Origin of the sequence: Pyramidobacter sp. CG50-2, from assembly GCF_003612005.1 — a bacterium.
GTDB lineage: Bacteria > Synergistota > Synergistia > Synergistales > Dethiosulfovibrionaceae > Pyramidobacter.
The window spans coordinates 1-57,671 of the sequence record NZ_RAWT01000004.1 but is presented as its reverse complement, the minus strand read 5'-3'; the positions used below and the strand labels follow the sequence as shown (position 1 = coordinate 57,671).

Genomic DNA, 57,671 nt, shown 5'->3' with positions numbered 1-57,671 from the left:
ATGCAAAACAACACCGACAAGATATTTAAAGACTGGGTTGTTTTGTATGTAGACTTGAGCATACTAAATTGTAAAACCGCAAAATTCTGCCCATGCAATGCGAGCAAATGTAGCGGGTCATATATTAACGGTAACATGGAAGAGGTCGAGTCAATTTTCGCCACTTCTGTACCGACGTTTTCATATCCAAGGTCACCCAAAATGCTCGCTTCTTGCCCGACAGATGGTCAGGCAGAGATCTTAATAAAAGAAAGCATTCCGCGTGAATATATTATCGGCATTGCAACCGGCAATGAGGATGTTGCCAAGCGGGTATACGCAATGCTGAAAATGCATGGCGTTGAGCAAATACCGGTTTATGTTGCACCAGACGTGATTGCACCAAACTGGAGCAATATGATTAAGAATGGTCAGAAACCAGGCGAAGCGATGTGCGTTTGGTCAGAGGAGGAATAACTTATGGCTATAACGATACCAACCCAAATAGAAAAATGTAAAGGAGCTATGCTTGCCACAGCTATTGGTGACGCGCTGGGTTGGCCGAACGAGCCGCGTTCTAAGAATCGAATAGAGAAACCAAAGGTCAATGACTTTTTTGTCGAGTGGACTCGTAGCTGTAAGGAACCTCGTTGGCACGATGAGAGGATTCTCCCCGGCGAATACAGCGACGACACGCAAATGACACTTTCCGTGGCACGAAGTATAATCGTTGGCGACTGGGAGAGGTTTCTTGCCGAGAAGGAGCTTCCCTTCTGGCTACGATACGAGCGTGGCGGTGGTGGGGCTTTGCTGAAAGCCGCTCGGTCGATTAACGACAAAAAAGAGCTCCTCTGGCAATCACCCTATCATGCGAAGGCTTATTTTAGTGCCGGTGGCAATGGTGCAGCGATGCGTATTCTGCCGCATGTTATTGCTAATGCCAACAGAGCCGATATATCAGCGTTGATGCTTGATGTAATTAAGGATACGCTTATTACCCATGGCCATCCGAGAGCTTTTTTGGGCGCAACTTGCTACGCCTTTGCTTTGGACTACCTCTTGCGAAAAGATACTGTCCTCGAATACGGCGAACTGGTCTCTGCCGTTATCGATGGGCAACAATCTTGGGGTGCATTCCCTAACCATGATGTTTTCGGGCAATGGCTCGGAACAGCAAAACAATATGCGGGATTCGACTATGCCCAAGAGTGGGAGAAAGACCGCAGTAATATGCTACATCAACTTGAATTCATCAAGTCTTCATTGAAAAAGGGACTCATGTTGGACGACACGAAAATCATGACTAATTTAGAGTGCTTTGGCAATGTAAATGGAGCTGGCGATGTTGCTGCTTTAGCTGCTATTTATCTGGCTTCACGGTACGCCACTAATCCCACATTGGGGATAAAGGTGCCTGCCTTTTCGTTCAACGCCGATACTGACACAATTGCTTCGATAACAGGTGGCCTGCTCGGAATGCTGTGCGGAACCAGCTGGATTCCGACCGAGTGGAAGGTCGTACAGGACTTTGAGTGTCTCGTTCAGATAGCAGAGCTTCTGCTATCTGACAACAAAAAAGCGGCTACAAAGACGGAGGTAACGGAAGCCAAATCTCAAAGTAGCGATTGGCAGAACTTCCCAATTGGAAAAATGCGCCTTATTGACACAAAACAAGCCTCCAACGGCAAATACGGGTTTGTGATTATAAAAAAGTGGCTCACTGTGCTTGGACAAACTATTTACATTAAGGAATTCCAACCAATCGATAACTACCCATCGCAGCGAACCCAAGAAGACAGACAGATACGTCTTGATATATTGCCACAGCTAGTGACTTACGAAACCAAGTTACAACAGACTACATTGCAACAAGTAGCGACAACTGAATCCGCCCAGAAAACGATTGAGGTAAAGGCTCATGAGCGTCAATTTTCGCTGAACGCTTCGATTATTAAAGCCTTGCTCGATAAGCAAGAATTCAGGGGAAATGTCACGGTTGGTAAAGTGTTTAAGGTTATACAAGCGTTTATCGAAAACGATGAATCTGTAACTGAGGTGGCTAAGCGATTGGGTTTAGACGAGGGAATGGTCAACCTTTTGAAAATGTACGTTAAGTAACGAGAGACGCGAATTTTCGTGGCGGCGGGCAAGCGAGTTTTTCGCAAGATTGGGAAAGTATTTTCGAAAAACTCGTTTGACAGTGGTTCGTCATAAGTTATAATTTACGTACCAATGGAGTCTTATGTGACGAACTGTTCGGCGAGAGCTTTTTCGCAGGGCCGGAAATCTTCGAAGGAGGCTGGACCCGATGGGACTGCGCTTTAAAAAGAGCATCAAGATTCTGCCCGGCGTCAGTATCAACATCAGCAAAACCGGCGTCAGCGCCACGATCGGGCCGAAGGGGAAGAGCATCAACGTCGGCACGAACGGCATCTTCGGCAATCTCGGCCTGGGCAAGGGACTGTCCTATCGCAAGAAGCTGGGTGATGCGCTGCCCAAGAACGCGGGCACGGCCGGCTTTAAAAGGATCCTCAAGATCGTCATGCTGGTCGTGATCGCGGTTTATCTGATCTGGCAGTACGCCGGGCCGTTCATCGGCGGCCTTTTGGGCGGCGCGAAATGATTTTTGGGAAAAGACGAGTTCCGGTTCGAAAGAGCCGGAGCTTTTTTTGTCCGCTGCCGGCGGTTGGACTGCAAAAATGTTGGGCGGCTTTTGGATATCTATTCTTAAAAGAATAATATTTATAATTTATTCGTTGACAATTGGGTGAGGCGCTGATAGTTTAATATCGGTTCGCAGTCAAAATAAAATCGAGGGAGGCTTTTTTATGAAATACGGCGTTCGCAACGATCTGATGGCGACGGTCCAAGCGGTGAAGAAGGGCGAGATCATGTCGCAGATCGAATGCACCCTTGATGCCGCAGGCAAACTCAGTTCCGTGCTGACAAGTGATTCCGTGGCCGAGCTGGATCTGAAGCCCGGCGACAGAGTGCATTTGTTGATCAAGGCGATCCACGTGATTCCCGCCAAGGACTGATTCCCGTATTCACTACAGCGAGGCGCCCGGGCTTACGGAGGGATCGTTTCTCGGAATACGGGGCCGTTTGGCGCCGGTCGGGATGATCGGACCGCCCTCATCGCCCCGAGAAGATGCGATTCTCCCCGCGGGCGTGACGCTCCCGTTCTGCAAAGCAGGACTGGGATCTTTATTGTTTTCTCAATCGGAGGAGTCCGGCTTGAAGAGCCGAGCTCCTCCTTTTTTTGTGTGATCGGAAGGGCGCCGATTTTTTGCGTTGGGATCTTCGGGACAAGCCAGTTTATAAAATAAGCGTCATTTCGTTCGATGAGAAAAATTTCTTTGATAAAACGTGATCGTTGACTTTGGAAAGACGAGGATTTATATTCTATGCACCGGTCTCGCTTTTCGGTTTACGGCGGCATGATCGGTTGTATGTGTGCGAGGCGCCGTTTGAGGGGGCGCTTTTCTCATGAGGAGGGAACGGTGATGGACGAGCGGCTGAAGGCTATTCTCGAATCGCACGAGAAGGAGTTCGAGGCGGTCAGCGACCAGATCTGGGATTTTGCGGAATATCGTTTTCAAGAGGTGAAGTCGGCCGAGTTGCAGGCGAAGTTTCTCGAAGCGCGCGGCTTCAAGGTGACTCGCGGCATCGGCGGCATTGCCACGGCTTTCAGGGCCGAGCGGGGGGAACGCGGCCCGGTGATCGGATTTCTCGGCGAATACGACGCGCTGCCCGATCTGAGCCAGAAGGCCGACTGCGCCGAAGAGTCGCCGCTGCTCCCGGGAGCCTTCGGGCACGGTTGCGGCCATCATCTGCTCGGCAGCGGCAGTATGGAAGCGGCTTGCGCGCTGGCCGAGTATCTGCGGGAAAGCGGCGAACCGGGAACCGTCGTTTACTTCGGCTGTCCCGCCGAGGAAAGCGGCGCCGGCAAGGCCTTCATGGTGCGCGAGGGGTGCTTCGACGGCGTCGATTTTTGCCTGACGTGGCATCCCAATGTCTACAACGGCCTGATGTACCGTTCGCTGGCCAACGCGCGCGTGATCTTCACGTTCAGCGGCGTGGCCTCGCACGCTGCCGCCGCGCCGGAAAAGGGACGCAGCGCGCTGGACAGCTGCGAGATCATGAGCGTTGGCGTCAATTATCTGCGCGAGCACGTGTCCGCCGACGTGCGCATGCATTACGCCTATCTGGACGCGGGCGGCACGGCGCCCAACGTGGTGCAGCCTCATGCCGCGGTGCTCTACGCTCTGCGCGCGCCGGAGACGGCGCAGGTGCAGGAAGTGTATGGCCGCGTTCTCGACGTGGCCCGGGGCGCCGCGCTGATCTGCGGCACGAAAGTGGAGGCGCAGGTGGTCAGCGCCTACGCCAATACGCTGGTGCCCAAAAGCCTCGGCGAGCTGGCTCACCGGTGCGTGAAGGAGGCCGTCGCCGAAGTGACGTACACTCCCGCGGAAGAAGCCTACGCCGAAAAGTTCGTCAAGGTCGGCTCGCAGCCCGGCGCGAAAACGGCGCTGGACCGCGGAGTGGAGGATCCGGCCGCTGCGGGAATGGGCGGCTCCACCGACGTGGGCGACGTGAGCTGGGTCGTGCCGACGGCGGGCATTTACGCGGCGACCTATGCGGCGGGGACGGTCATGCACGGCTGGACGGCCGTGGCGCAGGGACGCAGCAGCATCGCCAAAAAGGGGATGCACACGGCGGCGAAAGCCATGTCGGCCATCGCCATGGAGATTCTGCGTCGTCCCGAACTGCGGGAGCAGATCAAAAAGGACTTCGAAACGGTCAAGGACGGTCGCGTCTATAAGACTCTGATTCCCGACAGCATGAAGCCGGGGATGTTCTAAAGGGCTGGGTGTTGTAAAGAGGGCGTCGTCCCGCGAGAAATCGGGATTTCATCATTGATTTTTTTTTTCGGAAAGAGGGGGAAAATGGGAATGGACGACAGCACGAGAAAAGTTTCCTTGACGGAGCGGCTCCTCGGCGGCATCGAACGGGCCTGCAACAAGCTGCCGAGTCCGGTGATGCTGTTCCTGGACCTGTTCGTCATCATCGCGGTGATCTCGTGGATCGCCGGCATGTGCGGCCTTGAGCTGGTCAATCCGGCCACGGGCAAAATGGTGACGGTGCGCAATTTCTTCAGCCAGGAAGGACTGACCTGGATCCTCACCAACTTCGTGAAGAATTTCGTTGGCTTCGCCTCGCTGGGGCTCGTGCTGACCATGACCGTCGGCATCAACCTGTGCGAACAGGTCGGCCTGGTTGACGCGCTGCTGCGCAAATCCACGGGCGGCGTCAACGGCGCGATCCTGCCCTACGTGATCGCCCTGATCGGCACCTGCGGCAACCTTGCCTCCGATACGTGCTCGGTGCTTGTGCCGCCGCTGGGAGCGCTGGCTTTTATGGGCGCCGGGCGCAGCCCGATTGTCGGCATGTTCTGCGGCTGGCTGAGCGCCAACCTCGGCTTCTCGGCCAACCTTTTCATCGCCGGCACCGACTCGCTGCTGGCGGGCATCACCAACACTTCGATCAAGGTCCTGCTCGGGCCGGACGCTACGTTCGAGGTCGACAGCGCCTGCAACTGGTATTTCATGTTCTGCTCCACGATCCTGATCACGCTGATCGTGGGCTGGTGCACGAACCATCTGATCGAAAAGCGCGTCGGCCCCTACAAAGGGGAAACGATGCTCGACACGACCAAGCCGTTGACCGATCTCGAGCGCAAGGGACTGCGCAAAGCCGGCATCGCCCTGCTCGTCTACGCGGCCGCGATCGTGGCGGGCATTTACGCCGGGCCGCTGGCCAACCCGCAGACGGGCGGCGTCATCGGCAGCCTGTTCCTCAAGGGATTGATCCCGCTGATCCTGTTCATGTTCCTGATCTGCGGCATCGTTTACGGCAAAACTGTGGGCGTCATCAAGAGCGAACGCGATCTCTCCAAGATCTTCACCAAGGCCATGGCCAGCATGGCTTCCTTTGTGGCGTTCTGCTTCACGGCCGGCCAGTTCACGGCGCTGTTCGGCTGGACGAACTTGGGCGTGCTGCTGGCGATCGCCGGGGCCGATTTCCTCAAGGCGATTGACTTCACGGGCATCCCTATGTTCGTTGGCCTTGTAATCCTGGTGATCTTCATCAATCTGTTCATGACCTCCGGTTCGGCCAAGTGGACGTTTCTCGGCCCCGTGTTCGTGCCCATGCTCATGCTGATGAACTATCATCCCGCTTGGATCCAGCTGCTGTACCGCATCGGCGACTCGCCCACCAACGCGCTCTCGCCGGTCAGCCCGTATCTGTACATGTGCCTTGCGTTGGTCAATGAGAAATACGATAAGGACATGAAGCTTGGGACTTTCATCGCCAACTGTATCCCGACGATCTTCATCGCCCAGGTGGCGTGGATCGTCTTCGCCATCGCCTGGTTCCTCGCCGGACTGCCGGTGGGGCCCGGCGCGCCTTTGCATCTGCCCGCCGGGATCCTGTAATTTTGGCGGCGAAAGTTCGGGCCCTGCGCTTGAGACGCAGGGCCCCATTTTTTATGGAAGAATGTTCGGATCTTTACTTCTTGACCGCTAATTTAAAATATAATAAAATTTCACGTGGTTCGTTATACATATCGGATCAATTAATAAAGAGGAGGCAAAAAGTATGAAAAAGTATCATCTGGCAGCGGCGTTGTTTTTGGGCGCGGCGGTGTTCGCGGGGGCGGCCTGCGCGGCCGAGCCGGCGAAGTTCCACATCGGTATCTGCACGGGCACGGTCTCGCAGTCGGAGGACGACCTTCGCGGCGCCGAAGCGCTGATCAAGAAGTACGGCGACGTCACCGACGGCGGCATGATCAAGCACGTGACGTATCCCGACAGCTTCATGACCGAGCAGGAGACGACCATTTCCCAGATCGCGGCTTTCGCCGACGACCCGCTGATGAAAGCCGTTATCGTCAACCAGGGCATCCCCGGCACCACCGAGGCGTTCCGCCGCATCCGCGAGAAGCGTCCCGAGATGCTGCTCTTCGTCGGCGAAGCCCATGAGGACCCCAGCGTCATCGACAGCATCTCCGATCTCACCGTGGGCAACGACAACCTGTCGCGCGGCTATCTGAACATCGTCCTGGCCAAGCGTTTGGGCTGCAAGCACTTCGTGCACATCTCCTTCCCCCGCCACATGAGCTACGAACTTCTTTCCCGCCGCCGCATGATCATGGAGCAGACCTGCAAGGACATCGGCCTCGGCTTCCATTTCGAGACTGCTCCCGATCCCACCAGCGACGTGGGCGTGGCCGGCGCGCAGCAGTTCATCCTCGAAAAGATGCCCACCTGGATCGACAAGTACGGCAAGGACACGGCCTTCTTCTGCACCAACGACGCGCAGACCGAACCGATGCTGAAGAGCATCGTCGAGCACGGCGGCTATTTCATCGAGGCCGACCTGCCCTCGCCGCTGATGGGCTATCCTGGCGCGCTGGGGCTTGACCTGGCCGACGTGAGCGGCAACTTCGAAGCGATCCTCAAGCGCGTCGAAGACACCGTGGTCGCGCGCGGCGCCGGCGGGCGCATGGGCGTCTGGGCCTACTCGCTGGGCTTCACCACCTCCAAGGCGCTGGGCGAGTTCGCGATCGACTGCATCGAACAGGGCGTCACGCACCAGAAGTTCCGCCGTTACTTCGAGATCCCCAAGGTCGTCAAATTCTTCGACGCCGAGTCCCCCAATTCCTCGTGGAAGGGACGTTACTACGCCGACGCGCAGACCGACGTGGAGTCGAAGAACCATATCCTCATCCTTCAGGACACCTACATGCTCGGCGCCGGCCCGCAGCACATGACCGACATCGAAGTGCCCGAAAAGTACCTGAAGATCCATTAGGGAAAGACGCAGCGCCCCGTTCCGCTCGCTGAACCGCGATCCGTTGGGCGCGGGGGAATATTGTCCCCTCTTGCAATTTTGATGAAGTCGTGCTAATATGCACGAGTCATCCGGGACACGGGTGGCGCATCTGGGGGTATAGCTCAGCTGGGAGAGCGTTTGAATGGCATTCAAAAGGTCAGGGGTTCGAATCCCCTTACCTCCACCAGACGAATGTACGGCGTCCGAAGCGATTCGGGCGCCGTTTTTTGTCGCTTCGTTCCGGGCTTGAAATCGGAGGCCGGCTGCCCCATAATGAAAGCCGAGCTGTTTTTCTTCATAAAATCGGTGCTGAAAGAGGCGATGTCGATGCGACTTTTGCGGGAACCTGTGACGATCAAGAACGTGACGCTGAAAAACCGTCTGGTGATGCCGCCCATGGCGACGGAAAAGGCCGATCGCGGCGCGGTGACGGCGGCGACGCTGGCCTGGTACGACGAGAAGTCCCGCGGCGGATTCATCGGCCTGGTCGAAACGGAGCATTGCTACGTCAGTCCGGAAGGGCAGGCGAGCCCGTGCCAGCTTTCGATCTCGCGCGACAGCGACGTCGAAGGGCTGAGCCGGCTGGTACGGACGGTGCACGCCAACGGCTCGCCGCTCGTGGCTCAGCTGAACCACGCCGGCAGCTTGGCGAAAGAAGAGGTGACGGGGCTGCCGGCGTACGGCGCTTCGGCGGTGACGAACCCGCGCCGCGGCACGCGCGTCCCCGTGGCGCTGGACGCGGCCGGGCTGGACAAAATCGTCCGCGATTTCGCCGCGGCCGCCCGCCGCGCGAAAGAGGCGGGCTTTGACGGCGTGGAGCTCCATTCGGCTCACGGCTATCTGCTCGACCAATTTTATTCGCCGCTGACGAACCGGCGCGGCGACGAATACGGCATTTCGCCGGAAAACCGCGTGCGCCTGCACGGCCGTGTGATCGCCGCGGTGCGCGAGGCCGTCGGCGACGATTACCTCGTGGCGTTGCGCCTGGGCGCCGGCGATTACATGCCCGGCGGAGCGACGGCGGAGGACGGCGCGCGGGCGGCGGCATTTTTCGAGCGTTGCGGCGTCGACATGATCAGCCTGTCCGGCGGCATGTGCGGTTACGTCGTGCCGGAGCTGGACGGCGAGGGCTATTTCAGCCGGCTTTCCGCGGCGGTGAAGGAAAAGGTTTCCGTCCCCGTGCTGCTGACCGGCGGCGTCGTCACCGGCGCCGGCGCGGAAAAACTGCTGCGGGAAGGGAAGGCCGACCTGATCGGCGCGGGGCGCGCGATCCTGAAGGACTCCGGCTGGGCGGCCCGCGTCATGAGCGGCGCATAAGAGGGAACGGCCCGTAAGAGCCGGCTGAAGCGCGCCCCGCCGGCGGGGCAGGGAGCCTCGCGGGAGAAAAAAGTAAAAATGCCGGAGTCTTTGTCTTGTTCAGGTATTGACTTTTTAGTGTCCGAGTGTAAAAATATTTTCGTCGCGGTGCGCGGCGTTAACTGAGAAAGAAAGGAGCGTTTCCGCGTCATGAGAAGAATGAGCTCGCAGCAGTTCTATTTTAGCTTTTATTACGGCGTCCATGGCGTGGGAATCCCCTTGAGGTCCGACGTTTAACGCGTCGTGGCGCAAAGATCAAGGACCGGTCCCCATGCGGGAGCCGGTCTTTTTTTATTCTCCCTTTTTTACCGAAACGCCTTTTCCGGAGAGGCGTTTTACGTAAAATAAGCGCTTGAAAAAATTTTCGTTGCCAATTCCCGAAAGGTGGGGTATTTATGGATCAGTTAAGCGCATTGACGGTCATCGCTCTCGTGTACGCTGCGGCGAACCTTCTGGCGATGAAGACCCGTGCCCGCGTGAGCATGATGTTCATCTGCTCGGTGATTTTCCTGGCTTTGTTCTGGAGCGGGGTGCCGACGACTCTTTTCGAGGACAGCAAGATGGTGCCGCTGGCCACGTCGTTCATCGCCCTGCTGATGGTGCAGATGGGCAGCATGATGGATGCCCGCAAGCTGCGGGAGGAGTGGAGGACGGTGGCGGTGTCGTTCCTCGGCATGTGCGCCGGCGCCGGCGCGATCCTGCTGGCTGCGTCGCCTTTCATCGGCTGGGACTATGCCGTGGCGGCGACCGGCCCGGTATCGGGCGGCGTCGTGGCCGGGCTGATCATGACCGAGGCGGCCGACGCCAAGGGGCTGACGGCGATCGGCGTGTTCGTGACGATGCTGCTGACGGTGCAGGGGTTCTTCGGCATTCCCATCGCTTCCAACTGCCTGCTGCACGAGGGCAGAAAGCTCAAGGCCCGTTTCGCCGCCGGCGAGCGCGCGCTGGCGGCGGGGCAGACCGGCACGTCCAAGTGGGAGAAACTGATCCCGCCGATGCCCCAGCGCTGGCAGACCAGCTACGTTTACATCGCCAAAGCGTTTGCCGTCGCCTGGCTCAGCTTCAAGGCCGCGTCTCTGCTGGGCAACGCCGTGCATCCTTTTGTGATGGCGCTGCTTTTCGGCATCGTCTTTCACGAGCTGGGCTTCATCGAGACGAACATCATGACGCTGGGCAACGCGAACGGCATGGTCATGTTCGCGATCATGATCCCCATTTACATCAGGCTGGCCAAGGCGACGCCGCGCATGATCCTCGATCTGCTCGGGCCGCTGTTCATCGTTTTCGGCGCCACGGTCGCCGGCATCTTTATCGCTTCCCTCCTTTTGAGTAAAATATTCAAGTACAGCTGGGGCCTTTCCGCGGCGCTGAGCGCCACGTGCATGATCGGTTTCCCCGGCACGCTGATCATCTCCGAGGAAGTCGCCGCTCAGCTGGGCGGCAGCGACGAAGAGCGGGAGTTCGTCCTCTCGCACGTGCTTCCCAAGATGCTCATCGCCGGATTCACCACGGTCACCATCGCCTCCGTGTTCCTGGCGGCGTTCCTCGTCAAGTTTTTCTAGTTTTGCGGCTGAAAGCGGCTCCGCGGCGCGGGGCCGACAATTCAAACGATTCGAAAGGAGTTTTTTATGATGGCAGACAGGCAGGACAGCGTCACACGCGCTTCCGAAGCGGCCGTGGCCTTGCGCCGCGAGCTTCACCGTCACCCGGAACTTTCCTGGCGCGAGGTGGAGACGACGAAAAAAATCGCCGCCCGGATGGCGGAACTCGGCGTTTCCGTGATCAAAAAAGGATTCAAAGGCACTCAGTGCGGCCTCGTCGCCGAGATCAAGGGGGCCAAACCCGGCCCGACGTTGATGATCCGCGCCGACATCGACGCGCTGCCCGTCGCCGAGGATCCGTCCCACGACGTCGCGTCCGAATGCGCGGGCGTCATGCACGCCTGCGGGCACGACGCCCACGCGGCCATCCTCGCCGGCGTCGTTCAGGTGGTGCAGGAGCACCGGGGCGAACTTTGCGGCGCAGTGAGGTTCCTGTTCCAGCCCGCCGAGGAAGCGGGCCCCGGCTCCGGCGCGCCCGCGGTGATCGCCGACGGCGCGCTCGAAGGCGTCGACGCGATCATCGGCGAGCACGTGCAGAGCCAGATGCCGGCCGGTAAAATCGGCTGGAAGAAAGGGCCGATGATGGCCTCCGCCGACATCTGGGACATCGTCATCCACGGCAAGGGCGGCCACGGCGCCAGCCCCCACCGTGCCGTCAATCCGATGCTCTGCGCGGCGGCCCTGGTGCCGGCGCTGACGGCTATCGCGCCGCAGGAAGTGAGCGCGCTCGAACCGGTCGTGGTCGGCATCGGCGCCATCAAAGCCGGCGAGGCCCGCAACGTCATTCCCGATACCTGCACGATGTGCGGTACCGTGCGCTGCTCCGACATGGAAACGCGCGAAGCCATGCCCGAACGCTTCCGCCGCATCGTCGACGGCATCGCCGCGGCGTGGAACTGCACGGCCGATCTGAAGTACGAAAAAGTCTATCCGGTCACCGTCAACGATCCCGACGTCACCGACTGGATCCTGGACGTGGCGAGAGCCGAAGGGCTTGAGGACCGTCTTGTGGAACGCGAGTTCGCCATGGGGTCCGAAGATTTCAGCTACTACGGCGAAAAAATCCCCGCCGCGTACTTCAACCTCGGCATGGGCACCGACGCGCCGCATCACAGCGCCGAGTTCCGCGTCGACGACGCCGTCGTGCCGCTGGGCGTGAAGCTGTTGTCGGCGCTGGCGCTCGATTACGGCAAAAGCCGTGGGAAATAGAAATTTTCGCCTTTTTGCCGCCGCGGGGCGCTTGTCAAATCGGCCGCGGCCTGCTAGACTGGTCCTGCATCAAACGAAGAGCGAACCGGGGAGCTTGCGTCACGCAGGCTGAGAGGGAACTGGCGTTCCGACCCGTGAACCTGTTGGGATAATGCCCGCGGAGGAAGACGCAGAAAAAAATGGAGGGAGCGGGCTCCGCACGAGGAGTCCGCTCCCTTGTTTTTCGTTCGGGCAAAAGCGCCGGTTCCGCGGAAAATCCGCTGTCCGCAGCGGAAGCAGGAAAGGAGTCCGTCATATGGAGCGAAATTACCACACGCAAATGGAAGCGGCGCGCCGCGGCATCGCCACGCCGGAGATGGAGATCGTCGCGAAGAAGGAACGCCGCGGCGTTCGGGAGCTGATGGGCTGGATGGCCGAAGGCAAAGCCGTGATCCCCGCCAACCGCGGGCATCGGAGCCTCGACCCTAACGGCGTCGGCAGCATGCTCAAAACCAAGATCAACGTCAATCTCGGCGTCAGCCGCGACTGCAAGGACTACGACGTGGAAATGCAGAAAGTGATGAGCGCCGTGAATATGGGCGCCGAAGCCATCATGGACCTGTCCAGCCACGGCGACACGCAGCCTTTCCGCCGCAAACTGTGCGGCGAGTGTCCCGCGATGATCGGCACCGTGCCCGTGTACGACGCGGTCATCCATTACCGGCGCGACCTCGCCACGCTCAGCGCTCAGGACTTCGTCGACGTGGTGCGCCTGCACGCGGAGGACGGCGTCGATTTCGTCACGCTCCACTGCGGCATCACGCGCAAGACCATCGAGCAGATCAGAAACTGCGGACGGGCGATGAACATCGTCAGCCGCGGCGGCAGCCTCGTTTTCGCCTGGATGAGCATGACCGGCGAGGAAAATCCGTTCTACTCACATTTCGACGAGATCCTCGACATCTGCCGCGAGCACGACGTCACCATCAGCCTTGGCGACGCCTGCCGCCCCGGCTGTCTTGCCGACGCCACCGACGTCTGCCAGATCGAGGAGCTCGTCCGCCTCGGCGAATTGACCCGCCGCGCCTGGACGAAGGACGTTCAGGTCATGGTCGAAGGCCCGGGGCACGTGCCGCTGGATCAGATTGCTGCCAACATGAAGGTGCAGCAGTCCATCTGCCGGGGCGCGCCGTTCTACGTGCTCGGCCCCCTCGTTACCGACATCGCCCCCGGCTACGACCACATCACCGCCGCCATCGGCGGCGCGGTGGCGGCGGCCAACGGCGCGGCTTTCCTGTGCTACGTCACGCCCGCCGAACATCTGGCCCTGCCCAACGTGGACGACGTCAAACAGGGCATCATCGCCAGCCGTATCGCCGCCCACGCCGCCGACATCGCCAAGGGCATTCCCGGCGCGCGCGAGCAGGACGACCGCATGGCCGCGGCGCGGCGCAAGCTCGATTGGGACGCGCAGTGGCTGGAAGCCGTCGATCCGGAGACCGCCAAAGCGATCCGCGCAAGCCGCGCCCCCGAAGACGACCACAGCGAAACCTGCAGCATGTGCGGCAAATTCTGCGCCGTGCGCAGCATGAACAAGGCGCTGGCCGGCGAGTACATCGACATTCTGTAAAAACGAGCCGCCGCGGGGACGCAAAAAGATCCCCCGCGGCGGCTCGTTCGTTGTCGAAAAGCGACACCTTATTTTCAGTCAATAGTTTGCAAAGAAGCGTCATCCGTCATTCCCAACCGAGTGTTCCACGTGGAACATTTTGATTCGTCTTTGTCTGCGGCCAGTTTTACCCGAACCGCCGCGCAGTCTCGACGATCAGGGCCGCGGCGGCTTCGCAGCCGAAGGCGCTGCTGTTGAGTGTGAGGTGGTAGCGATGGATATGGCCCCATTTGCTGCCGGCGTAATACTGGTAGTGCTTGGAGCGGATCTTGTCGTTGCGCTGCACGGTTTTTTCCGCGTCCTCCGCCGGCAGGCCGTATTCGTCGACGGCGCGTTTTACGCGGTCGGCCAGCGGCGCGTGGATGAACGCGTTCAGACAGTCGGTGCGGTCGCGCAGAATGTAATCGGCGCAGCGCCCGACGATGACGCAGGGAGCTTTTTCGGCCAGCTCGCGGATGATTTTGCTCTGCAGGATGAAGAGATTGTCCGACGCGGGCAGTCCGTCGTTGATGAACATCGAATTGGCGTAATAGCCGTTGGCGGCCAGGTTGAACAGATAATTGGGCGTCACCTGCTCTTCTGTGTTTCTGATGTAGTCGATGGCGAAGCCGCTTTTCTTGGCGGCGAGGTCGATCAGGACCTTGTCGTAGAATCCGTACCCCAGCATTTGGGCAGCCTGCTCGCCGATACTGCGTCCGCCGCTGCCGTATTCGCGGCCGATGGTGATGATGCGTGCTGTCATGTAAATCAGTCCCTTCTGCCTCTTGAGGATGGATTTTTATGCAGATCGTTTCAGAAAAAACGGGGCGTCATGAAGTAAAGATGCACCTCTTTCTATAATAAAATACCACAAAAGCCTCATTTTTTCCAGTATCGGGCTGAAGCGGCTGCGATTTCGCCGCCGTTTCTGAGGAAAAATGCCTGCAAAGAATGGTTGGCGGATGTTCCGCGGCAGGGAAAGCCTATTTCAATTTCGTGCTTGACAGATGGGAAACTGCGGTTATAATTTTCACCAACAAATGAATAGAGATAAAAGCGATGAACCGGATCCCGCCGATTCGTTATTTTCACGGCGTCAGAGAGGAAATCCCATAGGCTGAAAGGGTTTCTGCGTGAAAGAGTCTGACGGGCAAGGCCCGGGGAGCTGGAATTGAAAAAGCGCATTCGGCGCTGGAGTAAATTTCCCGGATTGACCCTCGTGATCGGGTCCGAGCGGGATGCAGCGATGCGTCCAAGCAGGGTGGTACCGCGAGACTGACTTCAGGCTCGTCCCTACAGCGCGGGGACGAGCCTTTTTGCTTCCCGCGCTGTCACGGTCCTCCCGGCAGGACGGCTGCGTTCAAGCAGGGTGGTACCGCGTGCCGAAAATGAGAAGCGCGTCCCTGTGTATTTGCGAAAAATACACGGGGACGCGCTTTTTTATGAACTCTTCCGAAGGGATGGGATGACGATGAATCATTTGATCTGGGGCGGCTGCGATACGGTGACGCTGGCCGAACGATACGGCACGCCGCTGTACGTGATGGACGAAACGATGCTGCGCGACCGCTGCCGGCGGCTGCGCGCCGCGGCAGCGGGGCGGAACGCGCGCGTCTGCTACGCCGGCAAGGCTTTTTTAAACGCCGCCATGGCCCGCCTGATCGACGAAGAAGGGCTGTGCCTCGACACCGTGTCGCCGGGCGAGTTCCATATCGCCTGCGCGGCGGGCTTCCCGACGGAGCGCGTGACGCTGCACGGCAACGCCAAGACGGAAGAGTTCCTCGCCGCCGGGCTGGAACGCGGCGTCGGCGCGGTGGCGGTCGACAGCGAAGACGAGCTGGCGCTGCTGGCGCGCCTCTGCGCGAAACGCGGCGCCCGGCAGAAGATCCTGCTGCGCCTCAGCCCCGGCATCGAGGCGCGTACGCACCGTTCCATCCAGACGGCGCAGAAGGACTGCAAGTTCGGCGTGCCTCTGGCGCATCTGGAGCGCGCCGTGCGCTTCGCCCTCGGCGCGTCGGGGCTCGATCTGGCGGGGCTGCACGTCCACGTCGGCAGCCAGATCCGCGACGTCGAAACCTATCTGCGGGCGGCGGACCGCATGACGGAGATCATGCGCAGCCTGCGCGAAGCGACGGGCTTCGCGGCGCGCGAGCTCGACCTCGGCGGCGGCTTCGCCATTCCCGAGCGTCCCGGCGAGGCCGGAGCGCCGGCGGAACGCTTTGTCGCCGCCATCCTCGACCGCGTCGACGCGCGCTGCGCCGAGCTGGTTCTGGAGCGTCCCGAAGTCGCCTTCGAGCCCGGCCGGTGGATAGCGGGCGAAGCGGGAATTACGCTCTACACGGTACAGGGCGTCAAGGAGATCCCCGGCGTGCGCACCTACGTGGCGGTGGACGGCGGCATGACGGACAACCCGCGCCCGCAGCTTTACCAGGCGGAATACGGGGTGCTCCTGGCCAACGACACGGAACGCCCCGCGGACCGCCGCGCCGCGATCGCCGGGCCGTGCTGCGAGACGGGCGACGTGCTGACGCTCGACACTCCCGTGCCGGAGCTGCGCCGCGGCGACGTGCTGGCCGTGCCGCTGACGGGCGCCTACAATTATTCCATGTTCAGCACCTACAACTGCGCCCTGCGCCCCGCCGTGATCTTCGCCCGCGACGGACAGGCCCGCGTGGCGGTGCGCCGGCAGACGTTCGACGAGCTGCTGAGCGGTCAGCTGGAGTGGGCGGGGAATTCGCGGCGGAACGCCGCCGCTGGATCCGGTAAAACGGTATGAGCCGATTTCGATTTTCGAGGAGGTCTTTGTGATGTCTCACCGTCGAATTTCTCTGGTGCTTTTCGTCGCGGCCGCTCTCGTGGCGGCGCTTTGCGGAACGGCGTGTGCCGCCGCGGACGAAGCGGCCTCGCCTCACTTCGGGGTTCTGTCGCTGCTGCCGCCTGTGGTCGCCATCGTGCTCTGTCTGACCACGCACGAGGTCATTCCCTCGCTGTTCGTCGGCAGCTGGATCGCCGGCACCATGGTCAACGGCTGGAATCCGGTTTACGGTTTTGGCGCGGCCATCGAGAACATCTGGAACTCGCTCGGTGATCCGTGGGGCGCCCGCATCTTCATGACGTGCATCGTCATGAGCGGCATGGTCGGCGTCATGCAGGCGGGCGGCGGGGTGCGCGCCGCCGTCAACGCCCTGTCGCGCAAGGTCAGGAGCAGCCGCAGCGCCATGCTGTTCACCGAGCTGGCCGGGATCGTGATTTTTTTTGAGGACTACGTGACCGCCGCCGTGGTCGGCACGACGATGCGTCCCATTTCCGACAGCTACCGGGTGTCGAAGGAAAAACTGTCCTATCTCGTGGACAGCACGGCCGCTCCGGTGGCGGCCATCGCCGGCGTCTCGTCCTGGGTGGCCTATATGGTCGGCCAGATCGGCAAACAGTACGGCGAGCTCGGCATTCAGGGCAGCGCTTACAACACGTATCTTCGGTCCATCCCGTTCGTGTTCTACAATCTGATCGCGCTTCTGCTGGTGACGCTGGTGGTCCTGAGCCGCCGCGATTTTGGGCCGATGCTGGCCGCCGAGCGCCGCGCCCGCAGCACCGGCAAAGTCCTTCGCGACGGCGCCATGCCGTTGACGAGTGCGGCCGGAGATCCCGACCTCGAGCCGGCCGAAAACGCGCCCGACCGCGTCGTCAACTTCGTGCTGCCGGTCGTGTTTCTCGTGGTTTTCATCGTCGGCATGCTGCTGGTCACGGGAGGTTTTCCGAAAGCGGGGCTGAGCGAAGCCATGGCCAACTCCGACAGCTCGCTGGCGCTGATCTACGGTTCTTACGCCGCGGCGGTGATGACGCTGGCGCTGTTCCGTCTTCAGCGCGCGGCCAGCCTGAGCCGCCTGTTCCGCGGCTTTCTCAAGGGCGGCCAGGCGGTCTTCGTCGGTTCGATGATCCTCATCTATGCCTGGGGCATCAGCGCTTCGATCAAATCCGTCGGCACGGCGGCGTATCTCGTCTCGGTCACGAAGGACTTTCTCGCCCCCGGCTGGATCCCGCTGCTGACCTTCCTGACGGGCATGGTCATCTCCTTCTGCACAGGCACGTCCTACGGCACGATGGGAATCCTGATGCCTATCGTCGTGCCGCTGCTGGCCAAAGTTTCGGCCGCAGCCGGCATCGACGTGACGACCTACATGCTGCCCACCGTCGGCGCCGTGTTCGCCGGCGCCGTCTTCGGCGATCACTGCAGTCCCATCAGCGATACGACGATCATGTCGTCCATGTTCTGCGGCGCCGATCACATCGACCACGTCAAGACGCAGCTTCCTTACGCGCTTCTGGCGGGCGTGGGGGCGGCGGCAGGCTATCTCTGCATTGCCCTCGGCCTGAATCACTGGCTGTCGCTGGCAGCCGGGGCGGCGCTGGTCGCGGCGGCCTTCTTCGCCGTGTCCGGCCGCGTCGATGACTACGCTCCCGCCGGCGCCGAAACGCGGGATTGAAACGCGCGGCTCGCCCCAGGCGGACCGTAAGGACGCAGGAAACTGAATTTGACGAACGAACGATGATGTTCCACGTGGAACATTTTGCGCGTCCCCCGATGACGGCCGAGCCATCGGGGGACGCGCTGTCGGCGGGATCTGCTCGGCATTCCGTTTTTTGAAACCGGCGCGGCGGACGCGCCGGGATCGCGGCGTGGTAAAATTGTCGGAAAGGACAATGTTCGTTTGCCGCCGTTCATTTAGAATCGGCCCGGAGAGAGGAAGATAGCCCATGGACCTGATGTTCACGAAAAAATTCGCGGTCCCCCAGTCGGAGGTGACGCCCTGCCGCGCGCTGAAACCGTTTCACCTGCTGAACATGCTTCAGGACGCGGCGGACGGCGCCGTCGACGCCATGAATCCGCCGCCCGACTACTGGCGTTGCGGCTGCGCATGGATGCTGCACCAGTATTCGATCCGCCTCGACCGGCCGCTGATGAGCGGCGACGCGGGCGCGATCAACACAGGGCACATGCCGTTGCGCGATCTCTATTCGGTGCGCCGCTTCCGGCTGCTCGACGGGCGGGGAAAGCAGACCGGGCTCGCCGACAGCATGTGGATCTTCGTCGATCTGGCCTCGCGGCGTCCCGTGCGGTTGAGCCGCCGCCTGCCGGAGGTGTTCATGGAAAAGGCCGAGGAGACGCCGTTCGAGCCGGTCTTCGTGGCGCCGAAAAGGCTGGAGCGCGCCGATCGGTCCGTGCGGCTGCACGTGCGTCTCGGCGAGCTGGACGCAAACGGCCACGTCAACAACGCCTATTATCTGAGCTGGGCCGCCGAAGCCGTGCCGCGCGAGGTCTACATGAGCTGCGGCCTCGTCGAGGCCGACATCCTCTACAAGCATGAAGCCGTCTACGGCATGGACCTGACGGTGACGACGCAGCAGGACGGCTTGGACTTCCGTCACGAGATCCGCAGCGACGGCGGCGAGCTGATCGCCCAGTTCTCGACGCGCTGGGCCGAAGTGGGGAGCGCGCGGTCATGATCGCCGCGGCGGATCTTGGCGGGCACACGCTGACGGTCGGGCTGGTCGAAAGCGGGCGCGTGCTGCGCAAAAAGACCGTGCCGACGCCGCCGCCGCGCACGCCGTCAGCCGTCTGTGCGGCGCTGGCGGCGCTGCTGGCGGAACTGGAAGCCGGCGACGCGCCGCTGGTCATGGGCGTGCCGGGCATGGTGCTCGACGGCCGGAGCATCGGCTGCTGCCCGAACCTGAACGGCTGGGACGGGCTGACGGACTATGCCCTTGGCGAACTGACCGGGCGCGAAACGTCCCTCGCCAACGACTGCGACTGCGCGGCCTTAGGCGAGATGCGCGGCGGCGCGGCGCGGGGGCTGAAAGACTTCGTCTTCTGCGCGCTGGGCACCGGCGTGGGCGGCGCCGTGATCGTCGGCGGACGGCTCGTGCGCGGCCGGCTCGGCCGCACCGGCGAGATCGGCCACTTCCCGCTGCTGGAGGACCGCGGCTGCGGCTGCGGCGGGCGCGGCCACGTGGAAAGCTTCTTTTCCGCCGACGTTCTGGAACGCGCCGGCGAGAAATACGGCTATGGGGGCGACATGAGAACCCTCTGGGAACAGCGCGAGAACGCCTGGCTGGCTCGTCCTTTCGCCGAGGGACTGCGCGCGCTGGCCTGCGCCTTTACGACGCTGACCCATCTGCTCGACCCCGAGGCGATCGTCGTCGGCGGCGGCCTGTCGCATCTCGACGGTTTGCTCGACGACCTGCGCGACTACATGCAGCCGCTGCTCTCGCCCGTGTACCGCCCGGGGCCGGAGATACGGCTGGCGCTCCTCGGCGAGGACGCGCCGCTGCTCGGCGCCGAAGTTCTGTGGGCGGAAGTTCACCCGAACGGGTGATGAGATCTGCCGGGATTGGCTTTACAATCAGTTCAGTTTCACGTTCCGCGTCGTAAATCTAAAATCAAGGAAACGATCCGAAAGGAGAGAGTGATCCATGAAAAAGCTTTGCGCTCTGTGTCTTTCCCTGTGCTCCGTCCTGACGGCCGCGGCCGCCTTTGCCGCCGTGCCGCCTGCGCCTCAGCAGGTCCAGCAGCGGCCGAACGAGATCCTGCCGCGCGACGGGAAGCTGCCCGAACTGTCCCACGATCACAGCGACAAATGTCCGCCGCTTGACAAGGACAAGGTGCACATCGTCTGCATCCTCGACCGTTCCGGCTCGATGCAGCACCTCACCGGCGACACCATCGGCGGTTACAACGGCTTCATCGACAAACAGCGCCAGGAAGTCGCTTCGGCCGTGGTTACCACGGTGCTGTTCGACCACCAGTACGAGATCCTTTACAGCGACAAGCCGATCAAGGACGTGGCGGCGCTCACCGAGAAGGAGTACTTCGCCCGCGGCAGCACGGCGCTGCTCGACGCGGTGGGGCGCACGGTTCTGCAGGTGGACGGCGACTTCAAGAAAAACGGGACCTGTCCCAAGTCGGAGTTGGTGATCTTTATGATCATGACCGACGGGCTGGAAAACGCCAGCCGCGAGTTCAGCCGCGCCGCCGTCAAGAAGCTTGTCTCCGACGCGCAGGAAAAGTACGGCTGGCAGTTCATCTTCATGGGCGCCAACATCGATTCCGTGGCCGAAGCTGGTTCGCTGGGCATCCGCAAAGAAGCCGCCATGGACTACGCCGCCGATTCCAAGGGCGTGGGCGCCGTCTATGAGAGCGCCGGCGAAGCGGTGAAAATGCTTCGCGAGAAAGGGCAGCTCGACGGCAGCTGGAAAAAGGCTCCGGCGCCCGAAAAGAAATAACGTCGTGTAGAATAAGTGCCGGAGAACTCTTTCGCAAAGAGTTCTCCGGCACGTTTCATTCAAATCGGAGGAAGTCGAAAATGAAAAAGAAACTGATCGTTGCCGTCATTTTGTGCCTGACTTTCGCCCTGCCGGGAAGCAGCGCGCCGAGAGAGCGCTGGGAAGTCGGCGAAGTGGACACGGCTTTCAAACTGGTGGGGCCAAATCACAAAGTCGTCGTCGAAGCGTTCCGCGATCCTGATTTTCCCTCGATCGTGTGCTACGTCTCCTACGCCAAGGCCGGCGGCGTCTCGGGCGCCCTGGGGCTGGCCGAGGATCCGGCGCGGTTCTCGCTCTCCATCGTGCGGACCGGGCGCGAGCCCATCGTTCCCGACACACGCCAGAAAAAGGAGACGCAGGTGTTCAAGTCCCGCTCGGCCATCTTCCGCAAGATGAAGGTCGTGCGCTTTTACGACGGCGAGACCGACTGCTTCGTCTATCTCGCCACCTCCACGCTGCTGCTCGACGGCAGCCCCTTCAACGCCATCGCCGTGATCCCGATCAATTAAGGAAGGATTTCAAACATGACATAATTGTTTCTCGTGGAACAGAAAGGAGCGATCACGATGAAAATATTTTCGGCTGCGCTCTGCACCGATCTGGCATTCTGGGTCCCGTTCGCGGTTAAAACGCGGATTGCAAGACCGCGCCAAAATCGTGCGGTGGACGTCGCAAAAAAACATGCGCCGTGTGTCTGAAATTTTCTTCAGGTGCGCGGCACGATTTTTGTTCTGCGTGGAACGATGATTTACGAAAACAGGACGCATGCTGGTGCGCTGGCGTGCATTGCGTCGGCCAGATGCGTCAGACGTCCGTTCTCCTGATTGATCGAGTAAACGCTGACGCAGTACGTTTCCTCGTTGGCACAGTAAAGCTCGTTTCCGTCTTCGGAGATGGCGAAAAATCTCGGCTTGGCAATGTGTTCTGTGGTCCATTCAACTGGACGCAGGCTGCCGTTCTTGCCCACGGAGAAGCAGACAATGCTGCTGTAACCGCGGTTTGAGGCATAGACGAAATTTCCCGAGGGGTGAACGGCGATCTCCGCGCCGATGTTGCGGGCTCCGACGTAATCGAGCGGCGCGGTTTTGTGCCACTCAAACGGCGTGAATCTTCCATCCTCGTAACGGCAGGGGAACACCCCCCCTATCCACTCGGCCAGCAGATACGCAAGAGGCTGGCAGGGGAGGAACGCAACGTGCCGCGGACAGCAGCTCATCGGAAACGGCGAAACGCATGGTTCATAAATATCCGCCCCGTCTCCGCGTCGAGCCTGTAGCTGTGGATGCAATCCAGTCCCTTGTCGGGCACGATCAGATGCTTTCCTGACGGATCAAAGACGACCTGATGCGGCTGCGTCGCGCGCTGTGATTCAAGCGGGCCGTGCGCGCCCTGCGGCACTTCTATGTCACAGATCTCGCCGATTTTTCCCTCCGAAGCAAGCCGCAGCGAGACGATTGCTCCGCTGCCGTTGTTGAGCGTCGTAACAAGCAGCCAGCGGTTTGTCGGATCGACGACGAGCGACACGCCGTTGTAAAGGCCAATGTGCTTTTCGTTCAGCAGCGTCAGCGTGCCGCTGGCTGCGTCGATCGCATAAGCCGCGACGAAACAGCCGTTGCCCTGCACGGTGTACAAAAAACGGCGTTCGCGGTCAAAGGCCAGAAAGGAGGGATTCACGCGCTCGACGACCTGAACGGACTCCCATTCGGCCGCCCCACGACGGGAAAAGATGCTGATTCCGCCATGACCGAGGCCGCCGCGCTCGGGCGCGGTGAAACTTCCAACGTACGCGAAAGACATTGTCGTTCCTTTCTGCTTTAGAACTTCAGGCAGACGGGAACTAGCAGCATGACGACCGCGTAAGTCAGCAGCACCATGGGAATGCCTGCTTTGACGAAATCCATGAAACGGTACTTGGTCCAGCCGGTGGTCATCAGGTTCTGCGGAGCGGCGAAGGGCGTAGCGTAACAAGCGGCACCGGCGAGTATGATGACCATGCCGACAGCGTGGACGTTGATGCCAATCGTCTTTGCCATGGAAATGGCGACAGGCATGAAGAGCAGGATGCTGGCAGTGTTGGAGATGAACTGCGTGAGGATCACAGTGCCGCAGAACAGAACACTGGCGACGAGATAGGGACTGGGATTCGAGCCAAGTGCTCTCATCAGCAGATCGGCCATAGCCTTGCCAACACCGCTGTTGTTCAGACCGGTGGAGACAACCGTAAGCGCGCCCATCATCAGTGCGCAGTTCCAGTCGATCGCACGGATTGCTTCCTTACCGCTCATGCAGCCAGTGGCAACAACGATGAGAGCGCCTAGAACGGCGGCCACGTGACGGGGCACCATCTTCGGGCCGATGGCGATGATCAGCAGCACGCCGAACAGCGTGCCGCAGGAGATGGCGGCCTTGCGTTTGTCAAGCGGATGCCGTTCCGTCTGTGCGAACTCGGGAATGAAACCTGTGTCTGGGATTAGCCTGATGCCGATAAAGGCGAAGTAGACGATGCCCACGACGCTCAGAGCGAGACCGAACGGCGTGATGTCAAACAGGCCGAAGCTCTCATAGCCCGCCTTGACGAGCAACTCGTTGCCGAAAACGTTGGTGGGAACGCCGACGAGCGTGCAGAAGCCTCCCAGCTGAGCGCCGAACAGCAGCGCGAGTAGCGACTTGGAGGGACCGATGCCTGCTGCCACGCACATGGCCGTGACGAGGGGGCGAGCGCTGCCATCACGCCCATGTTGCTGCACACAGAACTGAGCGCGACAGAAACTGTCATCGTCGCGATGACGATGTTGCGCTCGTTTTTGCCCGTGACTTGGACCATTCGTTCACCGATCACGTCGGTGATGCCGGAGTGGAACAGAGCGGAACCAACGACCATCATGCCGATCATCAGCACGATATTGTTGCCGTTGTAACCGTTGAAGAGACCGGACATCGGGATGATGCCGAACCACGCGTAAAGGATGCCGGCTGCAATGCCTGAAACGACGATAGGCACGGGTTCGGTAATGAACAGAACGACTAGGACAGCCAGGATGGCAAGAGCGATGTACATTTGACTCATTGGTATGCTCTCCTTTTCTGCAAAGTGTTTCGGTAGCTGTTTCCGCGCCGTGCTTTCGACTTTTTGTAAACGATCGGTTACGGAACAAAAGGCTTACTTGCGTCCCTTCACGTCGATCTCGGCGATAACGGCAGCGATGTCGGTCTTTTGTTCTTCGACCTGCTTGGTGAAATCTTCGCGGTTCATCCACATGTTGGAGGGCAGGCCGGCTTTGCCGTAGGCTTCTGCGAATTTAGGATCGTGGAACGTCTTTACGAAAGCGTCCTCGATTTTAGCGATGACATCTTCAGGTGTGCCCTTGGGGGCCACAATGCCGCGCCACGAACCGTCGGCCACTTCCACACCCTTCTCGAATCCGATGGGCAGAGCAGGATACTCTTCAAGACGCTTGGCAGCCAACGTGAGGAGGTATGAAACTTCACCGCTTCTCACTTGCTCGGAAAGCTCGGAAGGAGAGACGACCGTCAAATTGACGTGACCGCCCAGCATGGCCGTGATTCCCTGCGCGCTTCCGTTGGTGGGGACGATCACCCATTTCATGCCGGTCTTTTTGAGCACGCGCAGCACTGCCAGATGATCACTGGCCATCGCGCCCGAGACGCTGACTTTGACTGCGCTGGGATTGGCCTTTGAGAACTCCACAAGCTCTTCCCACGTTCTGAAACGCTTTGTCAGGCAGGCGATCGTCTCGGGTTCGAAAACCATGTTGACGATGGGGATAAAAGAATCGGTGGTGAAGCTGGTCTTCTTCGTAAGCGGCGAGATGACAATGCTGGGACCGACTTCGCTGAGCGTGTAGCCGTCGGGACGCGATCTGGCAACTTCCGTATAGCCGGTGACGCCTCCGCCGCCGGGACGGTTCTCGACCGTGATCGACTGTCCGAGGTATTTCTCCGCGATCTTAGCCGCAAGGCGAGTGGTCATGTCAGCCGCGCCGCCCGCCGCGAAAGGAACGATGATCCTCACGGGTTTGCTCGGGTAGTTGGCCGCGAAGCCGCAGGTGGGGGCAAGAACCAGCGCAGCGGCAGCCATAAGCGTAGAAATATGACGGGACAGTTTCATTTTGTACATCTTCCTTTCCTATTGCGATATATGATTTTGAAAACGCGGATCACTCTCAAGAACAACCCGTTAAAAACTGATATTTTTTACAACTCTGCAAAACGGGTCAAGAACGGCAAGAGATGGAGTGCTGCGTGGTTCTTAAATTATTTTTTCACACGACCATTATTTCCGTATCGCGTACTTCTGATGGTATGCCTCAATCGTATCGAGCGTTTCAGCGAGAATGCTGATCGTTGCTCCGGCAGTGGCGCGTTTTTCCGCTTCCGGCTCGCCGGGGATCATGATGCGGAAGCCTGGACGTACGCGGCTGGCTTTCAGGCGGTCAAACCACTCCTGCGCGCGCGCTTCGAATTCCGCTTCGGGCAGGAAGTGAGCGATGTTGATGGCGAGGACAAAATGTCCCGTGTTGGCCGGCTGCGTAGACGAGAAGAGCGAGGTACTCTCACACGACAGGCACGCACCTGAAAGCAGCGCACTGAGAGCGTCCACTGCCATCGCCAGCGCGTAGCCCTTGTGTCCGCCCATAGGTAACAGAATGCCCTTAATCGCCTCGGTGGGGTCGGTCGTGTCGTTGCCGTCCTTGTCGAGCGCCCAGCCAGACGGCAGGCTCAATCCCCTTTTCTCAAAGATGCGGATCTTGCCCTTGGCCGTGGCGCTGGTCGCCATGTCACCGCAGAACGTCTGCTTCGACCCGGGAAACGCGACGGCGAACGGATTGGTTCCAAGCAGGAGGTCCATGCCGCCAAACGGCGCCATTGTCGGGCCGGCCATCGAGGCGGCAAGCCCGATGCATTCTGCTCTGGCGATCGCGTTCGCATAAAAGGCGGCCGTGCCGAAGTGGTTGGATCGGCACACCGTCACTGCGCCGATGCCGTATTTCTTTGCCAATCCGATTGCCGTGTCCGTCGCCTTTGCCATCACCACTTGCCCCAGCCCGTTGCCGCCATCGACACGGGCAATGGCGCCGAGCGCTTTCACTTTGATATCGGGGTTCGGCTTGATCATGCCCTGCGCGATGCGGTCGGCGTAGGCTTTTAGCCGCATCAGCCCGTGCGACTCCACGCCGCTGATCTCCGCGTCCATCATCACCGCGACCGTCTGCGCGGCGTCGCGCTTAGGCACGCCCAGCCCTCTCAGGATTTCCTCCGCCCATCTTTGCAGCTTCTCGAGCGAAACTTCCACTCGCTCCATCGCAACAGCCCCTTTCAATTTTGTGCTTCGGTTTTGTGAGACGCTCTTTTTCTTTTCGTGTTTTTAGAGTATCATTCAAATAAACAGACGTAAAACTGTTTTGATGGTGACATGTAAACAGCTATTATGCTGTGAATGGGGGAACGACAGATGAGTTTGCTGAGTCTGAGATATTTTCTGACGGCGGCCGAAGAGATGAACTTCACCGCCGCTGCGAAACAGCTGTACATCACGCAGCAGACGCTAAGCATGCACATCGCGCGGCTGGAGCGCGAGTATCAGGTCGAGCTGTTCAGGAGAAAGCCGAAACTGAGTCTTACGCCAGAAGGCGAGCGCATGGTAAAGTATGCTTCTCGTATCGTCCGTTTGGAGCGAGTGATGAGTGCTGAGTTTGCCGACCTTGATCAGAATGCTCGTGGAGTGCTATCGCTGGGGATCTCGCGAATGCGCGCCAGGTACTTTTTCCACCGCCTGTGGCAGAACTACCGTGAACAATTTCCAAATATCGAGATCCATTTGCACGAAGGCAGCGCTGACGTTTTGGAGAAACTGTCCGCGAGCCGCAAGACCGATCTGTGCATCGGCATTGAGATGCGCCCGTCGCCGTCTATCTGCGTGCGGCCGCTGCTGCGCGAGGATTTCTACTGCACCGTCAGCAAAGACCTGTTCCGCAGCTTCTGCGGCGAAAAAGCGGGCGAGACAGCCGTCGAATTTTCCCGTGGATTGTCTTTTGAGCGTCTCCCCGATCTGCCTCTGCTGCTTCTTTCGCCTATCAACCGACTACGTCGCATTGTCGATCGGCACATGGATGCGATCGATCGAATTGTACGCCCTGTATTCGAGAGCAATGATCTGGAACTACTCGTCTCCATGTGCGAAAACGGGGCAGGGGTGACTTTTCTTCCCGCGACGATACTCTTTCTGACAGAAGCCGCTTTTGCGAGGACGGAACGGATCTGCGCGTTTCCCGTTAACGGCATCCAGATCGAAACCTCGTTAGTCTATCCCTCAGATTTGGAACTGCCGCATTATGCGCAGGCGTTTATTGGCCTGTGCGAAGAAGTCTTTGCCGAATCCGGTGCCATTATCCGCAGTAAAAGCGCTGCCTATCTGAAAAAACTGCAAACCATGCGCCGATTGTGACGATACTTTTTGACAGACGGAACACTTTGATCAGTTCCACATGGGACAAGCGATACCGCGAAAAATTTCCCGCCGGCTTGACAAATACCTTATATGGGTATATTGTGTGTCTGAAATGAAACAAGGAGGGAATTGAAGACATGAAAGAAAACAACTGCGAAAACGTCCGCCGTACCAAGGAGCGCTCGCCCGAAGAGTACCGCAAGCTGATCAACCGCCTCAGCCGCATCGAGGGACAGATCCGCGGCATCAAGGGCATGGTGGAAAAGAGCGCCTATTGTCCGGAGATCCTGATCCAGTGTTCGGCCGTCACGGCGGCGATGAACGCCTTCAACCGCGAGCTGTTGGCGAACCACATCCGTTCCTGCGTGCTCGACGACATCCGGGCAGGGCGGGAGAAAACGATCGACGAGCTGCTAGCGACGCTGCAGAAGCTGATGAAGTGACGGCGATTTTTTTTGCGGGAAAAGAGGTTTTCGCGATGGAGCAATACAACGTCACGGGCATGAGCTGCGCGGCCTGCAGCGCCCGCGTGGAAAAGGCCGTGTCGAAGGTGCCCGGCGTCAGCTCCGTTTCCGTCAGCCTGCTGACCAACTCCATGGGCGTGGAGGGAACGGCGTCCGAAGCGGCGATCGTCAGAGCCGTGGAAGAGGCGGGCTACGGCGCCTCGCTCAAGGGCGCCGCGAAGCCCTCCGCCGCGGCGAAGCTGGCCGAAGACGAGGAGGCGCTGAAAGACCGCGAGACGCCGGCGCTCAAACGCCGCCTTTTCGCGTCGCTGGGCTTCCTGGGGGCGCTGATGTACCTTTCCATGGGACATTCGATGTGGGGCTGGCCGCTGCCGCAGTTCTTCGACGGCAATCCCGTCGCCGCGGGACTGGCGCAGATGATCCTGGCGGCCGTCGTCATGCTCGTCAACAAGAAGTTTTTCACCAGCGGCTTCAAGGGGCTGATGCACGGCGCGCCCAACATGGACACGCTGGTGGCGCTCGGTTCGGCGGCGTCGTTCGCCTACAGCGTCGCGGCTTTGTTCCTGATGACCGGCGCGCAGGCGCGGGGCGACGCGGCCGCGGCGGCGCGCTATCTGCACGAGTTCTATTTCGAGTCGGCGGCCATGATCCTGACGCTGATCACCGTCGGCAAAATGCTCGAGGCCCGCTCCAAGGGACGCACCACCGACGCCCTCAAAGGGCTGATGAAACTGGCTCCCCAAACCGCCACGCTGCTTCGAGACGGCGCCGAGACTGTCGTGCCGATCGACCGCGTGCAGGTCGGCGACGAGTTCGCCGTCCATCCCGGCGAGAACGTGCCCGTCGACGGCGTGATCCTCGACGGCCATTCCGCCGTCAACGAAGCGGCGCTCACCGGCGAAAGCGTTCCCGTCGACAAGGCTCCCGGCGACAAAGTCAGCGCCGCCACGGTGAACCAGTCCGGCTACCTCCGCTGCCGCGCCGCCCGCGTCGGCGAGGACACCACGCTGTCGCAGATCATCCGCATGGTCAGCGACGCCGCGGCCACCAAAGCGCCGATTGCCAAAGTCGCCGACAAGGTGTCGGGCGTCTTCGTCCCCGCCGTGATCGCCGTTGCCCTGTTGACCGTCGCCGTGTGGTGGCTGCTGGGCGAAGAGTTCGGTTTCGCTCTGGCCCGCGGCATTTCCGTGCTGGTCATCTCCTGCCCTTGCGCGCTGGGGCTGGCCACGCCCGTGGCGATCATGGTCGGCAACGGCATGGGCGCGCGCCACGGGATCCTCTTCAAGACCGCCGCCTCGCTCGAGGCCGCCGGCCGCGTGCAGATCGTGGCGCTCGACAAGACCGGCACCATCACCAGCGGCGAGCCGGAAGTGACCGACCTTCTGCCCGCCGGGGGCGCGAGCGAACGGGAACTGCTCGAGCTGGCCTGCGCGCTGGAAAGCAAGAGCGAGCACCCGCTGGCCCGCGCCGTGATGCGGAAAAGCTGCGACGAAGGCCTGACCGCGGCGGAGGTGGGCGACTTCCGCGCCCTGCCCGGCAACGGCCTGACCGCCACGTTGAACGGCGAAGAACTGCTCGGCGGCAGCCTCGCATTTATCGCCGGCCGCGCCGCCGTGCCCGAAGAGATGAATGCCAAGGCCGAAGCACTGGCGGGACAGGGCAAGACACCGCTGCTTTTCACGCGCGGCGGAAGGTTCATGGGCGTCATCGCCGTGGCCGATACCATCAAGGAAGACAGCCCGCAGGCCGTGAAGGAACTTCAGGACATGGGCATCCGCGTCGTCATGCTCACCGGCGACAACGAACGCACCGCTCGCGCCATCGGCGCGCAGGCCGGCGTCGATCAGGTCGTGGCGGGCGTGCTGCCCGACGGTAAGGAAGCCGTGATCCGCGAGCTGCAGAAACGCGGCAAGACCGCCATGGTCGGCGACGGCATCAACGACGCCCCCGCCCTCACCCGCGCCGACACCGGCATCGCCATCGGCGCCGGCACCGACGTCGCCATCGACGCCGCCGACGTCGTACTGATGAACAGCCGCCTCAGCGACGTTCCCGCCGCCGTGCGCCTGAGCCGCGCCACGCTGCGCAACATCCACGAGAACCTGTTCTGGGCTTTCTTCTACAACGTCGTCGGCATCCCGCTGGCGGCCGGCGCCTGGATCTCCCTGCTGGGCTGGAAGATGAGCCCCATGTTCGGCGCCGCGGCCATGAGCCTGTCGAGCTTCTGCGTCGTATCCAACGCGCTCCGGCTGAACTTCTTCGACCTGCGCAGCGCGAAAAAGGATAAAAAAATCCGGCCCGTGGGGCTGGATCAGATCGAATCGGAAAAGGAGAATGGACCAATGACCAAGACACTGAACGTTGAAGGCATGATGTGCGGACACTGCGAAGCCCGCGTCAAAAAGGCCCTGGAAGCCGTGGAAGGCGTCGCCTCCGCCGAAGTCAGCCACGAAAAAGGCACCGCCGTCGTCACGCTGAGCAAGGACGTCCCCGACGCCGTGTTGAAAAAAGCCGTCGAGGACCAGGACTACGCCGTTACCGCGGTGAAGTGAACTTTTCACAAAAAAGAACGGATAAAAAATGGCCGGATCTCGATGAACTTGGGGCATTGCGATCTGGCCATGTCTGGCGTACTCTCCAGCGGCCTGAGGAACGAAAACGCTGCCTGTCACCGCTTCGGGCTTCTGCGTCTTAAGAAAACGTCAAGAACAAGAGAGGGCGAAGTCCGTACGGACTTCGCCCTCTCTTGTTCTTGACGTCTCAGCGTCAACGGACGATGGGCTTTCATGCCGAAATGTCACGGGGCGCCCTTCTTGGTCTGATGCATCTCTGGGTAGCTGATTTTTTTTCAGTCTTAACTTGGTCCTTTTATATCAATTGTTCTTGTATGCCAGTTTAATTTTCGCTTTTTTGTTCTCAGTAATTTTCATGTTTTAAGCCATTTTAGATCAATTTAGACATGTTATAAGCTGCGGTAATATTAGCTTGTTTTGCCAAGAAACAATATTAGGCGTTAGTATTGAAGAGAACTTTTGAGGTGCGCCTTTTTATTGAAGATAATTACAATGCATGAAAATCTTTTCTTGACAAAGAACGTATGCCGTGATATTGTCTGACTGTCAGACAATATCACGGCATAAATAACTTTTATAGGCCGCGACTTCTCAAAGAACATGACTTACGGCAGCCATGTTCCTGTGATTCTCGGCGTTTTGTAGTCGCATGGCAGTTTGTTCTATATTTTTAGCGAGGAGGATTGGATATGTTGAGATTTGCAATGCTTGGCAGCGGCAACGGGGCACGTGCATGGTGCGCTCAGATTAGCGCCGCTGGTTATCCGATTGTCATGTGGGAGCCGCTTGATAATGTGCCGGATTTCCCGACACTACACGAGAAAAAAACGATTTCCCTCGTCGGAGACATTCAGGTCACAGGACACCTTCACGCTGTGACGCGCGATATCAAAGAAGCTATGGATGGCGCTTCGATTGTCGTTGTGAACGTACCCTCGTTCGCTCACGGGCCTATCTTTGAAAAGATGATTCCGTTCCTCAAGGACGGTCAGCATATCGTCATCGTGCCGGGCAACTTCGGTGCGTACCGTCTCAAGACGATGATGAGCAAAATGGGCTGCAAGGCTCGAATCTCGATTTCTACGGTAGAGACTCAGCCCTACGCCTGCCGCATTTGTGCTGTTGACAAGGTAAACATCAACAAGCGCAAGACGGCTATCTACCTCGCTACGTCGCCGGCTTCAGCGGCCCCGGAAATACTTGACATCCTGAACTCTGCATTTGCCGGATACGTCAAGTACAAGAAGGCCGATCACATCCTTGCACTCGACATGTCCAACATCAATTTTACAATGCATCCGTATCCCGTGATTCTGAACTGGGGTGCGATTGAGCAGCGCGGTGACACATGGCGTCACTACATCGACGGGATCACGCCACTCATCAGCGAGCAAATGCACGAACTGGACAAGGAACGTATCGCAATTGGCGCGGCCTGCGGTTTTAAGCTTGATGGTTTTCTTGAGCTGATGAAGATGTACTACGGCAACAATAGCAGCAAGAATATTTTCGAGTATGTGCACAGCCCTGAGACGCCGTATTCTGATCTCGTTGGTCAGAGCGTTCGTAGCCGTTATATTACAGAAGACGTGCCGGGGGTCATCATGCCGATCGCCTGCATCGCGCGCAAGGCAGGAACGAGGTCACCGAGGGCGGACTTGATTGTTAACTTCTGTTCGCAGCTGCATGGTACCGATTACTGGCATCAAGGCACAACGCTCGAGTCTATAGGCATTGCCGACAAGTCTATCGACGAAATCATCAATATGCTGGCATAGGCTAATTCTGCAGGTTCTGCACTTGTTTCAAGTCTGAAATAGTTTTTCAATTCAAGCGCATGGTACTTGAGGAAGCATGTGGGCGTCGGAAAACATATATTTTGGGTTTCGTCATTTTTGCAGCTCAGTGGTTTTGTGTCCATTATTCTATCCTGTTGCGACTTTCATGGGCTTAAAAATAGAAGAGCGTTCACGACATAAGGAGGGGAAACATGAAAAGTATGACAATTGTTCGAGCAAAATGGATTCGTGGGCTTGACCATGTCATTGATGCGGTTATTGTCATCGCTCTGCTCGCGGTTACGGCGCTCATGTTTGTCCAGGTTGTTATGAGATATGTTCTGCGCTCGCCGCTTATGGGCATCGAAGAGCTTAACAACTTTCCAACGACATGGTTGTACTTGATGGCCGCCGTGAAAGCCTCTTCCGAAAAGGGGCAGCTTGTTGCGAGAGTACTAGAGATCTTTTGCAAGAGGGTACGTAGTATTTACGCTATTCGTATCATTGCCTCTATTGCTTCGACAGTTATCCTGTGCTGGCTCACGTGGTGGGGCTGGGATTACCTCAAGTATGCTCTCCGCGTCGGTAAGAAGACGGATATCCTATTTATCCCAATGATCTACTATGAAGTGACGGTATTCATTGCGTTTGCTCTTATGCTGTTCTACACAATCGTCGAAATGCAGGAGTGCGTTCAGCAGTACCGGATGACGCCTACGGACGCCCTTGTCCCGAAACATCAGGAGGTGGCCTAAATGGACGGCGTGACTCTTTCGATTATTTCCCTTTTAATCCTGATGATCCTGCTGTCTTTGGGCGTGCCGATCGCATTTTGTTTTAGCGGAGCGTTGTTGTTCATGGTTACATTTGGTGATATCTCGATGAAGGGTATGATGATGTGGGGGCTCCAGCAGATTTTAAGCCCGTCGTTGCTGTGTGTGCCGCTGTTCATCTATGCAGGCTCGCTAATGAGCGGGTCAGGCATAGCAAAATACCTGCTTGACTTCGTTGATGTTTTCGTTGGTCGCGTCAAGGGCGGTCTCGGCATCGTTGCGATTGTTACTTGCGGCATCATGGGCGCCATTTCCGGCAGCGCATTCACTGGTCTTGCCGCGACGGGTAGCATGTTGATTCCCGAGATGGTGAAGCGAGGTTATCCACGTTCTTGCGCTACGGCGCTGATTACAGCTTCGTCGATTCTCGGCACGCTGATCCCACCCTCAACGCCAATGATCATCTTCGGTTGGGTTACTAACACGAACGTCCTTGCCTGTTTCCTGTCCACTGTAGGCCCCGGAATCCTGACAATCATCATTTTCTGTGCAATCAACATGCTTATCTGTCACAAACTTGATATGAAGCTTCTTCCTCCGCTTTCTAAACAGGAGAAACGTCGCCAAATTATCAGTAAAGGCTGGAAGGCTCTGCCGGCCATTCTAATGCCCCTTATTATTCTCGGCGGCATCTATTCCGGCGCGACGACGCCAACCGAAGCGGCGGCCGTCGCTACAGTTTACTGCTTCCCTGTCGGCTTTTTGATTTACAAGGGTTTGAAACCAAAGAATACATTCCAAATCACGAAGGACTCTGCTGTATCGGCGGGCACAATCATGGTCATGATTATGTGTTCGATGATGTTGAGCCAGACGTATGTTAGGCTTCAGGTTCCTCAGGCCATCATGGGGTCAATTTTCGGCATCACGCAGAACAAGTTTCTAATACTTCTCCTCATCAATGCCCTGTTGCTCTTTGTTGGCATGATTGTCAATGACACGACAGGCATCATTCTTGTGGCGCCGTTGCTCCAGCCGCTGGCGATGTCAATTGGTATCCACCCCGTGCATTACGCGGCTATCTTTGGCGTTAACCTCGGCATTGGCTGCCTGACTCCGCCTTACGCCTCGTTGTTGTATCTCGGCATGCGCGTCGGCAAGGTTGAGTTTTCTGATATCCTGCCGTACGTCTGTCTGTTCCTGCTAGGCTACCTGCCGGTCATGCTTGCTACGACCTACTGGCCGGCACTGTCCCTTTTCCTCCCGCGTGTTTTTGGTTACGTGTAAAAAAATAAAACTGTCGCGAGGCACGTTTTTCTTGTCCTCGTAACGTCGGGCTGTTCAGTTCCAATATTTTACTGGCTTCAATGTACCGTGCGTAACGCACATATTCTATTTTTGTTGAGGAGGGTTTTACATGAAAAAGTTGAACGTTCTGTTTGCTGCTTTCGCTGTTTTCTACATGGGTACAGCCGCAGTTGCCGCGCCGTGGAAGCTTGCCACGATTCGTCCCGAAGGTTCAGCGATTGATATCGCGGTTCATAAGTTCGTTGACGACGTGAAGAAGGGCACCGACGGCCGCATTGATATCCAGATTTATCCGAACAGCGTTCTCGGCGACTACACGACAGTGCAGGAGCTTGTCTCTCTCGGCTCGGTCGAGATGCAGTGTGGTTCCATGAGCTGGCAGGTCGACAAACGTCTGTCCGCCTTCATTCAACCTTACCTTGTCAAGGACTGGGAGACAGCGAAGAAGAACTACAGCAAGGGAGCAAGGTTCACAGCTTTCTGCGAAGAGATTCTCGAGAAACAGAATGTTAAGGTCCTTGCCTATTGGCCGATTTACTTTGGCGGTATCGCTCTGACCAAAGATGTCGCCAATCCGCTTGATACCGAGAAGAAGAACCTGAAGGTTCGTGTGCCGAGCACGAAGCAGTGGGAAGCGCTTGCTGACGCCTTTGGTTTTCAGGCCACGCCACTTCCATTCTCCGAGTTCTTTACTGCGGCTCAGACTGGCATGGTTGAGGGCATCTTCGGTGCCGGTGCTGAAAACCACTACGTGAACTTCAAGGACATAATGAAGGCTGAGATTCCCATCAACACGCACTTTGAGTGTTGGCCGCTCATCATTAACAAGGAGCTGTACGACGGACTGTCCGATGCTGATCGTGCCACTCTTGACAAGGCTGCTGCGGACTTCGAAGCTGAGCGTTGGGCCGTTGCCCCGCCTGAGACTGAAAGCTATCTCAAGAAGCTTGAAGAAAAAGGCATTAAGGTTTACCGTCCGACGCCCGAACAGCTTGAGCACTTTTCCGAGGTCGGACGCAAGGCGACATTTCCGGTCCTTGAGCAAATCTGTGGCAAGAAGGGCTATGAAGAAATCCTTGCAACGATCGTTGACTAACATCTTTTTATCTGAATTGAATTGTTGATGAAATCGAGATTCATAAGAATAAGCGCGCTCTCAAATTGAGGGCGCGCTCTTAGAAAACAACGTGTTGATTAGTGCGTTTATTGTTCTTGTGTCTCTTCTGTCGCAGGAGCGTGCTTGTACCCCTTTTTCCAGAAGACCTCGACGTGCTTCACCATGACGCGGCGGGCCAGAGATGGATCGCCGGACTTGATCGCCTCAAGAACTTTCCAGTGCTCCTTGCGGTCTTCTCGTGGCAACATCTTGAAATTCACCTCTTTCTGGCGCTTGATTTCACCGTTCAGTGAGTCGATCATGCGCGTCAGGTACGGATTGTCGGCTAGCCTGGCAATCGCGGCGTGGAACTTCATATGTGCCACGTTAAGTGCGGCGTCCCCGTCCTCCTCTCCTTCGCGGAGGATAGCTTCAAGTTTCTGAATCTGTTGTGGCGTGGCGCGCTGTACGCACCAGTACGCGGCCTGTCCCTCAATAAGCTTGCGGACTTCAATGAGCTTCGCGTAAGCACTGTCGTCGAAGTCGTCCGCTTCAGGAGCATCGAGTACGTGGAGTAGAAATGTGCCTCGCCCGGGTTTTGATTCGACGATGCCAGCGTAAGCCAGAGCTTTAAGTGCCTCGCGGATGCTACTGCGGCTCACATTGAACTGCTTCGCAAGGGCGAGCTCTCCAGGCAAGCGTTCGCCAAGTTTCCACGTGCCGTTTGCAATCTCTTTTTTCAGCTGGGCAATAATTTCAGTGTAATAGGTACCTTTCTCCAGCGGTCGAATCATAAAAACACGCTCCATCAGATTTGCATTTAAAATGTGTTATTGATTATTCTCTTTTTACACTGTTTCGTTCTGTAAGTAGATTATAATCGTAGCACACATCAAAAACTCACGCAAGGCATCGAAACGTTGTGAAATATATTATTAATCACTGTGCAGAATAATATCGAGCTAATGTCAAACTAACAAAAAGGCTGGGAACATATTCCCTAAGCTTTCATGTGTCAGTGGCAGCACAAATTGAATAATTTTGTACATTTTATAGGAAAGGGATTTTTGTCGATGGTAAATCGTCAAAGTATTCTACTTACCATTCTCAACAAGGAAGTCAGACCGGCCCTTGGCTGTACGGGACCTGTAGCTGTTGCGTTTGCTGCGGCTGCCGCAAAGGATACTGTAGGCGGCGAACCGAAAAAGGTTCGCATTGTTATGGACAAAGACTCGTACATCAAGAACGTTGCCGTCGGTATCCCAGGTATTGACATGCGTGGTATTGAGATCGCCGCATCGTTGGGCGCTATCGCCGGCGTTTCATCGGCGGGGCTTGAAGTACTCAAGGATGTGACGCCGTCCGATGCAGCAAAAGCCAAGGCCTTCCTGCCGAACGTTGACGTCAAGATTCAGTGGGATTTTGACAGCGTTGGCCTCTATATTGAAGCATGGGTTGCGACAGGCAAGGGCGAAGGACACGTGCTTGTCGGCAAAACGCACACGAATATCATTTTCCGCGAATTGAACGGCAAGCTCATTGAAGGACAGTACGAGAAGAACTTTGATTCTGTTGTTGACCGTTCGCATGACACGATCCTTGACTATAAAATCAGCGAGATCATTGACTTCGCGAAACAGGTCCCGATTGAGGAAATCAGCATCTGCCGCGAGGCCATCGGAATGAACAAGATTATCGCCGAGCAGGGGTATAAGCCGGGTGTTGGCGAAAATTTCGGCAACGGAATTCTCGAGATCCCGTGGCCTTCCCCAATTACGAAAGCTAAGAGCTATGCGGCGGCGGCTTCTGATGCTCGCATGCAGGGACTTGAATATCCGACGATGAGTTGCGCAACGAGTGGTAATGTCGGTATCACATGTTCTATGCCGTTAATTTCCATGGGGGAGAGTCTTGGCAAATCGGAAGAAGAGATCATGCGCGCTCTTGCAGCGAGTTTCCTGCTCTGTGTACAGATGAAGAGTCTGATTGGTCGTCTCTCAATGTTCTGCGCGTGCGCGCTGGCGTCGAGTGTCGGTATCGCAGGCGGCATGGTGATGTTGCTAGGCGGTGGCACGAAAGAAGTTGATGGCGCGATACGTAACGTCGTAGGTTCTGTGTTTGGCATTTTGTGTGACGGTGCGAAGCATGGTTGTGCGCTGAAGTTGTCCATGTCCTCCGGCGTCGCGATTGAGAGCTCCTACATGGCGATGAACGGTCACTTTGTCAAGGGCGGCGATGGTTTTGTCTGCAACACAGCGGATGAGACTGTCCACCTTGTGGGGCGCATGGCCAAGGAAGGCACAGCGGGTGCCGATCAGACGATGTGTCGCCTGCTCTACGAGCGCAACAAGATTGACTCAGCCAAGCCGTCGTAGATACGTTGCGTCTAAAGTCTTTCCGCTGGCTGGGCGTTGTGCTAGGCCTGCGGTCCCGTTGCGTTGCCGTAACGTTCAAACGTTTTACTCTATTTTGCGTCTATATGGTTTTCAGTTTGACGGTCTTACTTTTCCGCAAGGAGGAATCTGTGCATGAAAACGTTGTTGCTGAGCCAGAAGGAAGCCATGAGCTTGATTACAATGAAAGATGTTGTCGAAATCGTGGAAAAGAACTTCCGCGGCATGGGCGAAGGAAACGTCATCAACCCGACCAAGGTCAACCTTGACCTTGGCGAGACCAGCCCATACCCGCCCTATGCGGGCTACATGAACGCCATGCCGGCCTACATCGGCTGGGAGAACGTTGCCGGCATCAAGTGGGCTGGCGGCGCGCTCGGTAAACGAAAAGCCCTCGGACTGCCCTACATTTCTTCGATGATGTTCCTCGTTGACCCCGTGACGCTCCAGTTCAAGTCCGTCATGGATAGCGCGATGATTACGAATTACCGTACTGGCGCTCAATCTGCCGTTGCAATGAAGTACCTCACGAAGAAGCGGAACATCACGTTCGGTCTGTACGGCGCTGGAATGCAGGCTCGTACGCAGGTTATGGCATTTGCTGAAATCTTTACGCTCAACAAGATCAAGGTGTATGATGTTTACACACCGGCTGCCGAGAAGTTCAAGAAAGATGTTGCTCAGTACGTGAAGAATGGCAACATTGAGATCTGCTCTGTTCCGCGTGACGTGGTTGAAGACTGTGATGCTATTGTCGCTGTCACCCAGGCCCAGAAACCGATCGTCGAAGACAGTTGGATTAGGCCGAAGCAAGTCTTCTTCCCGATGGGCAGCTGGCAGGAGTGTACGGACGAGTTCATTCTCAACGCTGACAAGATCGTCGTTGACCACATCGGCCAGTGCCTACACCGCGGTGCCTTGAAACACGTGGTGTCCGAGGGCAAGTTTTCCGAGAAGGACATCTACTGTACGATCGGCGAACTTGTTGCTGGCAAAAAGAAACTCGCATACGTCGAAGACCGCCCGGCTGAGCGCACGATTTGTATCCCGATTGGCACCGGCGCTCAGGATGTAGCTGTCGGCGGCGTCATCTACCAGCGCGCCATCGCGAAGGGTATCGGTGGCAGCTTCCAGTTCGTGTAAAACCGCTGGACTGAAAAGAGTGATTTCCCGGGCCGCTGCCGGATTCTTGTCCAACCGCCGTGATCAGCGTGGCGCTTCGGCCCCTGCCAAAAGCCTTTAGAACCTGCTGTCGCGCAGGTTTTCCCATAAGGAGGAACGTTTCACATGAAAACCCGTCTGCTGAGCCAGGATATGATCAAGAGCCTCATCACGATGAAAGACGTCGTGGACGTCGTCGAGAAGACATACCACGGCATGGGCGAAGGTACCGTTATTAACCCCGCCAAGGTGAACCTTGACCTTGGCGAAACTGCCGAATACCCGCCGTACAAGGGCTTCATGAACGCCATGCCCGCGTTCATCGGCTTCGAGGACATTGCGGGCCTGAAGTGGGCTGGCGGCAACCTCGGCATGCGTCCGCTCATGGACCTGCCCTATGTCTCTGCCCTGCTTATGCTGGTCGACGCTCCGACGCTCCAGTTTATCGGCGTCATGGACAGCGCTCACATCACGAACTTGCGCACCGGCGCCCAGTCTGCCGTCGCTTCGTGCTATCTCACGAAGAAGCGCAATATTACGCTGGGGCTTTACGGCGCCGGCATGCAGGGGCACACCCAGACCATGGCGTTCGCCGAGCGCTTTACGCTGAACAAGGTCGTCGTGTACGACGTGTTCCCCGCTGCGTCTGAGAAGTATAAGGCCGACTGCGCGCACCTTGTGAAGGACGGCAACATCGTCATCGCGAAGACGCCGGAAGAGGTCTGCAAAGATGCAGACATCATTGTCTGCGTCACCCAGTCCAAGGACAAGTACGTCAAGGACGAGTGGATCAAGCCCGGGCAGATCCTGTTCCCGATGGGCTCCTACCAGGAGTGCGAGGACAAGTTTATCAAGAACGCCGACAAAATCATTGTCGACCACATCGAACAGTGCATGCACCGCGGTGCTCTGAGCGGCCTTTATGAGAAGGGCGAGCTCAAGGAGAGCGACGTGTATGCTACGATCGGTGAAGTCGTCGCCAACAAGAAGAGTGTCGTCCCGGTCGAAGAGAGCCATGAGCGCATTCTCTGCCTGCCGATCGGCACCGGTTCGATGGACGTTGCTGTCGGCGGCATCGTGCTTGAGCGTGCCAAGGAAAAGGGCGTTGGCGGAGAGTACGAGTTCGTATAACAACGCAGCGCACTACTCTTCCGGAGCTTCACCCCGAGGTTTCCAACGCGAATCGCAGTTGATTTGAACTCTGGAAGGTCGTCTGCAGGGTGCCAGGCTTGCGATGATCTGGGGCTGTCGCGCGATATTTCGTGCCGCAGCCCTTTTTCAGCGCTGTTTTATATATTATTAGATAAATTTATATTATGCTTTTCACTTCGTTTAAGTCATTTTGGAGGAATATCCATGCCTGATTGCAGCACTTGCGGCGCGTGCATCAACAGTGATCGCGGCGGTGCAGACCGACTGCCAAGCCTCTTCGATTCCATTGGACCTGTCATGACCGGTTCGTCCAGCTCCGCCACAGCGGGCGTCCTGCGTATCGGGCGTATGGGACGATTGCTGATCGGAGGCAATCCGGACGCGATCGATCTGTATTTCTACGGCGCGCTCTCGACAACGTACAAAGGCCATGCGAGCGACGGCGCGGTTGTTGCTGGTCTGCTCGGTGAGCTCGAAGACTCCGGCCTGATTGGGAAGATGCTCAGGATTGCCGCCGAACGCGGCATTCCGGTTCACGATCATGCCGACCCCGAATCGACGCGCAACTCGATGACCGTCGACATGGCGCTTGTGCGGAACGGCGTCCATTACCGCATCTCCGGCGTGTCCATAGGCGGCGGCGAGATCGAGATGCAGGAGGTGGACGGCTGGCCCGTCCTGCTCCATGGTTTTGAAGACGGCGCGCTGTTCCTTGCGGACCGCCGTTTCAGCCAAAGCGAAGTCGAAGCGTTCCTCGGCCGTTCCGTCCAGTCCGTGACGGCCACGGAGTACGACGGTAAAGCATTCCACACCGTTCTGACCGAGACGGCCCTGACAGAGCCGCAGATAAACGCCCTTCGCGGCGCGTCGATCCGCGTTTACCCTCTGCGCAACCTGTGGGATTTTAAACTGAAAGACCCGGTTCCTCTGTTCGACACCTTCGCCAGCTGGCTCGCCCTTGCTGAGAAGACGTCAGCCCCCTCTGCCGCGGAGGCGTATGAAGAGCGCCGGAGCGGCGTGAGCCGCGAGTGGGTGCGCAAAAAGACGCTGACCGCCTGGAATGCCATGAAGGTGGCAGTCGAGAACGGCCTCGCTGGTCATAACCGTCTGCTGGGCGGCCTGACTCCTGGCGACGACGGCGCGAGGCTCAAGAATCTCGTTGACGCGCATCAGAATCTTTCCGGCCCCGTCGTGGGTACAGCAATCGCACGTGCGCTTGCTGTCATGGAGAGTAACGGTTCCATGCGTCAGGTCGTCGCCTGTCCGACGGCAGGCTCCTGCGGCATCATGCCTGGCTGCTTGATGACCGCGGCAGAAAAGCTTGGTTCGAGCGACGACCAGATTATCGACGCTCTCCTGGCCGGCGCAATGACCGGCGTCCTTGTCGCAAAACGCGCTCCCGTTTCCGGTGCCCTTGGCGGGTGCCAGTCCGAGATCGGCGTTTCGTCCGCTATGGCAGCAGCCGCACTGGTTCAGCTGGCCGGCGGATCGGCAAAGCAGGTCCAGGAGGCGTATGCTCTCGCGCTGAAAAATGTCCTTGGGCTCGTGTGCGATCCGGTCGCCGGTCCTGTCGAAGTGCCGTGCATCAAGCGCAACGCTATCGGCGTCGCGAATGCGTTCGCCGCGGCCGACATGGCCCTTGCCGGCATTGAGAGCATCATCCCGCCTGACGAGGTCCTTGACGCCCTGATCAACACACAACAGTATCTGCCCCGTGAGCTTCGCGGCATGATGAGCGGCGGGCTGTGCGCGACGAAAAAAGCTCACGAGCTCAAAGACTGGTGGTACAAAAAGCTCGCGACGATGTAGCGGAGCCAGGCGATTGAAATTTACGATCGAAATTCAGCGTGAAACAGAAAACGTTTTCAACATACGACCGCCCCGCGTGGTTTATTACAAAATATGGAGGAATACATATGAACATCTGTACCCAGTGTGGTATGTGCACGAACAGCGGCGGCAATACCGACCGTCTTCCGAGCCTTTTTGACTCCATCGGCCCGATCATGACAGGGCCATCCAGCTCGCATACGGCAGGCATGGTGCGTATCGGGCGCATGTGCCGCCAATTGATTGGCGGCGCACCGGACACGATCGACCTTTACTTCTACGGCGCGCTCTCGATGACGTACAAGGGCCACGCCAGTGACTCCGGCGTTGTTGCGGGCCTGCTGGGCCAGCTTGAGGATTCTCCGGGAATCAAAACGGCGCTCCAGACAGCCAAGGCGCAAGGGATCCCTGTCGTCGTCCATCGTTACCCAGACGACACAAGCCACAGCCCGGCAACTGTCGACACAGAACTGACCCGGAACGGGGAGCGTTATCGGATTGTCGGCCTGACGATCGGCGGCGGCGAAATCCAGATGAGCGAGGTCGACGGTTTTCCTGTCGAACTCCATGGCAGCGAGGACGGCGTTTTGTTCTCCACCTCCAAAGCCTACACCGCTGCCGAGCTCTCTGCCGCAGTCGGCGCAACCTTCCAGTCCTGCGTGTCGACCGTGAAGGACGGCGTCTATTTTCACACGGCGATCTCGGACAAGTCCCTGAGCGAGGACGCCATGGCGAAGCTGAAGCTCCTTGCTTCAAAGGTCTATCCTCTGGCTGGCCTGTGGAACTTCAAGCTTGTCAACGCTGAACCGCTCGTGAATAGCTTCGATGAGCTTCTTGCCCGCGCAAAGGCTTCCTCGATCCCCGCGGTGGCCGAGGAATTTGAAGCGCAGCGCAGCGGCGTCACGCGCGAGTGGATCCGCAAAAAGACGCTCGAGGCATGGAAAACCATGAAGGCGTCCGTCGTCGCCGGCCTTGGCAAAAACAACCTTGTGGCCGGCTTCATGCCCGGCGACGACGGTGCGAAGCTCATGAAGCTTGTGAACGAAGGCAAAAATCTCTCAGGCCCCATCGTCGGCACGGCTGTCGCGCGCGCGATCGGCGTCATGGAGGCCAACGGCAGCATGTGCTGTGTCTGCGCTTCGCCAACGGCGGGTTCGTGCGGCGTCATTCCCGGCTGCCTCCTGACCTCTGCCGAGCAGCTCCACTCCAGCGAGGACCAAATCATTGACGCCCTGCTCGTCGCGGCCATGACGGGCGTGCTCATCGCCAAGCGCGCGCCGGTATCGGGCGCTCTTGGCGGTTGTCAGTCTGAAATCGGCGTCGCCAGCGCGATGGCTGCGGCAGGCCTTGTCCAACTTGCCGGAGGAACCCCTTTGCAGTGTTGTGAGGCAATGGCGCTTGCCCTCAAGAACATCCTGGGGCTTATCTGTGACCCCGTGGCAGGACCTGTCGAAATTCCCTGTATCAAGCGCAACGCGATTGGCGTTGGGAATGCCTACGTTGCAGCCGATATGGCACTTGCTGGCATCAGGAGTGTCATTCCACCGGACGAAGTCGTGGATGCCCTGATCAACACACAGCAGCTTCTGCCTCGCGAGCTTCGGGGCACTCTGGTTGGCGGACTTGCCTCGACGAAGACTGCGCGTCAGCTGAAGGACGTATGGTATAAGCGCATGGAAGAGATGGGGTAACAAAAATTGTCTCAATAATACTGGGCCTTGTTTAAAAAACAACGTGATTTGTACTCCTTCAACAAAACAACAATGGCGGCAAGATGAAGTTGAAAGCTCGCTGAAGCTGCATGGGCGGCTCTGAAATTCTTCTTGACCGGCAGGGGCGCAGAATAAAGGGACTGTCTCCAAACTGCAGAACTGTCTTTAAAGACGAAGGATACCATTTCGTTCCGCTTACATGCAGTGCTTCAACACTGGATAAATTTCATCACAGAAAAGCAAAGGGCCGCCTTAATTGGCTTTTGAGATGGCCTCTTGCTGTGCGGGAAGCGACAGGAGGAACTATCCGTAAAATTTGCGGTTGAAAAAAACGCGCTCACTCTTGATGCTGCATGGGGTTGTCTTCGTTTCCCTTGTAAAAGTCGGGACTTCAGGCAGTGGTCTCCCGAACAGATCGCTACACGCTTGAAAGAAGAGAAAAAACTCTATCTCCATCAGCTATGCGACGATTTACCGCTGCATCTCCAGCGGCGCTTTTGTCTGTACGTACCTCAAGAGCGTCGCCAGGACCGTCATCGATATGCTGAAAGATCTGCCCCATGAAAGCGTCACTTCGGATCGTGGCTGCGAGTTCTACAATTTCGAACAGATTGGCACCGGTCTGGGCGGAACGAAACTCTATTATCCGAAACCACACCAGCCATGGCAGCGGGGTACGAACGAAAACACCAACGGATTGTTACGGGAATGTTTTCCAAAGAAGAAGGATGTCACGGATATACCTAATGAAGTTATCCAGATGTATGTCAGACGCTTGAACTCTCGACCTCGTAAATGTCTTCACTGGAAATCTCCTTACGAAGTTTTCTACTCTGCCTCGTTGCGCTTGGTTTGACTATTTGCCTTCTAAAAGTTGGGAAAAAAAGCCGTCGAGGATCAGGACTACGCCGTCACCGCGATCGAATAAAAGCTTTTATCGATACGAGATACGACAAAGCCCAGGTTGGATCATGCCGAACATTTAGTTCGCCACGATCCAACCCGGGCTTTGTTAATTTTCAATCATCTTAAAGAGCTATCACTATGGAAGCATATGATGCGCTGGATGGATTAATCATTATGAATTAAGGAGTCGCTGATTAAATCAGCGACTCCCCAGAGAATGTGCGTGTGTTGGAGTTTCCTTTTGACGGGAGATTTTTCTTCTTTACAACGTTCAGATTCCATTCAATGTGTCTTGACGTTTATATCGAATTCTCGGGCTTACGGCTCGTAAAAAGTTTCGTAGTCAGAATAAAACTGTTCAAGTTGACTTAAAGATTTCACGTAGCTTTTGTAATGTGAAATACCATAAGCAAAAATTGAATTGAGGAGCGACATGCAGCCTACATAGGACGCTACGTAATTCTGTGTCCGTGTCGAACATGTAAAAACTAAATCTGCATAAACATATGACGGTGAAAGCTTGTCATCCGTCACTAAAACGATAGGAATTTTTCTGTCATGCAGCGTTTTGAGCATCTTGACCACGTCTTTTGAATAACGATTGAATGAAAAGGCCATAACTAAATCGTCAGAATGAACCGTAAGCATTTTGTCGATATAATCGCCAATTCCGGGCGTAATCGGAAAAACCGTAAGTCCTTGCATACGCAACAATAAACTTGTGTAGGTTGCAAAGATTGCCGAGGTTCGGAATCCCATCGTATAGATAATATGAGCTTTTTCAGCTAGGTGAAAAAATTTCTTTATATTTTCTTGATTAATCGGGTTATTCATTGTCCTGTGAATATTCTCGATATCTAGTCTTGTTACTTCATCCAAAACGCTCTGTTGGTGTGCCTCGGTGAAATTATCGTCGTTGATATTGTAGTGACTAATCAAAGTTTGCTGAATATGATCCCGCATTGCCTGTTTGAACTCCGAAAATGCGGAATACTGCATTTCAGTGCAAAACTTTATCACCGATGTCACGCTTACGCCGGCAGCTGTCGCTACATCAGTAATCGTACAAAAAGGAATGTCACTGTAATGCTCTATGATGTAGGTTGCAACTTTTCTCACTGCGGGAGAAAAAGCAGATTGTCTCTTTTGAATTTTTTCCAAGAAATTTTGCATTACAGCCCCACCTCGATTTATGTCCATCATAACAAATTTCCGCTTGAATCACATCATGAATATCTCAGAAGATGAAGATCTCAAGGTTTTCAACAAAGTTTTTTCCATTCAGTCGAAAAATCTTTGTCCATGTATACAAAATAATTTTATTTTTTTGTTGCAAGAAAAAATTTTTATGCTAATATTGAATTACATCGTACGATGCTGCAGGGACAGTTCGGCAAATTTTATTCCAAAAGGAGCGCGACGCAATGAGTACTTCGCATCTTGAAATTCTATTTTTGAACAATAAGGAGGTCAATTCTCTAGCGGGCAATTCTATGCCGGATGTTATTCACGATATCGAACGAGTTCTCTCGATGCTTGACAAGGGAGAAGCGATCAATGCCGGTAAAATCGTTCTTCATTGGGGAAAAACCATCGAAGAAGAAAACATTTACGGGCGCATCAATGCCATGCCAGGTTTTGTCGGTGGCGAATACAACATGGCTGGCATTAAATGGATTGGCAGCAATCCCAACAACTACAAACAAGGACTGCCACGTGCAACAGTAACCGTGATTCTGAATGATCCAATATCGAAAGTGCCGGTATGTATTTCTGACGCGACTACGGTCAGCGCCAAGCGTACTGGCGCCGTTGCCGGATTGGCGATGAAGTACCTCGCGGTGCAAAACGCACAAACAATGACGATATTCGGTGCGGGAGCACAGTCGCGTACGCAGCTTGAAGCCGCTATGGTCGTTCGTCCGTCCATCAAGGAAGTTTATATTACTGACATTGTATTTGAACGTGCCGAAAGCTACGCCGCGGAAATGACCGCAAAGTATCCCGGTCTTAAAGTTACGGCAGTTCAAGACGCTTCCGGTGCCTGCAGGAAGAGCGATATTATCAGCACCGTAACTATTGCGACAGAGCCCGTTGTGCAGGCGGAATGGATTAAAAAAGGCGCTCTCATGATCAATAATGCTGATTATGAATACACATATGACTGCGTCAGGCTGGCCGACAAGGTTTTCGTTGATACGTGGGAAACTATCAAACATCGTATGATTAGCACTGTAGCGCTGATGTGGCGAGATGGTCTGTTTAAGGATGAGCAGATCACGGCTGAGCTTGGTGAGATCATCAACGGTAAAAAGAAAGGGCGTGAGAATGACGAAGAAACAATCTACTTTAACGCCGTCGGTATGGGGGTTGAAGATATTGCAGTAGTTTCCCGTGCCTACCATAAAGCAGTGGAAAAAGGCATAGGAACCAAGGTTCCTTATTGGGTGTAGGCTGCTTGTCAATTTCCCCTTGCAAATAAAATAGGTCCTTTAATATCGCTCAGGATATTAAAAGAATGAGGCCGCTGCAAGTGAAAGAATGAGGTTTTGCATAGAAATAGTTCTGTTCTCTCTCTAAGCGGCCTTTTATTTAGGAGCATTTTGTAAGTAAATATACGATGATATTGGTTTTTATAGGTGCAAAGTGACATAAAAATTGTATTTTTTGCCGTATTTCAGGAAAGGAGCTCAAAACATGTTCCCTTTGGAAAAAATTACGAGCGGCACTATTAATAATCTGCTCCTATATATCAGTATTGTTGGTCTGTTACTTGTCGTTGCCAGTCTTATCCGACTCAAAGTACATTTTTTACGCAAAGCCTTTATTCCTGCTTCGCTACTGGCTGGAGTTATTGGTTTGGCTTTAGGCCCCTACGCGCTAAAAATTATCCCTGCTGCAATGATGACATCTATTGGTGCTTTACCAAGCTCAATGATCACGATTGTATTCTCTTGTATGTTGCTGGGAGTGAAAAAAGAGAAGACGGGAGAATATGCGCTGCATGACAGCGTCACGGGGCTTCTTTGGCTATGGTCGAATAGTTTTATGCAGGTGGGCGTCACCGCACTGTTGTGTGTCGTTTTGTTTACTCCGTTTTTTGGTGTTAACCCGCTGTTTGGCTCCCTGTTTGAGATCGGCTTTGCTGGCGGACATGGAACGGCGGGTGGCATGGCCTCGCTTTTCGAAGATCCTAAGTTGCTTAACTGGATTGATGGTGCATCCTTGGCACCTACCGTAGCTACGATCGGCCTTCTTATCGGTATTTTCGGCGGTATGGGGGCTATCAACTATGGAGTTCGTAAGAGATACACAAAAGTTCTGACTGGGCCAACAAGCGGCGGAGACTCGCGGGAGATCTATCCTGAAGGTAATCGCGAGGCAAGTGCCAAGATGACGGTCAGTCAAGATGTTGTTGAACCTTTTGCCCTTCATTTAGGCGTTATTGGTATCGCTGTTATTGTTGGGCGCCTGATCGTGTGGAGTTTTGGCGCCATATTCAAGTACAAGGGATTGCCGCTTTTCCCTTTTGCCATGATTGGCGGGTGGTTGATCAACATTGTCATTCAGCATACGTCACTCCACGATCTTTTTGATCGTGCCACTTTTCAGCGTATCCAAGGCATGGCCCTTGAAATTCTGATCGTCGCAGCGATGGCTTCTATCAAGATTCCAGTTGTGGTCGAATATTGGATGCCGCTACTGATTGCTACTGTCATTATTACAGTCTTCATGTATTTCTGGCTGTTCTGGCTGAGCCCGCGCGTTTTTTCCCATTGTTGGTTTGAGCAGGGCATCATTCGGTTCGGTGCATTTACTGGAGTAGCTGCCGTTGGCTATATGCTGCTTCGTACGTCCGATCCTAAGATGGAGACGGATGCTGGAACCATTTATGCTCTTGGGTGTCCTCTCATGAGCCCTTTTATCGGCGGTGGGCTAGTGACGACAATGTATCCGTACTTTATCAAAAACTTTGGCGCGTTGGCGACAGGGTTGACTCTCTGTACGGCTTCAATTGCCCTGATCGTTGTGATGCGTTTGTTCTTCTGGAATAGGGCCATTCAGAAACAACAGCGATAAGTCTATTTTATGCGAGAGGAAGCTTTTTTATGGAAGCGAGTGTTGCAGTTATTGGTGCAGGGAATGGCGGAACGGCAATCGCCGCATACCTTTCCAGCCAAGGCGTAAAAGTAAATCTATGTGACCCTTTTCCACAGTACATTGCCGGCATTCAACAAGCAAATGGCGTTAATCTAACCGTGAACGGGCGAACATCGCACTGTCAGTTGAATTTAGTGACGACTGATATTCCTCTTGCCATTCAGGATATTCATTTGATCATGGTTGTCACACCTTCTTTTACTCATCGGTTGATTGCAGAAGCTTGTTTCAATGCGTTGGAAGAGGGACAGACTGTTGTCTTGAATCCTGGACGTACTGGCGGAGCTTTGGATTTTCTCAATGTAATCCGTAGCCGGGGCTGCAAGGCTGACGTTACCATTGCGGAGGCACAGACACTGATCTATGCCTGTCGTAAGACGGGGCCCTCGTCTGTGGAAATCAGCGGTATAAAGAAAAAGATCCTTCTGGGAGCTCTTCCGGCAAACCGTACGGAACAGGTATTGGCAATGCTCAGGCCTTTTTATCCACAGTTCGTGGCAGCGAAGAACTGTCTGGAGACAAGTCTTTCTAACATTGGTGCGCTTTTCCATCCAACTCCGCTGTTGCTGAATATCGGCAGGGTTGAGAGTGAAACTGGTGGTTTTCGTTATTACCTTGATGGGATTTCCCCTTCCGTGACTGTTCTTGTCAAAGAGATTGACAATGAACGTATGGCCGTTGCCGCTGCTTATGGTGTGAGCGTCCTCAGTGCAGAAGAATGGCTGATTGAATCGTATGATACTCATGGAGAGGATTTGTATCATTTGATTCAGAATAATGCCGCCTACAGCACAATCAAGGCACCAAAGACAATTGATGCCCGTTATATTACTGAGGATGTACCAATGAGCCTTGTGCCAATCTCCGAGCTGGGGCGTAAAGCGGGCGTTGCCACGCCCAATATCGACGCTGTTATCCAGCTGACAAGCGCAATCTATAAACGAGATTTCCGAGCGAGCGGCCGCTGTTTAAAGAATCTTAGCCTTGACAGTATGGAGAGGGAACAAATCATTCATTATTTTGAGACTGGCAGCCGCTGATCTGAATTGGTGTTAATAACTATTTCTTAATTGAAATGCTGAATAGCAATAGCGCTCCGAGGGAGATCCACAAAGCGAATTGCACGGACTGCGCAGCCGGCGAGACAGGCCCGAGCGACTGGACTCCCTTGGAGTGCTTCAGGACTGTCGTTAAACTATTCTATTAAGAATCAGTATTAGAATCCATGCTCGCTCTGATTACTGGTATGAGAATAACTGACCTTTCTCCATCGTACATGCCCCTATTATGGCCAGCACGGAGATATCCTCCCTTGTCATTGAACCGGAGCGTTCTAGACGTGTTAACCACTTTATGAATCTCGGCATCGATCCTTTCCACACCGTCAAATGAGCCATGGGCACCCTGGATTAGGTTAAGCACGAGACATGAAGCGCAGCTTACGCCGAGACTCTGTTGGCTGCACAGACTCATCCCAGAGATAAGGAATGCCTGACGAATGGCGATACGAAAGCTTGGCTTGTTGCGGCGACAAGAGGACGGGCGGAGAAAATCGAAAATGTAGCCTACACTCTTGACAAGGCACCAGAACATCAGCTGGAAAAGCAGCAGATCTGGATCGCCACAATTGCTGAGAATAGCAGCCATCTCTGTCGCGCATACCGTATGAAAGAAACGCTTCGACGGCTTCTAAAAATCGAAGACACCAACGAGGTAGAAGCAGATCTGAAAAGGTGGCTTTTGTGGACGGGCTACAGCAAAAATTCGGCTTTCAAAAAACTGTATCAGAAGGTCAAGTGCCACTAAAAGTATATAGTCTTTATTATTTTAGGGGCTAGAACAGCTGCTTTGGCATGACCGGATGTTCATAATATAATTTAGGAGGCGTTAATATGAAATCTGTGGTTATTGTTTTTGCGATTCTTGCTACGCTTCTATTAACCTATGGATTGAGCATGCTGATGACAAGAAAGGGCAGAAAAAAGAGTGTTAGTGTAGATGATTGGGAAGTCGGCGGCCGTGAGCTTCCTCTGTATGTCGTGGTAGGTACACAATTTGCTACAGCAATGGGAGGTGGAATTCTAGTCGGACAAGTTGGCAATGGATTCAGTAACGGATATTCAGTGATGCTTTACGGCATTCTGTGCCAGTTGTCTTTTGTTATTCTTATGTTCGTCGCTAAATGGTTGCGCGAACATAAGTTTGCGACTGTTCCCGAAATTTTACTGCACTATTCAGGTCCTAGCAAAACTGTGAGGATTCTGGCTGGCTTGATGACTATCGTTGTTCCATTTGGCTGGTGCTGTTCAAATTTAACAGCATTTGCAAAATTATATACGACAATTACAGGTATCCCCTTAAATATCTTGATTTGCGCTATGGCTGTCCTGTGTGTATTTTTTGTATTGCCTAGCGGACTTAAAACAGTAGCATGGACGGATTTTGTCTTTGGTTGTCTGATGTTTATCATCGGTACAACGATAGCAATTGTAACAGCGAGAATGGCTGGCGGCATGTCACATGTGATGAGGACAGTTCCTCAGGATATTGTACAGTTTCCGAGCTCATTATTCAGTGTTGGTTTATCTACGAGTATTTTATGGATTTTTTCACTCACTCCTGGTGGACTGACAAATCAGATGTATTATCAGCGTATTCTTGCTTGTAAAGAAACGAACAAGGTTATTAAAAGTCTAGCTATTTCTGCTTTCTGTGCACTGTTAGCCTATGTTTGGGCTATTGTCGTTGGACTAAGTGTTCGTTCCATGAATCCAGGACTTGAACGGGAAATGGCAACGGGATGGTTGATGAACGAATTACCTCTATGGGCGGTTGCGGTCTTTTCTGGATTGGTTGTATGCACGATTCTTTCCACAATCAGTTCTGGTATCCAATCGGTAGTTGTTAATTTGAATCGTGATATTTACCGTGTGCTGAATCCTCGAGTCTCGGAGAAATCCGCTGTACAGATAAACCGCGTTCTCTCTGTGATCGTGCTGGCGGCAGCGGCTTTGATTGCTATGTATTTTCCCCAGGTACTCAACCTCCTCGTGTTGACCTATTCGTATTCGGCTGCCGGGCTTGTTTGCCCGATCTTCCTCGGCTATATGCTACGCCGTAAGGGAATTATCACAAAGAATGGGCTCATCGCCGGCATGATCCTTGGTGTTGGAGTCTGTGCCTATTCTATGCACTTTAAGTCGGTCATTCCTTATGTGATCTGGGGTTGCCTTGCTTCTGGCATGGCGATGATTGTTTTCAGTAAATTGGACAAGAAGAATCCCGCTTATCTGGAAGAAAAATAAGAGCGGAGGGATGATAATTATGAACGGTCAGTCGCCAGCAAGAATAGCTTGTGTACAGATGGATGTTGTACAGGGAAATGTGGGACAGAATCTTGATACCGCCCAGCGAATGATCGAGCAAGCCTGTCAAAATGGGGCCAATCTGCTTGTTCTGCCTGAAATGTATAATACCGGTTGCGTGTTTGACAGGCGTTCCGACGTGTTTGCGCTTGCGGAAGCGGTGCCGAATGGAAGAAGCTCTCGGATGCTGGAGAATATAGCTCGTAAACATGGCATTTATATTGTCGCCTCATTGGTGGAGAAGGAAGAAAACGATCTCTTTAATACTGCAATATTAGTGGGACCTGACGGTTTTGTAGGCAAATATCGCAAGCTTCATCCCTGCGAAGATGAAGTCTATTGGGTTGAACCGGGAAATCTCGGTCTGCCAGTGTTTCATACGCGTATAGGTCGCATTGGTGTAATTATTTGTCTTGATGCATATTACCCAGAGACGTTTCGCATACTTGCATTGCAGGGCGCAGACATTGTCTGTGTCCCATCCAACTGGAGTGACGTCAAGGAAACACGCGCTTTACCGGATCCTTATTGGACAATGGCTCCTGTACTGTGCATGGCGAATGCTCTCTCCAACCACATCATTGTTGCTGGCACGAACCGCGTGGGACAAACAGGAAAGATGAAATTCCCCGGACAGAGTATTATTGTCGGACCATGGGGAAATCCAATTGCGGGGCCCGGGCTCATGAAAGAAGGAGTTATCTACGCTGACGTTGATCTGTGTGACAGTAGGCGCAAATATTTCCATCCGACAAACAGCCGTCTCGCGAACCGTCGGATTGACGTGTACAGTTATGACCTAGGTTATCGTCCTGAAAAATATATGTAGCGGAAGCATCGTTGATTAACAAAATATTATTCAAGGAGACCTCGAATAACTCTTTTTATCGGACGACATAAAGCATTCATCAGTTTTATGACACATGCTATTTGGCTCAGTTATTCTTCCCACTTCTGGAATCCCTTGCCCAGCACTTCCGAGGCGACGGAAAGGCGCAGGAAGGCGTTGGGGTCGTGTTCTTTGAGGAACAGCTTCAGCAGGATCTCCTGGCGCGGGGCGAGCAGGGTGATCAGCACGTGACGGGGGGCGGCGTTGAAGCCGCCGCGGGCGTCGAAGATCGTCACGCCGCGGTGCAGCGTGTAGACGATGTAGTTGCGCACCAGTTCCGCTTCGCTGGTGATGATCATGGCTTCCTTGCGCGAGGAGAAGGCCCGCAGGTCGCCGTTCATGACCAGCGACGTGATGTAGGACAACAGCAGTCCGTAGACGACGTTCTCGACCGAGACGACCCAGAAGAACAGCAGGATCACGGCGAAGTTCAGCAGCATCGAAATGTTGCCTAGCTCCACGCCCGTTTTGCGCCGTACCGCGACGCACACGATGTCGATGCCGCCGGTGGAGCCTCCGCCTGAAAACACCGTCGCCAGCGCAATGCCGTGCAGCACGGCCGCGACGACGACCAGTAGCATACGGTCGGCGATGACCGGCGCGGGGAAACGCGCAAAAAATTCCATGCCCAGCGACATCAGGACGGTAGAGTAGAGCGTCCAGTAGAAGAAGCGCTTGGGGAGCATCTTGTAAGCGAAAAGGAAAAGCGCGAAGTTGAACACGGCGTTGCTGAGCCCCAGCGGAATGTCACTGAGGTAGTTGAGGAACAGGCAGACGCCCATGACGCCCGTGTTGGGCAGCATTGCCGGTTTGATGAAGAAAACGGTGCCGACGCAGTAGAGCAGGGTGCCGACAGTGGTGACGAAAAAAGTCCGCAGTTCCTCTTTCAGCGCTTCGGGGGTGACGCGCAGACGCGCTGCGATGTTTTCAAGCATGGATCGATCCGCTCCTTATCATGATGTTCATTTTGCCGCGATCTCGCTTATCATACCTGATAAAACCTTAAAAGAGAATTCCCAGCGTCGGAAAGTCCGGCGAGACGTATAGTTTCCTTACGGAACAAACGGCCGCTCCCGACGAAAAATACGAAAAAGCCCCGCCGTGCAGACGGCAGGGCTTTCATTCTTAATGGAGCGGAAGACGGGATTTGAACCCGCGACCCCAACCTTGGCAAGGTTGTGCTCTACCCCTGAGCTACTTCCGCGTGGAGAATGGCGGGGCTGAAGAGACTCGAACTCTCGACCTTCGGCGTGACAGGCCGACGCTCTAACCGACTGAGCTACAACCCCATCCACGAACGCGACACGTAATATACCAGACTTGGATTCCTTTGTCAAAGGGCAATTTAAAGCTCTGTCTTTTATCAACCGTTCTTCCTGTGACCATAAGCCTGAGTCTTGTAGATTTTGCGATTGGGCCATTTTAAACAGTGAAAGAACAATATATAATGAAAAATGCCGCACAGAATGGCGCAGCTCGCAAAGGGGCATGGACTGGGGATGGTCGCCGCGGGTTCCAACGCCGTCGAGCTGAGCGGCGGCGACGGCTACCGGCCCCGCGTGGAAGAGCGCATCTTCCTCATCGACCGCACCAAGTACCTAATCCCCGCCGACGGCGGAACGGTCGAAAAGGGGCGCTTGAGACGGCGGCTGGTGTGATTCGGACTGACCGTCGTTCGTTTTCAGGAAAAAATCCAGTTTTCGAGAACGGAGGGGATCACGTGAAAGTGCAGATTTCGTTGACTGTCGAAGCGGGCAAGCGTTTGATCGCCAAAGCGATATTGACGCTGCCCGCCGTTCGGAGGGCGCTGGCGGAGGGGCGGCTGCTCCTTAAGGGCGGCACGACCGTTTCGCTGATTTCCGAAGCGGTCTGCGGCGTTCCGCTGAAGATCTGCGGGCGCATCGACCGCCGCGGCGCCGGTTCCTGCGCCGGAAACTGCCCGGCCCCTCACAGCCTTCTGCTGCATCGGGGCGTTCCTGCGCCGCTGGACGCCGAGCTTTGGTCCTCCGGAAAATTGAGATTTTCGCCGGGCGACGCCTGCGTGATCGGCGCCAACCTCGTGGATCGTCACGGACGCGCGGCGATGCTTGCCGGAAGCCCTTTCGGCGGAACGCTGCACTTTTTTACGAGCCTTCCCGCCGAAGGCGTGGAGATGATCGTTGCGGCCGGACTCGAAAAATACGCGCCCTGTTCGCTGGACGACGCCGTGGCCGCCGCGTCGCGTCTCGCCCCCGATCTGTCCATGGGCATGGCGGCAGGTCTGATTCCCATCCCCGGCCGCGTGATCAACGAAGCGGAAGCCTGCAAGATCCTCGGCGCCGCGGAAGTGCAGATTGTCGCGCGGGGCGGCATCCAGGGCGCGGAAGGCGGCTGCACGCTGCTGGCGAGCTTTGACGAGCGCCCTCAGGGCGAGGCGTTCTTCAACGAAATTCTGGCGTTGTCCGGCACGGTTTTTCAAAAAAGCGCGGGCGACGCAAAGTCGCTGAAAAGCTGTCTTGACACCGCTTGCGGCCCGACCGGCGCGGAGCACCGCGGCTGCTGGTACCGAAGCCGCCGCAGAGAACTTCCGGTCTAGGATGGCCGTCATGTTTACCGTTGCCGACATGCTCGAGCTACCCGTTTTCGCCGGCCATGAAATCGCGGCAGGCAAAAAAGGGACGGGAAACCGCGTCCGCTTCATCGATTTCATCGAGATCCCCGACCCTTCCGGCTGGTGCCGCCCCGACACGTTCTCCTTCACGACCGGTTACGCCTTCCGCAACAATCCCGAGCAGATCTGCCGCATCATCCGCGTCTTGAGCGCAGGCAGAGCCGCCGGGCTGGGCGTCAAGCTGGGACGTTTCATCAGCGCGATCCCGCCGCAGGCATTCAGCCTCGCCGACGAGCTGGACTTTCCCCTGGTCATCCTGCCCAAAGGACTGGCTTATGCCGTTGTCTCGCGCACGGTCATGCGCGAGATATTCCGCAGCGAACGGAGCTGTCGCGACGACGCCGGCGAGCCTCTCAGCCTTTTTCAGCTGGAGCAGGATCCCGTCGGCCTGCTCGAGTCGCTGAAACGGCAGGGCTGGGAAAGCTCCCGGAGCGTATGGAGCCTGCAATGGGAAAATCTGCCGCCGCAGCGGCCTTCCCTGCCGCCGCCGCGCGCTTTCCAGTACAGCGCCAACAGCTCCCTGCGCATGCTCGTCGCTCAGCTGCCCGGCGAGCGGGCGGATCACTTCGTCGAATTTCTGAAATGCTGCCTGCCGCAGCAGCTGGAACGCCAAAGCCTGGGCATCTCCGGCCCCGCGCCGCTGAAAAATATCGTCCAGAGCTTCGCGGAAGCGAGAGCGGCCCTGCGGCTCGGCGCACAGCTCGGCTTCGACGAAGGCGTCTTCGTCTACTCGGAGCTGGAACTTCTGGATCTCCTCAAAAAGAACCGGCCGCCGGCCGAGCTTCAGGAGGCCGCCTCGCGCTGTCTGCGTCCCCTCCTCGACGAAGACGTGAAAAAGCATTCCAGTCTCGCGCAGACCCTTCGCGTCTGGTTCGCCTGCGACGGTTCCTCCGAAAAAGCCGCTCAACGGCTGCACATCCATCGCAACACCCTGCTTTACCGCCACAAGCGGATCATGGAACTTCTTCCCCTGAACCGATACGGCTCAACGCCGTTCCGTCTGGCGCTGTTTTTTCTGTACGCGAAAAACGGCGCCGGCGGAGAATCGTGAAAGCCCCCTGAAGGAACGCGTTTTGAAAGGACGCTCCTTCAGGGGGCTTTATTTTTAGAATTGTGCGCCTGCATAATTTGATACTGTATTTTTATGCAAAAATATATTTATTATATTATTTAGCATGATAAAATTCAATAAGATCTCTAAAAACTGTCGTTGTTCAGTGATAAAGTCCCCCATAACTGTTCCAAGAAAATGTCACTCTGAGATAATACCGTTCATGAAACAGGAGCGAATGACATTGTCACAAAAGGAACTGGATCGTATCAGGATTATCGGAGCGCTTGTCGAGGGACGCATGACGAACAGGGAGGCGGCGGAGAAGCTGGGGCTCTGTCAACGGCAAATCATCAGGATCAAAAAGAGGTTCGTCGTTCAAGGGGCGGCGGGGCTTGTTCACGGCAACCGCGGCAGAACGTCTCGGCGCAGGATCGGAGATGAGGTTCGGGAGTCGGTGCTGAAGGCGTATGAGGAGGTCTATTACGATTTCAACTTCTCTCACTTTGCGGAATGCCTGAACGAACGAGAGGGGATCGGGATCAGTCGTTCGAGTGTCGTCCGCATCCTGAAGGACGAGGGGATCAGGAGCAAGAAGAGTGTGCGGCGACGGCCGAAGCTTCACCGTTCCCGACCGCGGAAGGTGGCCGCGGGGATGTTGTGGCAGACTGACGCCACGTCGTTTGAATGGTTTGGCAGGGGGAACGGGCGTGCGACGTTGCACGCTTATATTGACGATGCGACGGGGATCGTGACTGGCGCCTGTTTCACTGAGAACGAATGTATGGCGGGCTATGTCGCCGCGCTGGGGATGGGGATCGAGGGGTATGGGCTGCCGATGGCGATTTACAGCGACCGGCATACGATTTTCCGCTCTCCAAAGGCACGGGCGCAGGATGATGAGGATCGGATCGAAGGGAATGAAAGAACTGAAGGGAATGAAAGGAAT

50 protein-coding genes, 3 tRNA genes and 1 pseudogene (1 of these 54 running past the window's edge) are annotated in these 57,671 nt (G+C 56.2%); 41 read left to right on the top strand and 13 right to left on the bottom strand.

Features of this window, described 5'->3' with window-relative positions:
• The 12 genes from D7D26_RS01585 to thiC form a co-directional block, all read left to right on the top strand.
• Positions 1-456 carry the 3' portion of a DUF4433 domain-containing protein gene (locus D7D26_RS01585; RefSeq protein ID WP_120371755.1) on the top strand. 225 nt of this gene lie to the left of the window's left edge, so only the last 456 of its 681 coding nucleotides appear in the window; its start codon lies off the left edge, out of view; its stop codon occupies positions 454-456.
• A gap of 3 nt (positions 457-459) precedes the next feature.
• Positions 460-2,097, top strand: coding sequence for an ADP-ribosylglycohydrolase family protein (locus D7D26_RS01580; RefSeq protein ID WP_120371754.1), 1,638 nt, complete (start codon positions 460-462; stop codon positions 2,095-2,097).
• Between the two features lie 190 nt (positions 2,098-2,287).
• Positions 2,288-2,602 (top strand): DUF4236 domain-containing protein, encoded by a 315-nt coding sequence (locus D7D26_RS01575; RefSeq protein ID WP_120371753.1) that lies wholly within the window; start codon positions 2,288-2,290, stop codon positions 2,600-2,602.
• Between the two features lie 205 nt (positions 2,603-2,807).
• On the top strand, positions 2,808-3,017 hold the full coding sequence (locus D7D26_RS01570; RefSeq protein ID WP_120371752.1) for a TOBE domain-containing protein: 210 nt from the start codon (positions 2,808-2,810) through the stop codon (positions 3,015-3,017).
• Positions 3,018-3,485: 468 nt separating this feature from the next.
• Complete coding sequence (locus tag D7D26_RS01565) at positions 3,486-4,844, top strand: amidohydrolase (protein ID WP_158606225.1); 1,359 nt, start codon at positions 3,486-3,488, stop codon at positions 4,842-4,844.
• Positions 4,845-4,934: 90 nt separating this feature from the next.
• Positions 4,935-6,479 carry an AbgT family transporter gene (locus D7D26_RS01560; RefSeq protein WP_120371766.1) on the top strand — a complete coding sequence of 515 codons (1,545 nt, stop codon included), beginning with the start codon at positions 4,935-4,937 and terminating at the stop codon, positions 6,477-6,479.
• Positions 6,480-6,642: 163 nt separating this feature from the next.
• On the top strand, positions 6,643-7,857 hold the full coding sequence (locus tag D7D26_RS01555) for a DUF3798 domain-containing protein (protein WP_120371750.1): 1,215 nt from the start codon (positions 6,643-6,645) through the stop codon (positions 7,855-7,857).
• A 132-nt stretch (positions 7,858-7,989) separates the two neighbouring features.
• Positions 7,990-8,065 (top strand) — tRNA-Ala (locus D7D26_RS01550).
• Between the two features lie 86 nt (positions 8,066-8,151).
• Positions 8,152-9,195 carry an NADH:flavin oxidoreductase gene (locus tag D7D26_RS01545; RefSeq protein ID WP_158606224.1) on the top strand — a complete coding sequence of 348 codons (1,044 nt, stop codon included), beginning with the start codon at positions 8,152-8,154 and terminating at the stop codon, positions 9,193-9,195.
• A 434-nt stretch (positions 9,196-9,629) separates the two neighbouring features.
• Positions 9,630-10,796 carry a hypothetical protein gene (locus tag D7D26_RS01540; protein WP_120371748.1) on the top strand — a complete coding sequence of 389 codons (1,167 nt, stop codon included), beginning with the start codon at positions 9,630-9,632 and terminating at the stop codon, positions 10,794-10,796.
• A gap of 69 nt (positions 10,797-10,865) precedes the next feature.
• Positions 10,866-12,044 carry a M20 metallopeptidase family protein gene (locus D7D26_RS01535; RefSeq protein ID WP_120371747.1) on the top strand — a complete coding sequence of 393 codons (1,179 nt, stop codon included), beginning with the start codon at positions 10,866-10,868 and terminating at the stop codon, positions 12,042-12,044.
• A gap of 295 nt (positions 12,045-12,339) precedes the next feature.
• Positions 12,340-13,653: a phosphomethylpyrimidine synthase ThiC gene (gene thiC / locus D7D26_RS01530; RefSeq protein WP_120371746.1), complete on the top strand. Its 1,314-nt coding sequence runs from the start codon at positions 12,340-12,342 to the stop codon at positions 13,651-13,653.
• Positions 13,654-13,819: 166 nt separating this feature from the next.
• Here the strand turns inward: thiC and D7D26_RS01525 are convergent, their stop codons facing one another.
• Positions 13,820-14,434, bottom strand: a complete 615-nt coding sequence (locus D7D26_RS01525) for a cytidylate kinase-like family protein (RefSeq protein WP_120371745.1) — start codon at positions 14,432-14,434, stop codon at positions 13,820-13,822.
• Positions 14,435-14,550: 116 nt separating this feature from the next.
• Positions 14,551-14,856, bottom strand: a complete 306-nt coding sequence (locus D7D26_RS12105; RefSeq protein ID WP_147413021.1) for a hypothetical protein — start codon at positions 14,854-14,856, stop codon at positions 14,551-14,553.
• Positions 14,857-15,142: 286 nt separating this feature from the next.
• Between D7D26_RS12105 and lysA the strand changes: the two genes are divergently transcribed.
• The 6 genes from lysA (at position 15,143) to D7D26_RS01495 (ending at position 21,500) form a co-directional block, all read left to right on the top strand.
• Positions 15,143-16,447, top strand: coding sequence for a diaminopimelate decarboxylase (lysA, locus tag D7D26_RS01520; RefSeq protein WP_120371744.1), 1,305 nt, complete (start codon positions 15,143-15,145; stop codon positions 16,445-16,447).
• Positions 16,448-16,478: 31 nt separating this feature from the next.
• Entirely contained in the window at positions 16,479-18,155 is a 1,677-nt protein-coding gene (locus D7D26_RS01515) for a Na+/H+ antiporter NhaC family protein (RefSeq protein WP_233543423.1), read from the top strand.
• 271 nt (positions 18,156-18,426) lie between these two features.
• The gene (locus D7D26_RS01510; RefSeq protein WP_120371742.1) at positions 18,427-19,176 is read left to right on the top strand and encodes an acyl-[acyl-carrier-protein] thioesterase; all 750 of its coding nucleotides are present in this window, start codon (positions 18,427-18,429) and stop codon (positions 19,174-19,176) included.
• Complete coding sequence (locus tag D7D26_RS01505) at positions 19,173-20,045, top strand: ROK family protein (RefSeq protein ID WP_120371741.1); 873 nt, start codon at positions 19,173-19,175, stop codon at positions 20,043-20,045. The genes D7D26_RS01510 and D7D26_RS01505 overlap by 4 nt, the downstream gene beginning before the upstream one ends.
• 97 nt (positions 20,046-20,142) lie before the next feature.
• Positions 20,143-20,952, top strand: a complete 810-nt coding sequence (locus D7D26_RS01500; protein ID WP_120371740.1) for a vWA domain-containing protein — start codon at positions 20,143-20,145, stop codon at positions 20,950-20,952.
• Between the two features lie 80 nt (positions 20,953-21,032).
• Complete coding sequence (locus D7D26_RS01495; RefSeq protein WP_120371739.1) at positions 21,033-21,500, top strand: CreA family protein; 468 nt, start codon at positions 21,033-21,035, stop codon at positions 21,498-21,500.
• Between the two features lie 239 nt (positions 21,501-21,739).
• Here D7D26_RS01495 and D7D26_RS12735 read toward each other — a convergent pair whose 3' ends face one another.
• From D7D26_RS12735 to D7D26_RS01470, 6 genes and pseudogenes are all read right to left on the bottom strand, one after another.
• Positions 21,740-22,207, bottom strand: coding sequence for a lactonase family protein (locus D7D26_RS12735; RefSeq protein ID WP_120371738.1), 468 nt, complete (start codon positions 22,205-22,207; stop codon positions 21,740-21,742).
• Positions 22,204-22,788, bottom strand: coding sequence for a lactonase family protein (locus D7D26_RS12730; protein ID WP_120371737.1), 585 nt, complete (start codon positions 22,786-22,788; stop codon positions 22,204-22,206). The genes D7D26_RS12735 and D7D26_RS12730 overlap by 4 nt, the downstream gene beginning before the upstream one ends.
• Before the next feature lie 17 nt (positions 22,789-22,805).
• Positions 22,806-23,690: an SLC13 family permease gene (locus D7D26_RS01480; RefSeq protein ID WP_199674639.1), complete on the bottom strand. Its 885-nt coding sequence runs from the start codon at positions 23,688-23,690 to the stop codon at positions 22,806-22,808.
• 20 nt (positions 23,691-23,710) lie between these two features.
• Positions 23,711-24,049 (bottom strand): annotated as a pseudogene (locus tag D7D26_RS12865) (SLC13 family permease); the annotation flags it as partial.
• Between the two features lie 102 nt (positions 24,050-24,151).
• Positions 24,152-25,090, bottom strand: a complete 939-nt coding sequence (locus D7D26_RS01475) for a Bug family tripartite tricarboxylate transporter substrate binding protein (RefSeq protein ID WP_158606223.1) — start codon at positions 25,088-25,090, stop codon at positions 24,152-24,154.
• Positions 25,091-25,285: 195 nt separating this feature from the next.
• Positions 25,286-26,314, bottom strand: coding sequence for an Ldh family oxidoreductase (locus D7D26_RS01470; RefSeq protein ID WP_120371735.1), 1,029 nt, complete (start codon positions 26,312-26,314; stop codon positions 25,286-25,288).
• Between the two features lie 150 nt (positions 26,315-26,464).
• On the opposite strand from D7D26_RS01470, the gene D7D26_RS01465 reads away from it, so the two are divergent.
• The 7 genes from D7D26_RS01465 (at position 26,465) to dctP (ending at position 35,452) form a co-directional block, all read left to right on the top strand.
• Positions 26,465-27,457, top strand: coding sequence for a LysR family transcriptional regulator (locus D7D26_RS01465; protein WP_158606222.1), 993 nt, complete (start codon positions 26,465-26,467; stop codon positions 27,455-27,457).
• Between the two features lie 140 nt (positions 27,458-27,597).
• A complete protein-coding gene (locus D7D26_RS01460; protein WP_120371733.1) occupies positions 27,598-27,903 on the top strand; it encodes a metal-sensing transcriptional repressor in 306 nt (101 codons plus the stop codon).
• Positions 27,904-27,938: 35 nt separating this feature from the next.
• Positions 27,939-30,476, top strand: a complete 2,538-nt coding sequence (locus D7D26_RS01455; RefSeq protein WP_078015061.1) for a heavy metal translocating P-type ATPase — start codon at positions 27,939-27,941, stop codon at positions 30,474-30,476.
• 710 nt (positions 30,477-31,186) lie between these two features.
• Positions 31,187-32,275: an NAD/NADP octopine/nopaline dehydrogenase family protein gene (locus D7D26_RS01450; protein ID WP_120371732.1), complete on the top strand. Its 1,089-nt coding sequence runs from the start codon at positions 31,187-31,189 to the stop codon at positions 32,273-32,275.
• Positions 32,276-32,487: 212 nt separating this feature from the next.
• The gene (locus D7D26_RS01445) at positions 32,488-33,030 is read left to right on the top strand and encodes a TRAP transporter small permease (RefSeq protein ID WP_120371731.1); all 543 of its coding nucleotides are present in this window, start codon (positions 32,488-32,490) and stop codon (positions 33,028-33,030) included.
• Positions 33,031-34,335, top strand: a complete 1,305-nt coding sequence (locus tag D7D26_RS01440; RefSeq protein WP_078014961.1) for a TRAP transporter large permease — start codon at positions 33,031-33,033, stop codon at positions 34,333-34,335.
• A 130-nt stretch (positions 34,336-34,465) separates the two neighbouring features.
• Positions 34,466-35,452 (top strand): TRAP transporter substrate-binding protein DctP, encoded by a 987-nt coding sequence (dctP, locus tag D7D26_RS01435; RefSeq protein WP_120371730.1) that lies wholly within the window; start codon positions 34,466-34,468, stop codon positions 35,450-35,452.
• Between the two features lie 107 nt (positions 35,453-35,559).
• Here dctP and D7D26_RS01430 read toward each other — a convergent pair whose 3' ends face one another.
• Positions 35,560-36,246: a FadR/GntR family transcriptional regulator gene (locus D7D26_RS01430; protein WP_158606221.1), complete on the bottom strand. Its 687-nt coding sequence runs from the start codon at positions 36,244-36,246 to the stop codon at positions 35,560-35,562.
• Positions 36,247-36,462: 216 nt separating this feature from the next.
• Here D7D26_RS01430 and D7D26_RS01425 point away from each other — a divergent pair, with 216 nt between their 5' ends.
• The 6 genes from D7D26_RS01425 to D7D26_RS01400 all read left to right on the top strand — a co-directional run bounded on the left by D7D26_RS01425 (position 36,463) and on the right by D7D26_RS01400 (position 44,556).
• Positions 36,463-37,827 (top strand): L-serine ammonia-lyase, iron-sulfur-dependent, subunit alpha, encoded by a 1,365-nt coding sequence (locus tag D7D26_RS01425; RefSeq protein WP_120371729.1) that lies wholly within the window; start codon positions 36,463-36,465, stop codon positions 37,825-37,827.
• 153 nt (positions 37,828-37,980) lie between these two features.
• Positions 37,981-38,988 (top strand): ornithine cyclodeaminase family protein, encoded by a 1,008-nt coding sequence (locus D7D26_RS01420; protein ID WP_009165129.1) that lies wholly within the window; start codon positions 37,981-37,983, stop codon positions 38,986-38,988.
• A gap of 144 nt (positions 38,989-39,132) precedes the next feature.
• Positions 39,133-40,137, top strand: coding sequence for an ornithine cyclodeaminase family protein (locus D7D26_RS01415; RefSeq protein WP_078014965.1), 1,005 nt, complete (start codon positions 39,133-39,135; stop codon positions 40,135-40,137).
• Positions 40,138-40,362: 225 nt separating this feature from the next.
• Positions 40,363-41,967, top strand: a complete 1,605-nt coding sequence (sdaAA, locus tag D7D26_RS01410; protein ID WP_120371728.1) for an L-serine ammonia-lyase, iron-sulfur-dependent, subunit alpha — start codon at positions 40,363-40,365, stop codon at positions 41,965-41,967.
• A gap of 107 nt (positions 41,968-42,074) precedes the next feature.
• Positions 42,075-43,679, top strand: coding sequence for an L-serine ammonia-lyase, iron-sulfur-dependent, subunit alpha (gene sdaAA, locus D7D26_RS01405; RefSeq protein WP_120371727.1), 1,605 nt, complete (start codon positions 42,075-42,077; stop codon positions 43,677-43,679).
• 562 nt (positions 43,680-44,241) lie between these two features.
• Positions 44,242-44,556, top strand: coding sequence for an IS30 family transposase (locus D7D26_RS01400; RefSeq protein WP_120371726.1), 315 nt, complete (start codon positions 44,242-44,244; stop codon positions 44,554-44,556).
• Between the two features lie 368 nt (positions 44,557-44,924).
• On the opposite strand, the gene D7D26_RS01395 is transcribed toward D7D26_RS01400, so the two are convergent.
• A complete protein-coding gene (locus tag D7D26_RS01395; protein ID WP_158606220.1) occupies positions 44,925-45,806 on the bottom strand; it encodes a MurR/RpiR family transcriptional regulator in 882 nt (293 codons plus the stop codon).
• A 224-nt stretch (positions 45,807-46,030) separates the two neighbouring features.
• Between D7D26_RS01395 and D7D26_RS01390 the strand changes: the two genes are divergently transcribed.
• The 6 genes from D7D26_RS01390 (at position 46,031) to D7D26_RS01365 (ending at position 52,961) form a co-directional block, all read left to right on the top strand.
• Positions 46,031-47,059, top strand: a complete 1,029-nt coding sequence (locus D7D26_RS01390) for an ornithine cyclodeaminase family protein (protein WP_009165136.1) — start codon at positions 46,031-46,033, stop codon at positions 47,057-47,059.
• 244 nt (positions 47,060-47,303) lie between these two features.
• On the top strand, positions 47,304-48,686 hold the full coding sequence (locus D7D26_RS01385; protein ID WP_078014969.1) for a sodium/glutamate symporter: 1,383 nt from the start codon (positions 47,304-47,306) through the stop codon (positions 48,684-48,686).
• A gap of 29 nt (positions 48,687-48,715) precedes the next feature.
• Positions 48,716-49,807: an NAD/NADP-dependent octopine/nopaline dehydrogenase family protein gene (locus tag D7D26_RS01380; protein WP_120371724.1), complete on the top strand. Its 1,092-nt coding sequence runs from the start codon at positions 48,716-48,718 to the stop codon at positions 49,805-49,807.
• 415 nt (positions 49,808-50,222) lie between these two features.
• Positions 50,223-50,573 carry a transposase gene (locus D7D26_RS01375; protein WP_158606219.1) on the top strand — a complete coding sequence of 117 codons (351 nt, stop codon included), beginning with the start codon at positions 50,223-50,225 and terminating at the stop codon, positions 50,571-50,573.
• 86 nt (positions 50,574-50,659) lie between these two features.
• Positions 50,660-52,072 (top strand): sodium:solute symporter family protein, encoded by a 1,413-nt coding sequence (locus D7D26_RS01370; RefSeq protein WP_120371722.1) that lies wholly within the window; start codon positions 50,660-50,662, stop codon positions 52,070-52,072.
• 19 nt (positions 52,073-52,091) lie between these two features.
• Positions 52,092-52,961, top strand: coding sequence for a nitrilase-related carbon-nitrogen hydrolase (locus tag D7D26_RS01365; RefSeq protein WP_040550858.1), 870 nt, complete (start codon positions 52,092-52,094; stop codon positions 52,959-52,961).
• A gap of 110 nt (positions 52,962-53,071) precedes the next feature.
• On the opposite strand, the gene D7D26_RS01360 is transcribed toward D7D26_RS01365, so the two are convergent.
• The 3 genes from D7D26_RS01360 to D7D26_RS01350 all read right to left on the bottom strand — a co-directional run bounded on the left by D7D26_RS01360 (position 53,072) and on the right by D7D26_RS01350 (position 54,310).
• A complete protein-coding gene (locus D7D26_RS01360) occupies positions 53,072-53,956 on the bottom strand; it encodes a YitT family protein (protein WP_009165143.1) in 885 nt (294 codons plus the stop codon).
• Between the two features lie 194 nt (positions 53,957-54,150).
• Positions 54,151-54,225 (bottom strand) — tRNA-Gly (locus tag D7D26_RS01355).
• A gap of 8 nt (positions 54,226-54,233) precedes the next feature.
• Positions 54,234-54,310, bottom strand: a tRNA-Asp gene (locus D7D26_RS01350).
• Between the two features lie 177 nt (positions 54,311-54,487).
• On the opposite strand from D7D26_RS01350, the gene D7D26_RS12100 reads away from it, so the two are divergent.
• The 4 genes from D7D26_RS12100 to D7D26_RS01335 all read left to right on the top strand — a co-directional run.
• Entirely contained in the window at positions 54,488-54,679 is a 192-nt protein-coding gene (locus tag D7D26_RS12100) for a hypothetical protein (protein WP_147413020.1), read from the top strand.
• Positions 54,680-54,741: 62 nt separating this feature from the next.
• Positions 54,742-55,596 (top strand): hypothetical protein, encoded by an 855-nt coding sequence (locus D7D26_RS01345; protein ID WP_120371721.1) that lies wholly within the window; start codon positions 54,742-54,744, stop codon positions 55,594-55,596.
• Positions 55,597-55,606: 10 nt separating this feature from the next.
• Positions 55,607-56,722, top strand: coding sequence for a PucR family transcriptional regulator (locus D7D26_RS01340; RefSeq protein ID WP_158606218.1), 1,116 nt, complete (start codon positions 55,607-55,609; stop codon positions 56,720-56,722).
• Between the two features lie 223 nt (positions 56,723-56,945).
• The coding region (locus D7D26_RS01335) for a helix-turn-helix domain-containing protein (RefSeq protein WP_158606217.1) at positions 56,946-57,671 on the top strand (726 nt) is incomplete at its 3' end.

Excerpts from the sequence above, each read along its gene's own strand:
- D7D26_RS01580 (WP_120371754.1), top strand. The coding sequence starts at position 460 with ATGGCTATAACGATACCAACCCAAATAGAAAAATGTAAAGGAGCTATG.
- D7D26_RS01575 (WP_120371753.1), top strand. The coding sequence starts at position 2,288 with ATGGGACTGCGCTTTAAAAAGAGCATCAAGATTCTGCCCGGCGTCAGT.
- D7D26_RS01570 (WP_120371752.1), top strand. The coding sequence starts at position 2,808 with ATGAAATACGGCGTTCGCAACGATCTGATGGCGACGGTCCAAGCGGTG.
- D7D26_RS01565 (WP_158606225.1), top strand. The coding sequence starts at position 3,486 with ATGGACGAGCGGCTGAAGGCTATTCTCGAATCGCACGAGAAGGAGTTC.
- D7D26_RS01560 (WP_120371766.1), top strand. The coding sequence starts at position 4,935 with ATGGACGACAGCACGAGAAAAGTTTCCTTGACGGAGCGGCTCCTCGGC.
- D7D26_RS01555 (WP_120371750.1), top strand. The coding sequence starts at position 6,643 with ATGAAAAAGTATCATCTGGCAGCGGCGTTGTTTTTGGGCGCGGCGGTG.
- D7D26_RS01545 (WP_158606224.1), top strand. The coding sequence starts at position 8,152 with ATGAAAGCCGAGCTGTTTTTCTTCATAAAATCGGTGCTGAAAGAGGCG.
- D7D26_RS01540 (WP_120371748.1), top strand. The coding sequence starts at position 9,630 with ATGGATCAGTTAAGCGCATTGACGGTCATCGCTCTCGTGTACGCTGCG.
- D7D26_RS01535 (WP_120371747.1), top strand. The coding sequence starts at position 10,866 with ATGGCAGACAGGCAGGACAGCGTCACACGCGCTTCCGAAGCGGCCGTG.
- thiC (WP_120371746.1), top strand. The coding sequence starts at position 12,340 with ATGGAGCGAAATTACCACACGCAAATGGAAGCGGCGCGCCGCGGCATC.
- D7D26_RS01525 (WP_120371745.1), bottom strand. The coding sequence starts at position 14,434 with ATGACAGCACGCATCATCACCATCGGCCGCGAATACGGCAGCGGCGGA.
- D7D26_RS12105 (WP_147413021.1), bottom strand. The coding sequence starts at position 14,856 with ATGCGCTTTTTCAATTCCAGCTCCCCGGGCCTTGCCCGTCAGACTCTT.
- lysA (WP_120371744.1), top strand. The coding sequence starts at position 15,143 with ATGAATCATTTGATCTGGGGCGGCTGCGATACGGTGACGCTGGCCGAA.
- D7D26_RS01515 (WP_233543423.1), top strand. The coding sequence starts at position 16,479 with ATGTCTCACCGTCGAATTTCTCTGGTGCTTTTCGTCGCGGCCGCTCTC.
- D7D26_RS01510 (WP_120371742.1), top strand. The coding sequence starts at position 18,427 with ATGGACCTGATGTTCACGAAAAAATTCGCGGTCCCCCAGTCGGAGGTG.
- D7D26_RS01505 (WP_120371741.1), top strand. The coding sequence starts at position 19,173 with ATGATCGCCGCGGCGGATCTTGGCGGGCACACGCTGACGGTCGGGCTG.
- D7D26_RS01500 (WP_120371740.1), top strand. The coding sequence starts at position 20,143 with ATGAAAAAGCTTTGCGCTCTGTGTCTTTCCCTGTGCTCCGTCCTGACG.
- D7D26_RS01495 (WP_120371739.1), top strand. The coding sequence starts at position 21,033 with ATGAAAAAGAAACTGATCGTTGCCGTCATTTTGTGCCTGACTTTCGCC.
- D7D26_RS12735 (WP_120371738.1), bottom strand. The coding sequence starts at position 22,207 with ATGAGCTGCTGTCCGCGGCACGTTGCGTTCCTCCCCTGCCAGCCTCTT.
- D7D26_RS12730 (WP_120371737.1), bottom strand. The coding sequence starts at position 22,788 with ATGTCTTTCGCGTACGTTGGAAGTTTCACCGCGCCCGAGCGCGGCGGC.
- D7D26_RS01480 (WP_199674639.1), bottom strand. The coding sequence starts at position 23,690 with ATGTGCGTGGCAGCAGGCATCGGTCCCTCCAAGTCGCTACTCGCGCTG.
- D7D26_RS01475 (WP_158606223.1), bottom strand. The coding sequence starts at position 25,090 with ATGGCTGCCGCTGCGCTGGTTCTTGCCCCCACCTGCGGCTTCGCGGCC.
- D7D26_RS01470 (WP_120371735.1), bottom strand. The coding sequence starts at position 26,314 with ATGGAGCGAGTGGAAGTTTCGCTCGAGAAGCTGCAAAGATGGGCGGAG.
- D7D26_RS01465 (WP_158606222.1), top strand. The coding sequence starts at position 26,465 with ATGAGTTTGCTGAGTCTGAGATATTTTCTGACGGCGGCCGAAGAGATG.
- D7D26_RS01460 (WP_120371733.1), top strand. The coding sequence starts at position 27,598 with ATGAAAGAAAACAACTGCGAAAACGTCCGCCGTACCAAGGAGCGCTCG.
- D7D26_RS01455 (WP_078015061.1), top strand. The coding sequence starts at position 27,939 with ATGGAGCAATACAACGTCACGGGCATGAGCTGCGCGGCCTGCAGCGCC.
- D7D26_RS01450 (WP_120371732.1), top strand. The coding sequence starts at position 31,187 with ATGTTGAGATTTGCAATGCTTGGCAGCGGCAACGGGGCACGTGCATGG.
- D7D26_RS01445 (WP_120371731.1), top strand. The coding sequence starts at position 32,488 with ATGAAAAGTATGACAATTGTTCGAGCAAAATGGATTCGTGGGCTTGAC.
- D7D26_RS01440 (WP_078014961.1), top strand. The coding sequence starts at position 33,031 with ATGGACGGCGTGACTCTTTCGATTATTTCCCTTTTAATCCTGATGATC.
- dctP (WP_120371730.1), top strand. The coding sequence starts at position 34,466 with ATGAAAAAGTTGAACGTTCTGTTTGCTGCTTTCGCTGTTTTCTACATG.
- D7D26_RS01430 (WP_158606221.1), bottom strand. The coding sequence starts at position 36,246 with ATGATTCGACCGCTGGAGAAAGGTACCTATTACACTGAAATTATTGCC.
- D7D26_RS01425 (WP_120371729.1), top strand. The coding sequence starts at position 36,463 with ATGTGTCAGTGGCAGCACAAATTGAATAATTTTGTACATTTTATAGGA.
- D7D26_RS01420 (WP_009165129.1), top strand. The coding sequence starts at position 37,981 with ATGAAAACGTTGTTGCTGAGCCAGAAGGAAGCCATGAGCTTGATTACA.
- D7D26_RS01415 (WP_078014965.1), top strand. The coding sequence starts at position 39,133 with ATGAAAACCCGTCTGCTGAGCCAGGATATGATCAAGAGCCTCATCACG.
- sdaAA (WP_120371728.1), top strand. The coding sequence starts at position 40,363 with ATGCCTGATTGCAGCACTTGCGGCGCGTGCATCAACAGTGATCGCGGC.
- sdaAA (WP_120371727.1), top strand. The coding sequence starts at position 42,075 with ATGAACATCTGTACCCAGTGTGGTATGTGCACGAACAGCGGCGGCAAT.
- D7D26_RS01400 (WP_120371726.1), top strand. The coding sequence starts at position 44,242 with ATGCTGAAAGATCTGCCCCATGAAAGCGTCACTTCGGATCGTGGCTGC.
- D7D26_RS01395 (WP_158606220.1), bottom strand. The coding sequence starts at position 45,806 with ATGGACATAAATCGAGGTGGGGCTGTAATGCAAAATTTCTTGGAAAAA.
- D7D26_RS01390 (WP_009165136.1), top strand. The coding sequence starts at position 46,031 with ATGAGTACTTCGCATCTTGAAATTCTATTTTTGAACAATAAGGAGGTC.
- D7D26_RS01385 (WP_078014969.1), top strand. The coding sequence starts at position 47,304 with ATGTTCCCTTTGGAAAAAATTACGAGCGGCACTATTAATAATCTGCTC.
- D7D26_RS01380 (WP_120371724.1), top strand. The coding sequence starts at position 48,716 with ATGGAAGCGAGTGTTGCAGTTATTGGTGCAGGGAATGGCGGAACGGCA.
- D7D26_RS01370 (WP_120371722.1), top strand. The coding sequence starts at position 50,660 with ATGAAATCTGTGGTTATTGTTTTTGCGATTCTTGCTACGCTTCTATTA.
- D7D26_RS01365 (WP_040550858.1), top strand. The coding sequence starts at position 52,092 with ATGAACGGTCAGTCGCCAGCAAGAATAGCTTGTGTACAGATGGATGTT.
- D7D26_RS01360 (WP_009165143.1), bottom strand. The coding sequence starts at position 53,956 with ATGCTTGAAAACATCGCAGCGCGTCTGCGCGTCACCCCCGAAGCGCTG.
- D7D26_RS12100 (WP_147413020.1), top strand. The coding sequence starts at position 54,488 with ATGGCGCAGCTCGCAAAGGGGCATGGACTGGGGATGGTCGCCGCGGGT.
- D7D26_RS01340 (WP_158606218.1), top strand. The coding sequence starts at position 55,607 with ATGTTTACCGTTGCCGACATGCTCGAGCTACCCGTTTTCGCCGGCCAT.